This window comes from Vibrio sp. TRT 17S01, from assembly GCF_050113695.1.
Taxonomy (GTDB): Bacteria; Pseudomonadota; Gammaproteobacteria; order Enterobacterales; family Vibrionaceae; genus Vibrio.
In genome coordinates, this window is sequence record NZ_JBNJOG010000012.1 from 57,672 (window position 1) to 115,342 (window position 57,671).

49 protein-coding genes (2 of these 49 cut by a window edge) are annotated in these 57,671 nt (G+C 43.9%); 25 read left to right on the plus strand and 24 right to left on the minus strand.

All coding sequences use genetic code 11. The features are described from left to right. Together ACQEXS_RS17020 and ACQEXS_RS17025 are read left to right on the plus strand one after the other, a co-directional pair. A protein-coding gene (locus ACQEXS_RS17020) for an ABC transporter permease (RefSeq protein ID WP_427014627.1) crosses the window boundary here: on the plus strand, nucleotides 1-976 show its 3' portion. It extends 188 nt beyond the left edge of the window; only the last 976 of its 1,164 coding nucleotides appear in the window; the start codon falls outside the window, past its left edge; the stop codon is at nucleotides 974-976. Beyond that, on the plus strand, nucleotides 963-2,099 hold the full coding sequence (locus ACQEXS_RS17025; RefSeq protein WP_427014628.1) for an ABC transporter permease: 1,137 nt from the start codon (nucleotides 963-965) through the stop codon (nucleotides 2,097-2,099). Before ACQEXS_RS17020 ends, ACQEXS_RS17025 begins: the two co-directional genes overlap by 14 nt. A gap of 54 nt (nucleotides 2,100-2,153) precedes the next feature. On the opposite strand, the gene ACQEXS_RS17030 is transcribed toward ACQEXS_RS17025, so the two are convergent. The 3 genes from ACQEXS_RS17030 to ACQEXS_RS17040 form a co-directional block, all read right to left on the minus strand. Next, complete coding sequence (locus ACQEXS_RS17030; protein WP_427014629.1) at nucleotides 2,154-3,377, minus strand: hypothetical protein; 1,224 nt, start codon at nucleotides 3,375-3,377, stop codon at nucleotides 2,154-2,156. A gap of 105 nt (nucleotides 3,378-3,482) precedes the next feature. Further along, nucleotides 3,483-3,926 carry a MarR family winged helix-turn-helix transcriptional regulator gene (locus ACQEXS_RS17035; protein ID WP_427014630.1) on the minus strand — a complete coding sequence of 148 codons (444 nt, stop codon included), beginning with the start codon at nucleotides 3,924-3,926 and terminating at the stop codon, nucleotides 3,483-3,485. Between the two features lies 1 nt (nucleotide 3,927). Next, nucleotides 3,928-4,410, minus strand: coding sequence for a glutathione peroxidase (locus ACQEXS_RS17040; RefSeq protein WP_427014631.1), 483 nt, complete (start codon nucleotides 4,408-4,410; stop codon nucleotides 3,928-3,930). A 262-nt stretch (nucleotides 4,411-4,672) separates the two neighbouring features. On the opposite strand from ACQEXS_RS17040, the gene ACQEXS_RS17045 reads away from it, so the two are divergent. Further along, nucleotides 4,673-6,073, plus strand: coding sequence for an alpha-amylase family protein (locus ACQEXS_RS17045; protein WP_427014670.1), 1,401 nt, complete (start codon nucleotides 4,673-4,675; stop codon nucleotides 6,071-6,073). A gap of 49 nt (nucleotides 6,074-6,122) precedes the next feature. On the opposite strand, the gene ACQEXS_RS17050 is transcribed toward ACQEXS_RS17045, so the two are convergent. The 5 genes from ACQEXS_RS17050 to ACQEXS_RS17070 all read right to left on the minus strand — a co-directional run bounded on the left by ACQEXS_RS17050 (nucleotide 6,123) and on the right by ACQEXS_RS17070 (nucleotide 10,728). After that, nucleotides 6,123-7,577 (minus strand): DEAD/DEAH box helicase, encoded by a 1,455-nt coding sequence (locus tag ACQEXS_RS17050; RefSeq protein WP_427014632.1) that lies wholly within the window; start codon nucleotides 7,575-7,577, stop codon nucleotides 6,123-6,125. Between the two features lie 373 nt (nucleotides 7,578-7,950). Continuing rightward, nucleotides 7,951-8,328, minus strand: a complete 378-nt coding sequence (locus ACQEXS_RS17055; protein WP_427014633.1) for a hypothetical protein — start codon at nucleotides 8,326-8,328, stop codon at nucleotides 7,951-7,953. A 43-nt stretch (nucleotides 8,329-8,371) separates the two neighbouring features. Further along, nucleotides 8,372-8,647, minus strand: coding sequence for a hypothetical protein (locus ACQEXS_RS17060; RefSeq protein WP_427014634.1), 276 nt, complete (start codon nucleotides 8,645-8,647; stop codon nucleotides 8,372-8,374). Nucleotides 8,648-8,680: 33 nt separating this feature from the next. Then, complete coding sequence (locus ACQEXS_RS17065) at nucleotides 8,681-9,634, minus strand: lactate/malate family dehydrogenase (protein WP_427014635.1); 954 nt, start codon at nucleotides 9,632-9,634, stop codon at nucleotides 8,681-8,683. A 224-nt stretch (nucleotides 9,635-9,858) separates the two neighbouring features. Further along, nucleotides 9,859-10,728, minus strand: coding sequence for a DMT family transporter (locus tag ACQEXS_RS17070; protein ID WP_427014636.1), 870 nt, complete (start codon nucleotides 10,726-10,728; stop codon nucleotides 9,859-9,861). 241 nt (nucleotides 10,729-10,969) lie between these two features. On the opposite strand from ACQEXS_RS17070, the gene ACQEXS_RS17075 reads away from it, so the two are divergent. Beyond that, on the plus strand, nucleotides 10,970-11,686 hold the full coding sequence (locus ACQEXS_RS17075) for a glycerophosphodiester phosphodiesterase family protein (RefSeq protein ID WP_427014637.1): 717 nt from the start codon (nucleotides 10,970-10,972) through the stop codon (nucleotides 11,684-11,686). 24 nt (nucleotides 11,687-11,710) lie between these two features. Here the strand turns inward: ACQEXS_RS17075 and maiA are convergent, their stop codons facing one another. The 4 genes from maiA to hppD are packed head-to-tail and all read right to left on the minus strand — an operon-like array spanning nucleotide 11,711 to nucleotide 15,580. Then, complete coding sequence (gene maiA / locus ACQEXS_RS17080) at nucleotides 11,711-12,355, minus strand: maleylacetoacetate isomerase (protein ID WP_427014638.1); 645 nt, start codon at nucleotides 12,353-12,355, stop codon at nucleotides 11,711-11,713. Further along, entirely contained in the window at nucleotides 12,355-13,365 is a 1,011-nt protein-coding gene (locus tag ACQEXS_RS17085) for a fumarylacetoacetate hydrolase family protein (protein ID WP_427014639.1), read from the minus strand. The genes maiA and ACQEXS_RS17085 overlap by 1 nt, the downstream gene beginning before the upstream one ends. Before the next feature lie 9 nt (nucleotides 13,366-13,374). Then, complete coding sequence (locus ACQEXS_RS17090) at nucleotides 13,375-14,514, minus strand: homogentisate 1,2-dioxygenase (protein ID WP_427014640.1); 1,140 nt, start codon at nucleotides 14,512-14,514, stop codon at nucleotides 13,375-13,377. Next, nucleotides 14,507-15,580 carry a 4-hydroxyphenylpyruvate dioxygenase gene (hppD, locus tag ACQEXS_RS17095; protein WP_427014641.1) on the minus strand — a complete coding sequence of 358 codons (1,074 nt, stop codon included), beginning with the start codon at nucleotides 15,578-15,580 and terminating at the stop codon, nucleotides 14,507-14,509. The genes ACQEXS_RS17090 and hppD overlap by 8 nt, the downstream gene beginning before the upstream one ends. 478 nt (nucleotides 15,581-16,058) lie before the next feature. Here hppD and ACQEXS_RS17100 point away from each other — a divergent pair, with 478 nt between their 5' ends. The 9 genes from ACQEXS_RS17100 to ACQEXS_RS17140 all read left to right on the plus strand — a co-directional run bounded on the left by ACQEXS_RS17100 (nucleotide 16,059) and on the right by ACQEXS_RS17140 (nucleotide 27,220). After that, nucleotides 16,059-17,165 carry a M20/M25/M40 family metallo-hydrolase gene (locus ACQEXS_RS17100; protein WP_427014642.1) on the plus strand — a complete coding sequence of 369 codons (1,107 nt, stop codon included), beginning with the start codon at nucleotides 16,059-16,061 and terminating at the stop codon, nucleotides 17,163-17,165. 446 nt (nucleotides 17,166-17,611) lie between these two features. Next, nucleotides 17,612-18,013 carry a hypothetical protein gene (locus ACQEXS_RS17105; protein WP_427014643.1) on the plus strand — a complete coding sequence of 134 codons (402 nt, stop codon included), beginning with the start codon at nucleotides 17,612-17,614 and terminating at the stop codon, nucleotides 18,011-18,013. A gap of 95 nt (nucleotides 18,014-18,108) precedes the next feature. After that, nucleotides 18,109-19,476, plus strand: coding sequence for a TolC family protein (locus tag ACQEXS_RS17110; protein WP_427014671.1), 1,368 nt, complete (start codon nucleotides 18,109-18,111; stop codon nucleotides 19,474-19,476). Nucleotides 19,477-19,494: 18 nt separating this feature from the next. After that, nucleotides 19,495-21,204 carry an efflux RND transporter periplasmic adaptor subunit gene (locus ACQEXS_RS17115; RefSeq protein WP_427014644.1) on the plus strand — a complete coding sequence of 570 codons (1,710 nt, stop codon included), beginning with the start codon at nucleotides 19,495-19,497 and terminating at the stop codon, nucleotides 21,202-21,204. After that, on the plus strand, nucleotides 21,201-24,338 hold the full coding sequence (locus ACQEXS_RS17120; RefSeq protein WP_427014645.1) for an efflux RND transporter permease subunit: 3,138 nt from the start codon (nucleotides 21,201-21,203) through the stop codon (nucleotides 24,336-24,338). Before ACQEXS_RS17115 ends, ACQEXS_RS17120 begins: the two co-directional genes overlap by 4 nt. A gap of 77 nt (nucleotides 24,339-24,415) precedes the next feature. Continuing rightward, nucleotides 24,416-24,952 (plus strand): copper-resistant cuproprotein CopI, encoded by a 537-nt coding sequence (copI, locus tag ACQEXS_RS17125; RefSeq protein ID WP_427014646.1) that lies wholly within the window; start codon nucleotides 24,416-24,418, stop codon nucleotides 24,950-24,952. 143 nt (nucleotides 24,953-25,095) lie between these two features. Continuing rightward, a complete protein-coding gene (locus tag ACQEXS_RS17130; protein ID WP_427014647.1) occupies nucleotides 25,096-26,139 on the plus strand; it encodes an ethylbenzene dehydrogenase-related protein in 1,044 nt (347 codons plus the stop codon). A gap of 57 nt (nucleotides 26,140-26,196) precedes the next feature. Continuing rightward, the gene (locus ACQEXS_RS17135; RefSeq protein WP_427014648.1) at nucleotides 26,197-26,757 is read left to right on the plus strand and encodes a cytochrome C; all 561 of its coding nucleotides are present in this window, start codon (nucleotides 26,197-26,199) and stop codon (nucleotides 26,755-26,757) included. A gap of 4 nt (nucleotides 26,758-26,761) precedes the next feature. After that, complete coding sequence (locus ACQEXS_RS17140) at nucleotides 26,762-27,220, plus strand: cytochrome c3 family protein (protein WP_427014649.1); 459 nt, start codon at nucleotides 26,762-26,764, stop codon at nucleotides 27,218-27,220. 35 nt (nucleotides 27,221-27,255) lie between these two features. Here the strand turns inward: ACQEXS_RS17140 and ACQEXS_RS17145 are convergent, their stop codons facing one another. The 3 genes from ACQEXS_RS17145 to ACQEXS_RS17155 all read right to left on the minus strand — a co-directional run bounded on the left by ACQEXS_RS17145 (nucleotide 27,256) and on the right by ACQEXS_RS17155 (nucleotide 34,337). Further along, nucleotides 27,256-27,960, minus strand: coding sequence for an HAD family hydrolase (locus tag ACQEXS_RS17145; protein WP_427014650.1), 705 nt, complete (start codon nucleotides 27,958-27,960; stop codon nucleotides 27,256-27,258). Between the two features lie 86 nt (nucleotides 27,961-28,046). After that, nucleotides 28,047-30,608: a polysaccharide lyase family 8 super-sandwich domain-containing protein gene (locus ACQEXS_RS17150; protein ID WP_427014651.1), complete on the minus strand. Its 2,562-nt coding sequence runs from the start codon at nucleotides 30,606-30,608 to the stop codon at nucleotides 28,047-28,049. A gap of 543 nt (nucleotides 30,609-31,151) precedes the next feature. Next, a complete protein-coding gene (locus ACQEXS_RS17155; protein ID WP_427014652.1) occupies nucleotides 31,152-34,337 on the minus strand; it encodes a DUF7594 domain-containing protein in 3,186 nt (1,061 codons plus the stop codon). A 303-nt stretch (nucleotides 34,338-34,640) separates the two neighbouring features. Here ACQEXS_RS17155 and murQ point away from each other — a divergent pair, with 303 nt between their 5' ends. The 7 genes from murQ (at nucleotide 34,641) to ACQEXS_RS17190 (ending at nucleotide 39,923) form a co-directional block, all read left to right on the plus strand. Further along, the gene (murQ, locus tag ACQEXS_RS17160) at nucleotides 34,641-35,567 is read left to right on the plus strand and encodes an N-acetylmuramic acid 6-phosphate etherase (protein ID WP_427014653.1); all 927 of its coding nucleotides are present in this window, start codon (nucleotides 34,641-34,643) and stop codon (nucleotides 35,565-35,567) included. A 24-nt stretch (nucleotides 35,568-35,591) separates the two neighbouring features. Beyond that, nucleotides 35,592-36,074 carry a PTS N-acetylgalactosamine transporter subunit IIB gene (agaV, locus tag ACQEXS_RS17165; protein ID WP_427009424.1) on the plus strand — a complete coding sequence of 161 codons (483 nt, stop codon included), beginning with the start codon at nucleotides 35,592-35,594 and terminating at the stop codon, nucleotides 36,072-36,074. A 2-nt stretch (nucleotides 36,075-36,076) separates the two neighbouring features. Next, a complete protein-coding gene (gene agaW, locus ACQEXS_RS17170; RefSeq protein WP_426953077.1) occupies nucleotides 36,077-36,850 on the plus strand; it encodes a PTS N-acetylgalactosamine transporter subunit IIC in 774 nt (257 codons plus the stop codon). Between the two features lies 1 nt (nucleotide 36,851). Further along, the gene (locus tag ACQEXS_RS17175; RefSeq protein ID WP_427009423.1) at nucleotides 36,852-37,688 is read left to right on the plus strand and encodes a PTS system mannose/fructose/sorbose family transporter subunit IID; all 837 of its coding nucleotides are present in this window, start codon (nucleotides 36,852-36,854) and stop codon (nucleotides 37,686-37,688) included. Nucleotides 37,689-37,755: 67 nt separating this feature from the next. Next, nucleotides 37,756-38,190, plus strand: coding sequence for a PTS galactosamine/N-acetylgalactosamine transporter subunit IIA (gene agaF / locus ACQEXS_RS17180; protein ID WP_427009422.1), 435 nt, complete (start codon nucleotides 37,756-37,758; stop codon nucleotides 38,188-38,190). A gap of 17 nt (nucleotides 38,191-38,207) precedes the next feature. Continuing rightward, a complete protein-coding gene (locus ACQEXS_RS17185; protein WP_427009421.1) occupies nucleotides 38,208-39,044 on the plus strand; it encodes a sulfite exporter TauE/SafE family protein in 837 nt (278 codons plus the stop codon). A gap of 27 nt (nucleotides 39,045-39,071) precedes the next feature. After that, nucleotides 39,072-39,923: a MurR/RpiR family transcriptional regulator gene (locus ACQEXS_RS17190; protein ID WP_427009420.1), complete on the plus strand. Its 852-nt coding sequence runs from the start codon at nucleotides 39,072-39,074 to the stop codon at nucleotides 39,921-39,923. Between the two features lie 56 nt (nucleotides 39,924-39,979). Here ACQEXS_RS17190 and ACQEXS_RS17195 read toward each other — a convergent pair whose 3' ends face one another. The 3 genes from ACQEXS_RS17195 to ACQEXS_RS17205 all read right to left on the minus strand — a co-directional run bounded on the left by ACQEXS_RS17195 (nucleotide 39,980) and on the right by ACQEXS_RS17205 (nucleotide 42,823). Then, nucleotides 39,980-40,468 carry a hypothetical protein gene (locus tag ACQEXS_RS17195; protein WP_427014654.1) on the minus strand — a complete coding sequence of 163 codons (489 nt, stop codon included), beginning with the start codon at nucleotides 40,466-40,468 and terminating at the stop codon, nucleotides 39,980-39,982. Nucleotides 40,469-40,525: 57 nt separating this feature from the next. Next, nucleotides 40,526-40,897, minus strand: a complete 372-nt coding sequence (locus ACQEXS_RS17200) for a VOC family protein (RefSeq protein WP_367986575.1) — start codon at nucleotides 40,895-40,897, stop codon at nucleotides 40,526-40,528. A gap of 741 nt (nucleotides 40,898-41,638) precedes the next feature. Further along, nucleotides 41,639-42,823, minus strand: a complete 1,185-nt coding sequence (locus tag ACQEXS_RS17205; RefSeq protein ID WP_427014655.1) for a hypothetical protein — start codon at nucleotides 42,821-42,823, stop codon at nucleotides 41,639-41,641. A gap of 581 nt (nucleotides 42,824-43,404) precedes the next feature. Between ACQEXS_RS17205 and ACQEXS_RS17210 the strand changes: the two genes are divergently transcribed. The 3 genes from ACQEXS_RS17210 (at nucleotide 43,405) to ACQEXS_RS17220 (ending at nucleotide 46,248) form a co-directional block, all read left to right on the plus strand. Further along, nucleotides 43,405-43,794 carry a hypothetical protein gene (locus tag ACQEXS_RS17210; RefSeq protein WP_367986577.1) on the plus strand — a complete coding sequence of 130 codons (390 nt, stop codon included), beginning with the start codon at nucleotides 43,405-43,407 and terminating at the stop codon, nucleotides 43,792-43,794. Nucleotides 43,795-44,073: 279 nt separating this feature from the next. Then, nucleotides 44,074-45,177: a phosphoribosylaminoimidazolesuccinocarboxamide synthase gene (locus ACQEXS_RS17215; protein WP_427014656.1), complete on the plus strand. Its 1,104-nt coding sequence runs from the start codon at nucleotides 44,074-44,076 to the stop codon at nucleotides 45,175-45,177. Between the two features lie 153 nt (nucleotides 45,178-45,330). Next, entirely contained in the window at nucleotides 45,331-46,248 is a 918-nt protein-coding gene (locus ACQEXS_RS17220; RefSeq protein ID WP_427014657.1) for a LysR substrate-binding domain-containing protein, read from the plus strand. Here the strand turns inward: ACQEXS_RS17220 and ACQEXS_RS17225 are convergent. The 6 genes from ACQEXS_RS17225 to gyrA form a co-directional block, all read right to left on the minus strand. Further along, nucleotides 46,245-47,159: a YjjW family glycine radical enzyme activase gene (locus ACQEXS_RS17225; RefSeq protein WP_427014658.1), complete on the minus strand. Its 915-nt coding sequence runs from the start codon at nucleotides 47,157-47,159 to the stop codon at nucleotides 46,245-46,247. The two genes, ACQEXS_RS17220 and ACQEXS_RS17225, sit on opposite strands and share 4 nt — an antisense overlap. Then, nucleotides 47,125-48,666 (minus strand): YjjI family glycine radical enzyme, encoded by a 1,542-nt coding sequence (locus ACQEXS_RS17230; RefSeq protein ID WP_427014659.1) that lies wholly within the window; start codon nucleotides 48,664-48,666, stop codon nucleotides 47,125-47,127. The genes ACQEXS_RS17225 and ACQEXS_RS17230 overlap by 35 nt, the downstream gene beginning before the upstream one ends. Before the next feature lie 160 nt (nucleotides 48,667-48,826). Next, nucleotides 48,827-50,710, minus strand: coding sequence for a methyl-accepting chemotaxis protein (locus ACQEXS_RS17235; protein WP_427014660.1), 1,884 nt, complete (start codon nucleotides 50,708-50,710; stop codon nucleotides 48,827-48,829). Nucleotides 50,711-50,917: 207 nt separating this feature from the next. Beyond that, nucleotides 50,918-51,178 (minus strand): hypothetical protein, encoded by a 261-nt coding sequence (locus ACQEXS_RS17240; RefSeq protein WP_367986583.1) that lies wholly within the window; start codon nucleotides 51,176-51,178, stop codon nucleotides 50,918-50,920. 68 nt (nucleotides 51,179-51,246) lie between these two features. Next, entirely contained in the window at nucleotides 51,247-51,876 is a 630-nt protein-coding gene (locus ACQEXS_RS17245) for a LysE family translocator (protein ID WP_367986584.1), read from the minus strand. Between the two features lie 134 nt (nucleotides 51,877-52,010). Further along, entirely contained in the window at nucleotides 52,011-54,641 is a 2,631-nt protein-coding gene (gyrA, locus tag ACQEXS_RS17250) for a DNA topoisomerase (ATP-hydrolyzing) subunit A (RefSeq protein ID WP_427014661.1), read from the minus strand. Nucleotides 54,642-54,928: 287 nt separating this feature from the next. Between gyrA and ubiG the strand changes: the two genes are divergently transcribed. Together ubiG and nrdA are read left to right on the plus strand one after the other, a co-directional pair. After that, nucleotides 54,929-55,636 (plus strand): bifunctional 2-polyprenyl-6-hydroxyphenol methylase/3-demethylubiquinol 3-O-methyltransferase UbiG, encoded by a 708-nt coding sequence (gene ubiG, locus ACQEXS_RS17255; RefSeq protein ID WP_367986586.1) that lies wholly within the window; start codon nucleotides 54,929-54,931, stop codon nucleotides 55,634-55,636. A gap of 456 nt (nucleotides 55,637-56,092) precedes the next feature. Next, on the plus strand, nucleotides 56,093-57,671 hold the 5' portion of the coding sequence (nrdA, locus tag ACQEXS_RS17260; RefSeq protein WP_427014662.1) for a class 1a ribonucleoside-diphosphate reductase subunit alpha. It continues 704 nt past the right edge of the window; 1,579 of the gene's 2,283 nt are visible here — the first part of the coding sequence; its start codon is at nucleotides 56,093-56,095; its stop codon lies beyond the right edge, outside the window.

Genomic DNA, 57,671 nt, shown 5'->3' on the forward strand with positions numbered 1-57,671 from the left:
ACATTTCGACGCAAGCCCCACGATTGCAGTAACCCATCAATATCAAAGTGCTTATGAAGCGAAACAAGCTTTAGTGAAAGGCGACATTTATGCTTATGCCGTCATTCCGACAGATTTTGATAAAACCGTGATCAAAGGGCTTTCTCCGCAGATCTCTGTTTTCTATAACAGCCAGATGATCTTAGTCGGTAAGCTGATCAACTCTGCATTTGTTGGTGCACAAACGACTTTTAATGCCAAACTGTCCACCATTCATCATTTAGCAAAAGGAAGTGGTACCATTCAATCGGCGATGGGCCAAGCACTTCCCATTCGTAGTCAAATCACGCCTCTTTTCAACAAAAACTCAAACTATGCACAGTTTTTGGTTTCTGCCATCGTGCCTGCGTTATGGCAAATCGTGATAGTCGTGAGCACTATTCTTATTCTCGCAGCTAATCAAAGAGTTAAAGGGTTGTTACCTTGGCTTTCTGAACAACCTATCAGAACACTACTCAACACCTTGTTGCCTTACATGCCCGTGTTTATGTTGCAAGGGTTTGGCTTTCTCTGTTGGTTTTATATTGGTTTTGAATGGCCATGGCACGGGAACATGTTGATGCTTGTGTTTGCACAATTCATCACCATGCTCGCGTGTATCGTAATGGGAAGTTTCTTCTTCTTTTTAACACTTGATCCTGCTCGCGCGATGAGCTTTGCAGGTGCATTCACCGCGCCAAGCTTTGCCTTTATGGGCATCACCTTCCCTGTCGGCGATATGAATGCGTTAGCGCAGTTTTGGCGCAGCCTACTGCCTATTAGTCATTATATTGAAGTACAAGTGAGCCAAGTAAGCTATGGTGCGACTACGTTCAACGCTTTCACACACCTACTTCCCATGGTTGGTTACCTTATCCCAGCATGTTTGGTTGTTTTATTGATGAAAAAACACCTCACGGTAGCATCGCAATCGGAGAGTTCTCATGTCTCTGTTTGAACTGCTTAAAGCAGAACTAAAAACCCTACTCACTAACCCAGTTGTGGTACTCACCGTATTCGGTGGTGTGGTCTTTTATTCCTTTCTCTACCCGCTGCCATACAGCCAGCAAACACCGACAGAGCAACGCGTTAGCGTGGTCAACCTCGATAATAGCCAACAAAGCTACCAACTTGAGCGCATGGTCGATGCAACCCAACAAGTGAAAGTGGTTCGTCGCGATCATTCCCTCGCACAAGCGAAAGCGGCATTTTTAAACGGTGAAATCAGTGGGGTTTTGGTGATTCCGGAACACTTTTACAAAGATTTGCTGCTAGGAAAAAGTCCGACACTTTCTTACGCCGGTGATGCTTCTTATTTTTTAGTGTACGGGACAATTGTTGAAGGACTTGCGCACGCAGGTGGCACTCTGGCGGCAAAAGCGACTGTTTCTCGTTTGATGATCAATGGCGAGCCGTTATCTTTGGCATCAGAACAATACACACCAGTGAAACTCAATATGAAGCCAACCTTTAACCCAGAAATGGGGTATGTCGATTACGTTGTACCCGCGGTCTTTGTATTAATTTTGCAGCAAACATTAGCCATGGCGGCTGGCCTTATCGTAGGGACTCAAAAGCACGGCAACGGGTATTGGAATCGAGTTTCTCCCACCGCACTTTTTGGCGTACGTGTTTTCGTCTTGGTGGGTATTTATTATCTATTGAGTATGTATTATTTCGGCTCAAGCTTTTCATTTCATGGCATTCGCACTCTAGGTAAACCCAGCGAGTTACTAACACTCCTTCTGCCATTCTTACTAACATCTAGCTTTATTGGTATCTGGCTCGGCGCCATCACACCAAGAAGAGAGCTTGTCACGTTAGTTGTGCTGATCAGCTCAATGCCTTTGGTCTTCAGTGCCGGCTTTATCTGGCCAGTAGAAGCTATCCCGACAGCTATCGTGTTTTTGTCTAAACTGTTTCCAAGTACACCAGCAATCCAAAGTTTTTTAGGATTAAACCAAATGGGTGCAAGTTGGCAGCAAATCGCCGAAAACTGGTACTTGCTATGGGTTCAAGTCTTGTTTTGGGGTGTGCTTGCCTATCTAGGCTTAAAAAAACAGCTCGTCCATCATCACTAACTTATGAAAAAGGTTAAGCAAAATACTTAACCTTTTTTCGTTTAAACACAGTTGTTAAAGATAATACCGCAGATATCGCCCTTCGATATCACTCCATGTTTTGGTGCCTATTTGTTGCTCAATTAGGCTGATTGTCGCTTTATCAAATCCCCCATCGGCATCAAACCTCATTGATGCTAACAAGGTGTCGAGGCTTTTACCTGATTGATGTAATGCCGTGTCGAGCTCAAACCAAAATGCGGCGCCTTTGCGATAAAACAATGGGTAATACTGATATTGCTTGTTTTCCGTCACTTTGTGGTGAGCCGCTAATAGGCCTGTTTTTACAAATGGGTATTTGGTTGCAAAATCATGCCATTGACCAAGCGGGCTTTTCATCTCAAACGGCGAGCCATTCAGAGACTTAATCGCGTAATACTCCGCTAGGCTTTCATTGGCCCAAAGTGGCGTCTTCTGAGTTTGCAGCATATGGACAGATTCATGGGCTGCAATTTTCAACATCATCTGCAATGAATCATTCGTGACTTTTCCATCGTCGATCATCGCATTAACCAAGATCAGCGTATTCCCTGTCGCGCCACCGATACTTCCAGCATATCGCTCACGCTTTAAAAACCCCATTCTCCATTGCTTCTGCTCCCGATTAGGGAACACTTGGTTAATATAGCGAAGCTGGCGCTCAAGCGTCGGCTTCCATCGTTTCATGTTCTCCGTGACTAATGGCGTATCACTGTAAATATCAACCTGCTTATCGCCCAGCTTGATTTGTGTTTTATCAAGCCCCCATAACATGAATAATGGTGGTTGTTCCGCGCTAGGCAAGGATTCACACTGCCCTCCCGGTACACAAACCTGACTATCTACTTCAGTATCCTCACCGCGTTTAAATCTTGGTAAGCTATTCCATTCGCTGAGAAAGTACCAACCTTGCTTTTCATCGAATGCGGAGCGATTTTTAGATGCATCAAAACCTGCATCGGTAACCGCAAAAAGATAGCTTTTCCACTCGACTCGTTGGCACGTCACTGGTTTTTCATACGGCAAAGCGCCACGTCCATGTTCACCACTCACACATACAAGCTGTGGTTGAATATGGCTTTTTAATGTGCGAGATGGCGTAACAGAAAACTCACCCAACGAGCTTGTATCAACAGACATAATCAGTTGTTGTGGGTCACTTTCATCGACCTTGACTTGGTAGCTCAATGTGGGTGAGCCTACCGCCAATGTTGGAAGTAAAGAAAGCAGAGGCGGTAAGGTTTTTAGCAGAAGCTTCATGAACAAAACGGTTAGTGGATGTCAGAAGTTCTGACTCATGAAGTGAAGAAAAGTTCGCTTAGACTGATGCGTTCAGATAATTCTTACATTAAGTTATGCTTAAGTTTACTCAGCCAAGTGTTGAATGAGCTCGTGCAGCAACCGTTTAAGCTGACGAGCCTTTTCGGCATCGTAGTCCACCTGAGCGATTAATTGAGTGGGCAAACACGACAATGTCTTTTGTAACGCACGCCCAGAGTCTGTAAGAAAAATGAGCATTTTACGTTCGTCATCCTCATCTCGCTGGCGCATCACGAGCTCGGCTTGCTCCATACGTTTTAAAATCGGTGTAAGCGTGTTGCTATTGAGCAGCGCTTGTTTACCAATCTCCCCCACAGTGATCCCATCTTGCTGCCAGAGAATGAGCAAAATAATGTATTGAGGATAAGTCAGCCGATGTTGTTCAAGCAGTGGTTGGTACAGCCGTGTAACCAAGCGCGACGCGGCATACAACGGAAAACACAATTGGTTTTCCAGCTTCTGATGCTCCTCAGGAACGTGCTTTTTCATATCACACTGCCAATGCTTGCTGAATGTGTTTTTCCAACGCTTCAGGCTTCGTGGTTGGTGCAAATCGCTTAATCGGTAACCCATCTTTGCCGATTAAGAATTTAGTAAAGTTCCACTTTATCCGACTTCCTAAAACTCCCGGTAATTGCTGCTTCAAATAGACAAAAACCGGATGGCTATCTTCACCATTGACCTCCAATTTTTCACTCATGGTGAAATCAACGCCATAGTTAATCAGGCAGCCGCCTTGGATCTCACTGGCGTCACCCGGCTCTTGCTGGCCAAACTGGTTGCAAGGGCAACCGATAATAACCAGCCCTTGATTAGCATACCGCTCATGTAGCGTTTGCAACCCTTCATATTGAGGAGTTAACCCGCATTGACTAGCCGTGTTAACAATAAGCACCACCTTGCCTTCTAAATCTTCAAAGTTCAGCGACTTACCTTGTAGCATGTTAATTGATAGCTGATGAAACTGACCCATTATCTGACTCCTTATTCTGTACGCACAAAATATATCGCGCACGATATAACTCCACAATGATAGTTCAATTTTTGAAATAAATTCAGTGTATAGAAAACAACCTTTAACACGCTCAGCATGTGCACAAAACGCTCAAGATCGACAAATTTATAAAATTCACCCCTACAAATCGTGATGATTATTCAGGTGAAAACAAAAGCCAGTTTGCGCCGATGATTGGTTAATTATTATGCAAACAAATTAATAACAAGAGACGTGTATGATGAAACGACTAAATAAACTGTTAATTGCAACTGCTGTCACCTGTGCATTTTCGGCAACCGCAAATGCGGATGCTATCCTGCATGCATTTAATTGGAAGTACTCCGACGTTACCTCTAATGCCAGCGCCATCGCTCAAGCTGGCTACAAGAAAGTGCTTATCTCTCCGGCAATGAAGTCGAGTGGCAATGAGTGGTGGGCACGTTATCAGCCTCAGGATTTACGTGTGATCGACTCACCGCTGGGCAACAAACAAGATTTGCAAGCCATGATCGCTGCACTGCAAAACGTTGGCGTCGATGTTTATGCTGACGTAGTACTAAACCACATGGCAAATGAGAGCTGGAAGCGCAGCGATCTCAACTACCCCGGCACTGAAGTCCTAAACGACTATAGCAGCCGCGCAAGCTACTATCAGAACCAGACATTATTTGGTGATCTCAACAATAATTTGTTCTCAGCGAACGATTTTCATCCTGCTGGATGCATTACTAATTGGAGCGATCCAGGCAACGTACAGTACTGGCGTTTATGCGGTGGAAGTGGTGACGCTGGCCTCCCTGATCTCGATCCAAACCAATGGGTTGTTTCTCAGCAACGCTTGTATCTCAATGCGTTGAAAAATATGGGCATCAAAGGCTTTAGAATTGATGCGGTAAAACACATGAGCCAATACCAGATAGACCAGATTTTCACATCGGACATCACCTCAGGAATGCATGTGTTTGGAGAAGTGATCACCAGTGGTGGTAAAGGTGACAGTGGCTACGAAGCGTTTCTTGCGCCTTACCTGAATGCAACCAATCATGCTGCCTATGACTTCCCACTTTTTGCGGCGATTCGTTCTGCTTTCTCACTCAACGGCGGCTTAAACCAACTGCATGATCCACAGGCTTATGGTCAAGCATTGCCAGATGCTCGCGCCATCACCTTTACCATTACTCATGACATCCCAACCAATGACGGATTCCGTTACCAAATTATGGACCCTCAGGATGAGCAACTGGCGTACGCCTTCGTTCTGGGTAAAGACGGTGGCACACCACTTGTCTACAGTGATGAGCTGTCAGATGCGGAAGACCGAGACAATGGCCGCTGGGCGAATGTGTGGAATGACAGCAAGATGAAAGGCATGCTCAGCTTCCACAATGCAATGCAAGGTAAAACCATGACCATGTTGCACAGCGATAAATGCACCCTATTGTTTAAGCGAGGAAAAGAAGGCGTTGTTGGTATCAACAAATGTGGCGAGTCACGTAGCATCACGGTTGATACATACCAGCACGAGTTTAACTGGTATGTTGAATACAAAGACGTACTCAGCAACGCAACTGAAACAGTAAACTCACGCTACCACGTTTTCACCCTACCCGCTCGCACTGCAAGGATGTATAAACTGTAACGGCTTTAACAACGAAAAAGGCGCGAAATTCGCGCCTTTTGTTTTTCACTTAAGCCGTTTGAGGTTGCGGCTTACGTTTATTCTGCTGTGGCTTTGCGCCAGTTCTTTTTGCTTTATGAGGTTTTGAGCCTGCTTTATTTTCGTTGGAACCACGTTGTTGGCCAGTAGAAGTCGGCTTTCTGCGTTTCTTACTCTTGTCCGCATCTTTTAATGCTTCATCACTAAACTGGAAACGACGCTTAGGTTTTCGCGTAGGCTGCTTTGGCTCTTGTTTGGCTTGGCTACCATCCGCTGCCGTCTTCGGTTTCTTTGGTTTTTTCGGCTTCTTAGGTTTAATCGGACGTGTATCCAGTTTCGATTCTGGCACTGGATTGGTTGGCACAAAACCATCCAACTCATTGCGTGGCAATACTTGCTTGATCAAACGCTCAATTGAGAATAGCTCTGGTGCTTCCAGTGCGCAGACAAGTGAAATCGCTTTACCTACTTCACCAGCACGACCAGTACGGCCGATACGGTGAACGTAATCTTCAGCGACTTTCGGTAACTCAAAGTTCACCACTTGCGGCAATTGCGGGATATCGATACCACGCGCAGCAATATCCGTCGCAACCAAAACACGAATATCACCAGATTTAAATTCTGCCAATGCACGAGTTCGTGCACCTTGGCTTTTGTTTCCATGAATAGCCGCCGCCGCAAGCCCTTTTTCATTCAAGAATGAAGCTAAGCGGTTTGCACCGTGCTTAGTCTTGGTAAACACCAACACTTGCTGCCAGTTGCCATCTTTAATCAACTTCACCAGCATTGGCGCTTTTTTCTTCACATCAGCAGGGTAGATAAACTGTTCTACCGTGCGGGCAGTTGAGTTTGCTGGGTTAACTGAGATTTCAACTGGATCATTGACCAACCCTTTGGCTAGCTCGCGAATTTCTGGCGAAAAAGTTGCGGAGAACAATAGGTTCTGACGTTTTTCAGGCAGCAATGCTAAGATCTTACGGATATCACGGATGAATCCCATATCCAACATTCGGTCTGCTTCATCAAGCACCAACACTTCCAGTTGATCAAACTTAACCGCATTTTGATTGTATAAATCCAGCAATCGCCCCGGCGTGGCAACCAACACATCCACCCCTGCACGCAAGCGTTGCATTTGAGGGTTAATCTTTACACCACCAAATACTACGGCGCTCTTTAGAGACAAATGACGGCTATAAATAAAGACGTTTTCTTGAACTTGAGCAGCCAATTCGCGTGTTGGCGTTAAGATCAGCGCTCGAACCTGATTACTACGAACACGAGGACCATTCGCCAGCCGTTCCAAAATTGGTAGTGTGAATCCTGCTGTTTTACCGGTTCCGGTCTGCGCGGCCGCCATTGCATCTTTACCTTCCAGTATCACCGGAATAGCTTGCTGCTGGATGGGAGAAGGCGTGTCGTATCCTTTTTCCTGAATAGCTTTAAGGATTGGCGCCGAAAGACCTAACGAGGTAAAACCCATATATGATTCTCAATTGTTGATGAAGTAATGTATTCGCCTAAATGCAGAGACGAGAAAAGTGCGACATTCTGAGTGTTTCGCCGCCTTTTAGCAACTTACTTTTTAAAAGATGACTGAGAACACAACCGTTTGTTCGGAAATACAGTTTTTAGAGTGCGATTTTTAGCAATGTGGGGCGACAGGTAAACAGCTTTGAGACATAAATCCTCTAAAAAACCTGCCGCAATAATCACGAGATTGACTTGCTCAATATGGGGAAGATTCGATAAGCAAACGGCAGACCTGACCCTGCTACTTTGCTCATCTTTACCTTAGTAGGTGCCGATGAGGCGAACCATTTCATTAGACTTGACCCTATTTACTTCTTTCTATTTTAATTTTTCTTTTTAACCCAAGAGAAAAGTAAGCTTAAAAGTATTCCAAAAACAAACAAATAACCTACCCAGTTAATTCCTTCAGCATCCGAAGAATAAATTACATTTCCTTCAAAAAACATTTCAACAATATAGTACGGACCATTAGGACTAGTTTCAGACACAGAATATATAATTAATATCTTTTGATTATAGTATTCACCTCCGTACTTAAATTGATTATATCCATCTAAATAATCATTTACTATCAGATGAACTGGGCGTTCTCCTTTAATAATAAATCTAGATTCCACCCCTGAATTACCTCTAGAGTAACCAAATTTCAATTCAACGGGGACAAGTATACCTTCCTTCTTAACAATTTTTGACTCAGGCACACAGCCTAAAACTAAAAAGACCGATAGAAATAGAAAAAATATTTTAATCAGAATATATTACCTCTTGCGCAGTAATGCCCAGCCCTAAGGTATCAACTAGGTCTGACCAAGTACCTTCTTGTTTCATAACATTAGCTGTTTTAGGAGCAGAAAGTGAAAAACCAACGGCTGTATTAACAGCAGCACCGATATCAGCACTTGCTTCTGGATCAAATAACGGGGTCAGGTCTTGCCTTTTGATAATCATTGCTTTTTGTATGTCAAAATTAACTGAAAATCTATATTCGTACTTTGGCTCACAACACGTTTCGTGGCACAAATGAGCAGGCTTCCCTGCTCATTTTGTTAAGTATTAAGCGCTTAAACCGGTGGATTGGGATACCTGACCGACGAGCTCTTTTAAGTTCGCTGCTACTTCGTTGAGTGTGGCTAATTCTTCTTCTGTGAATGGGTGTTTAAGTAGCTCTTGCGCGCCATTTTTACCAACAACTGTTGGTAAACTTAATACAACATCATGCAAGTCATATGCGCCTTCCATCATGGTTGCAACGGGAAGGACAGAACGTTCATCAATGGCTATCGCCTGAATAATACGGAACACACTCGCAGCAATGCCATGGGTTGTATTGAGCTTACGTTTAAAAATCTCGTAGCCTGCCTGTTTCACCGACTCAAGTAACTCATCGGCACAGATCCGCTCGATATGGTGGGTATCGCAATAATAGTCGGCTGGTTGCCCTGCGATAGAAATAAGACTTTTCGGCGTAAAGCAGTTACTGCCGTGCTCACCTAATACGTAGCCAAAGATATTTTTAGGGTCGAGGTTAACGCGGTTCGCCACAATGGTCATCAGGCGCGCCGTATCAATCACACAGCCGCTGCTGATTACATGAGAAGGCTTAAAGTTGGTATTTTTAACGATAAAGTGCGTCACAATATCACATGGATTCGTTACGACGATGAGAGTGGCATTGGGCGCAACACGCTCGACTTTTCTCGCAATTTCGACACCAATTTTGCTGTTGATTTCTGCAAGATCGACACGAGTTTGACCTTGCTTGATCTGCGCGCCAGCGGTGATCACAACGATATCTGCCCCGATCAGCGATAAGTAGTCATCGGTTGGAACCAAGTGTGTATTTTTAGAGAAGGTTAACGCCGCCGTATGGCGAAAATCAAACACCTCCCCTTCTGCTCGTTCTAAATTCTGGTCGAGGAGAACCAATTCACTTACACTGCCCATGGTTAGGAGGTAGTTACAGATCCCCACACCCACGGAACCAGCGCCAATTACGCCAATCTTCATATTTCAATCCCTGATAATTTAATCAACTAAATTCAATTTTACTTATAAAAGGCTAACTTTCGTTAGTTTTTATTGCTATAAATTTAAATAACTAACCTTTTACCTTATATATATCTAGTTATTAACACTTTTGCATCATAAAAATGCTATTAAGAAATCTAAATGCTTAGATAACAAACAAAGCCCACTAAAAAGTGGGCTTTGTTATTTGGGTCTGTCACTATTTATCGCCGTTTGAAGAAACGTCCATCCGTTCGATACAGCAACAATGCAAACAGGATCAATCCACAGCCAATCAGTTTATTGCCTGACAATGTTTCGTTGTACCACGTTACACTCAGTACCACGGTCCAAATCGGTTCAAGGATCATGATTAAAGCGGCATTCGCCGGATTGGTATGTTTTTGTCCAAGGGTTTGCATTACGTACCTCAACGCGGTAGCTAGTAAAGCACTGGCTGCAAACCAGCCCCAAATCGATGGTTCAACGGCTTCGGGAAACTCTTCAAATAACAGTGAAGTAATCAGTGAAAAGCAGCCGGTGACAAAAAGTTGGATGCAAGTGAGCAAGAGTACCGGTAACTTTTGCGAGTATTTGCTGTTCACATTAAAGTGCAGCGCAAGCATGGTGGCGTTGACTAAAAACCAGATGTGACTCGCTGATTGTTGCCACCCTCCCGCAAGCGATAAAAATGCCAAACCCGATATCGCGACAGGCATAGAAAACCAGAAAATCCGTTTTGGCTTTTGCCCGAACAACATCCATGCGATCAACGGTACCATTAGCATGGAGAGACTCACTATGAACGCCCCTTCCCCCAGCGTATCGCTGATTGAAATCGCGTATATCCAACTCATTAACGCCATGGTGAGTAAGCATCCAACTAAGGCAGCTGAGCGGATGTCTTGCCAACGGGTTTTAAACAATGCTTTGTAGCATAGAGGCAGTATACAAAGGGATGCGATCAAAAATCGCAGACCAATAAAACCAAACGGCGGTAACCCTTGAATGGCTTCTTTGGAAAATACCCAGCCAAACGCTGCAAACAGCGTAGTGACGACTAAAATAGAGGCAGCTTTACGTTCAGCGTTCAATATCAATTACTCTTAGTATTTATTGTGTTTTACAACGCATTTTTTGTTGTGTGTGTTTGACTATGACAAATTCATTCAGAGAGTTCGACCGCAGTAATGGTGATTTTCTCATTGTCCGAGAAAACACAGTGATTAATTTTTAACCAATCATACTGTAACAAGCATTTCATCAATTGGATGACGACAAAACTCAATCTTGGCGTTATTCTGCGCTTGTTCACGGTATAGAAAGAAGAGAATTATGTCGCCAATCATTGTCGGCCATCGAGGTGTCTCTGGCCGCTTTCCAGAAAATACACGAGTGAGTATTGAGGCCGCGATTCAGCTTGGCCTGAAATGGATTGAAGTGGATGTTCAACCTACAAAGGACAATGTGTTAGTGGTTTGCCATGATCACACGGTAAATCGTTGCAGCAACGGCCATGGCCGGGTGGATGCTCATACGTTGGCTGAGTTGCAAACGCTAGACTTTGGGGCTTGGTTTTCATCGGAGTTTCAAGGTGAACCAGTCATGACCTTAGAAACCCTCCTCCATTTGGCCTCTGTTCACGGCGTAAACCTTAATATCGAAGTGAAGATTGATCAGCAAGACACTGTGGCTGTCACACAACAGTTAAAAACCATGTTAGACAAAGGCCCATTGGAACCTGATGCCATTGTATTGTCGAGTTTTAACCACAATATTATTCGCCAACTCCATCAACATTGTCCGGGGTATCGATTAGCGGTGCTCAGTGACAGGCTGCGAAAGAAAGACTGGCAACTGTTAGAAGAAGTAAACGCATTTGGCTGTAACTTAAAGTTCCGCTGGGTTACTCAAAAGCAAGTCCGCATGCTGCAAAACCATGGGTATCAAGTATGGTGCTTTACGGTAAACAACCCACGTAAGTTGAAGCATTTCTCAATGTTAGATGGCATTTTTTCTGACTATCCCGAACGTTTTCTTAAGGAACAATAGTTCGCTTTATTGCCCTTAAGTGCCTCAGTTGGCATCGGGCTGGTTCTCCGGCGCAGCTTTGATAAACGCAGGATGGCTGCTCAGTGCTTCGTAGATGCGTGAGATAATCGGAAATGACGACATATCCACGTTAAATCGAAGCGCGTTATACACTTGAGGTACAAGGCAAACATCCACCAATGTGATTTGGTTTCCGACGCTGTACATTCCATTGGTTGAAGCTAATTTCTTTTCGAGGGCGTGAAAGCCCAGTGCGATCCAGTGGTGATACCAAACCATCTTCTGCGCTTCCGTTATCTCAAAATCATCAGTTAAGAATTGCAATACACGTAAATTGTTGAGGGGATGGATGTCGACAGCAATGTCTTGCGCCAAGGCTTTTACAAGATATCGGCCTTCTTTATGTGACGGCGTCACTAAATATTGAGGATAAACGTCATCGAGATAATCGATAATGGCAAGCGATTGATTTAAAACCACGTCACCATCCACAAGTACGGGCACCAGTTCACTTGGATTAAGCGCTTGGTAGCGAGCAGTGTGTTGCTCGCCTCCCTCTTTGATCAAGTGAACCGAATGATGTTCATAGTCGAGCTGCTTAAGGTTCAGCGCAATCCGCACCCGATAGGCTGCGGATGAACGCCAATAACCATAGAGTTGAATCGCCATTAATACTTCACCACGCGTTGGTCGATGCTACCGAAGATGCTATTGCCATCTGCATCGCGCATTTCCATTCTGATGCGGTCGCCAAATTTCATAAATGACGTCGACGGTTTACCATCGCGTATGGTTTCGATCATCCGCACTTCCGCAATGCACGAATACCCAACACCACCTTCTTTAATTGCGGTGCCATATTCTGTGCCTTGTTTGTTGGATACGGTGCCAGAGCCAATGATCGCCCCTGCCGACAATGGGCGCGTTTTCGCAGCATGAGCGACCAGTTGAGGGAATTCAAACGTCATGTCTACCCCCGCATTTGGGCAGCCAAACGGTTCGTCATTGTAGTAAGACAGCAAAGGTAGATTCACTTTGCCACCATCCCATGCCTCTCCCAATTCATCCGGCGTAACAGCCACTGGTGAAAAAACCGATGATGGCTTTGATTGGAAGAAGCCAAATCCTTTGGATAACTCTCCCGGGATCAAACCACGCAGTGACACATCATTCACCAGCATCAGCAGACGAATGCATTCTGCCGCTTGTTGATTCGATGCGCCCATGGGAACATCGTCAGTGATCACGGCCACTTCTCCCTCGAAATCGATTCCCCATTCTTCGCTGCCAAGTGGAATGTCATCTCTCGGGCCAATAAACGCATCAGAGCCACCTTGGTACATCAGCGGGTCGGTCCAGAAGCTGGTGGGCATTTCGGCATTTCTTGCTTTGCGTACCAATTCAACATGGTTTACGTAGGCAGAACCATCTGCCCACTGAAAGGCACGTGGCAGAGGCGATTCACATAAGGTTTCATCAAAGGTGATTTCATTCACCAATTCACCATTGTTCAGCGCAGTAGAGACTTCATTGAGCTGAGGAACAACATTTTCCCAATTATCCAAAGCTTGCTGCATGGTCTCGGCGATCTCCGGTACGGCAACACACTTGCTTAGACCTTTATTGACGACAACAAGCAAACCATCACGGTTTTCATTCTTCAGGGTCGCTAATTTCATATTCTTTCCCTATTTAGCAGCGCTCTCTTTCCAACTGTAGACATACGCTTTGTTTTCCACTTTTTGTGCTTCTTCACCAAAGTTAAGTGCATGACGCGTATCAATCATCACAGCGACTTCATCGGTGAATTTTTTCTCATGCGCTTGCCCTGCTTTGAAAGCCTTTGGATGCGGGCCATGGGCAAATCCAGCAGGATGAAAAGTCACCATACCCGCTTCAATATTGTCGCGGCTAAAAAAGTCACCAGCGTGGTAAAACAGCACTTCATCATAGTCATCATTGTTGTGGTAGAACGGCACTTTCAACGCACCGGGATCGCTCTCGATTGGGCGCGGTACAAACGTACAAATTACAAACCCATTCCCGACAAAGGTAGTGTGCGCAGATGGGGGTAAATGATAGCGATGAGACATGAGCGGACGTATGTCTCGCCAGTTCAATTTGACCACGGAAAGATCGCCATGCCATCCGATGGCATCAAGCGGGTTAAATGGGTATGTGATCACGCTGACTTGGTCATGGCGCTTAACCTGAACTTGGGTTTGTTGTTCTGAATATTGAGCGCGAAATGAATCGTTGATTGAAGGAACTTCAAGCACTGCTGGGTCAAATACCGCATGATTTCCCACCAAGCCTTTTTCCGGCAGGGAATACGTCGCGTCAGTATTTTCAATCATCAAGATAAACATGGGAGCACTTGGCTCAAGTCGCCAGTTGGTTGAACGTGGGATCATCACATAATCCCCTTCACTCACTTCAAGGTGCCCATAGTCAGAATACAGGTCGGCGCTCCCTTGATGAATGAATAGCAAATCATCACCATCGGCATTGCGGACCAAAAATTCCATCTTCTCATCTAACCGCCAGATGCGAATTTTACAGTCATTGTTGTGCAATAAATGCGGAACGGTCCAAGGAGAGTATTTCGCTGCACTTTCCACCAAATTGAAGTTAAATGCACGTGGTCTAAGCTCGCCTTCCCACTCACTCCAACCTGTTGGGGCATGTTGATGATGAAAGTGCGCTGCCGGGCCGAAAAAACCACTTCTTCCCGCTTCTCGCTCATAAATTGCTTCATCAGGAAAATCGGCATGGGCTTGCTTGGAGCACACCCCCTCCCGATGTGGAAAAGAAATCCATTTATGCATCGTTGAGTACTCCTCGGCGAATTTGATCTTCTTCTATCGATTCAAACAGCGCTTTAAAGTTACCTTCACCAAATCCTTCATTGCCCTTGCGCTGAATGATTTCAAAGAACACCGGACCAATTACGGTCTGGGTGAATATTTGCAGCAAAATGCCATCTTTCATTGGTGCACCATCGATTAAGATACGCAAATCACGCAGCGCTTCGATGTCTTCACTGTGCCCTTCAACACGCTCATTAACCTTTTCATAGTAGGTATCTGGCGTTGGCATAAAGTCCATTCCACGGTCACGAAGGGTGCGCACTGTGGTGTAGATGTCATCGGTGGTTAGCGCGATATGCTGGATGCCTTCGCCGTTGTACTCTCGAATAAACTCTTCAATTTGCGATTTGTCATCTGACGACTCATTGATAGGGATCCGGATCTTTCCACATGGTGCGGTCATCGCTTTACTCACCAGTCCCGTCAATTTACCTTCGATATCGAAGTAGCGGATCTCACGGAAATTACCAATGCGTTCATAGAAGTTCGCCCATACTTCCATGTTGCCTTGCTTGACGTTGTGCGTTAGGTGGTCAATCTCATACAAACCGACGTCCATTTTGCGAAGGCGGGAATCCACATCGTCGTAAAAAACGAAATCCACATCGTAAATGCTTTGTTTTCCGTAACGATCGACGAAATACAGTAAGCTGCCACCAATGCCGTAGATTGCCGGAATACTGAGCTCCATAGGGCCAATTTCCGTTACATATGCTTTGCCACCGTTGTTCAGTGCCTGCTCCAACGCAGTTGTCGAATTCTGCACCCGAAAAGCCATACCACACACAGATGGCCCATGCTCTTTCGCAAATTCTTCAGCCTGACTATGGGGTTGTGCATTGACGATGAAATTAATGTCACCTTGGCGATACAGCCATGCTTCTTTTGATCGGTGCTTTGCCACTTCAGCAAACCCCAGTGAATTAAAGAGCGTTTTTAATGCCTCAATTCCTTTTGTATCCGCCGCGGTGTATTCAACAAACTCAAACCCGTCGGTACCAAGGGGGTTATACAGTTCAGACATTGGCAACTCCTTCCGTTTCTTTGCTTTTAGTCATCTTTTAAAACTGAATGACCCACTTAAAAAAAGAAACCTTCGGCCCTCAATTCGCTAAACTAAAGAAAGCAGAATTAAGTGTAATATTTACATTACATTAACATTCTTGCTTTTAGCCAAAGTCAAGATAAGTCATTTAAATACAAAAGATTAGATTCAATGACATCGATAATACCAATAAGAAAAAAGTGTATTTTAGAGTATTCCTACGCTTACAATGTACATTTCATTAATATCTCATCTATTCAATGCATCTCTAACCAATTCATAAACAAATGAACAGCTCACATCAGAAGCAGTGATTAATTCCAAACAAAACATCAAATCCAATAATTATCACCAACAATCAAACACAAATAGAGACATATTTATTGATTTAACTCAGTGTTAAAGCGCATCAAACGGCGGTATGGTATCGGCCTCTGTTCCCTCATGAGGTATAACCATGACTCAAGTGAATCAAGAACGCTTAGTTGAACACTTTATCCAGCTAGTAAAAATCGACAGCGAATCACGCAACGAAAAACAAATCGCCGAGACACTGGCTGAACAGCTAGGTGAAATGGGCTTTACTGTACACAAACTTCCAGTACCTGAAGACGTTTCTAACGGCTTTAACGTCTATGCTCGCCTTGAAGGTAAGCTTGATGACAGCATCGTATTTAGCTGCCATATGGATACAGTAACTCCGGGAATCGGCATCGAACCTGTTATTGAAGATGGCATCATTCGCTCAAAAGGCGACACTATCTTAGGTGGTGATGATAAATCAGGTATTGCAGCTGTAATGGAAGCTGTTCGTTGTATCCAAGCGGAAAACAAAGAACACAAAACCATCGAGATTGCATTTACGGTTCACGAAGAAGGCGGTTTATTTGGCTCGCTTCACTTCGATATGGATTACATTCAATCGGATAAAGCGATCGTTCTTGATACAGGCGGTCCAATCGGTACCATTGTGAACTCAGCACCAGGCCAACAAAAAATTGTTGCTCACATTAAAGGCCGCCCTGCTCACGCAGGCCTAGCGCCAGAAGAAGGGATCAGTGCAATCCAAGTGGCGGCTGATGCCATCACGCAAATGAAGCTACTTCGCATTGATGAAGAAACCACAGCAAACATTGGTGTTGTACGCGGTGGTCAGGCAACGAATATTGTCATGCCAGCACTTGAAATTGTGGCTGAAGCACGCTCACTGAATGCTGATAAACTTGATCAGCAAGTCGCTCATATGATTGAAACTTTCCAAGCAACTGCAGAAAAACACGGTGCAGAAGTCGAGATTGAATCAAGCCGAGCATACAATGCGTTCGTTATCGCAGATGATCACCCTCACATTCTAGCCATCAAATCGTCTTTTGAAGCGGTTGGCCTAGAACCATTCACTAAACGTACGGGTGGTGGTAGTGACGCGAATAACTTCAACGAAAAAGGGTTAACCACAGTAAACCTTTCTACGGGAATGGCAAAAGTTCATACTACGGAAGAGCATATTGCTGTCTCAGATATGGTAAAAATCACTGAATTTGTTAAGCATTACTTAACTAACTAATTAGTTGTGATTAAATCTGTTGATTGCGTGAGGCTGCTCTCAGGAGCGGCCTTTTTATTAGTAATTTATTTATTTTCATACATTTACGCTATTGACCTTCCCCTAGGGGAACCCTTTATAGTATTTAACGTTTATCATTAAAGATACGTTATACGTCCCTTCTCTACGTATATGCCGGATAACCATTTTTATATCGCTTCTGCGGTGTTATTTTCACTTCCGACGTATCTTTAATGATTTTTTCTTTCGACTTCTCCTACTCCAACATTAATTCCCTTAGTTCTGCTTCAACCTCATCACAATCAGGCTGATATTTCCCTGTTAAATTTATGTGTACTGTTGATGTTGAGCTGCTAAATTTGCCGCTTACAATACAATTTACCCTCTTGACCTTACCCCTAGGGCAAACTTTATTATGTCGAAACTTCATTTAGTTAGGGCTTGCAATGCGTTACTCACGACTTCGCATTTTTTGGATTACAGCACTCAGCATTATGACAATGCTGGTGTCGTCTGTTGTATCCAGCGCCCCACTAATGACCTTTCATATGCTCAGCAATAACCAGACTCAAATGATGTCTAGTCATTGCGGCGAGCCAAGCTCAGACACAATGCAACATCACGACACAAGCCACACGATGAAACACCCAAGCAGTTTTATGGCGTGTGCTGGTGATGTAGACATGCAACACAATTGCTGCGGTGCAACCTGTGTCAGCGTTCTCGGTTTTGTTCCTGTTACCGCGAATTCAGCCTTACTCCCTGCCCGATTGGCACTCATCCCCCATGAGCCTTTGCTGGTTGCAGTGAGTCGCGGCCGATCTCTTTACCGTCCTCCTATACTATAAATTCCTTACTTTATTCATCATTTCGCCCTGATTAGGTTGCGAAGAGTTTTAGCACGCTGTTTTTCAGCGCATATAAAGTGGATTTATTTGTGAAAATGACCCCAAGCTTACTGGCACTTTCTATAAGTGCTATGGCATTGGTCAGCTCACCCGTATTTTCTGCGGTACAAGCGGCCCAGACTACGCAGTCAGCAACTAATGTCGATTCTTTAACGCTTCTCATCGAGCAAGCACTGGCTCACGATGCAAGTAGAAAGCAGTTTTACGCACAATCTCAGGCAATGAGGGAAACGGGTGTTGCGAGTTCAACACTCATGGATCCAAAGCTAAAAGTCGGTTTTGGTGGCTTACCCGTTGATAGTTTCAAATTTGATGACGATCCGATGACCAATATTTCAGTTGGATTGATGCAGCAATTTGAAAGAGGCAACACTCTCGATTTACAAGCGAAAAAAACCAATCAACAAGCTGATGGTATTGCGCTGAAGGTCTCTGCAAGAGAGCTTGATGTAGCTAATAACATGACCAAGCTATGGCTTGAACTTGGCTATCAACAACAAGCAAGAAAAATCCTGACTCAGAATAAACAGCTGATGTCGGAGCTTGCACGCTACATTCAAACTAACTATTCAATTGGTAAGAGTGAAGCTCAAGATCTGCTTAACGCTCAACTTCAAGTCAGCAAGCTTGATGAGAAGTTACAAGCCAACTTACAAGTACAAAACCGCATCATCTCTCAGCTCTCTGAGTGGCTTGGCTCTGACTGGCTTGCAACCAACCAACACATTCAAGCTTCTAACCAACTCAACTGGGCGTTGCTTAATCAACGATTAAGTGAAGGCAATCAAACCAAGCATTACGCACAGCTTAGCCAACATCCGCTGATCAAAATGGCCGATGTGACAATAAAAACCAATCAAACTCAGGTTGAAATCGCCGAACAGGCTTACAACCCGCAATTCGGTGTTGAAGTCATGTACGCCTATCGCCAAGCCAATAACATGCGTGGAGAACCCGCATCTGACTTGGTCAGTGCCTACCTCACCATGGATATTCCCCTTTTCACTGGGAATCGTCAGGATAAAAATCATGCGGCTGCGCAATATCAAGTCGGAGCAGCAAAATCTCAAAAAGATCAGCTACTAGCGCAGATGAATGCTCAGGTGAACGCTTTACTCGTTGACAAACACAATCTTGAACAGCGATTAGCTCGTTATCAAGGAACCTTGCTCACACAAGCAAAAGCACGAACCAAGGCTGTTGAACGAGGGTATCAAAACAATACCTCTCAATTTAACGATGTGATTTTGGCAGCACGTGATGAGCTCAGCCTCCAACTTGAAGAGCTACGTCTCGTGACGGACCTCAATATTGTTCAGAGTAATTTAGCTTCACTACTGAACGGTTTTGAGTTTTCAGCTCAAACGCCTGTTATCACGCAAACATCATCAGCAAACGACTAATCTCTGCGAGGAAAAATTATGAAAACAATGCAAGTCGCCACCATCGCTTTGCTGATTGGTGGAGCCATTGGCTTCGGTGCAAACACATTTATCAACGGCCACGACATGACCACAATGGCCAATGCGGATAGCAGCTGCGCATCGAACGAGCCACTTTATTGGGTTGCCCCAATGGACCCGAACTACAAACGTGACAAGCCCGGCAAATCACCAATGGGCATGGATCTTATCCCTGTTTATGCAGAAGATTTGGCTGGCGAAAATGATAAGCCGGGCACGGTTAAAATTGACCCAGCGGTGGAAAACAATCTCGGTGTAAAAACCGCGTCAGTGACGTCAGCACAGCTTTCTCCTCGCATTGAAACCGTTGGCTATATTGCCTTTGATGAAAGTCTACTTTGGCAAACCAACGTTCGTGTTGCGGGTTGGGTAGAAAAACTCTACATCAATGCAGTTGGGGAACAGGTGCGACGTGGTGATGTGCTTTTCACACTCTACTCACCTGAGCTTGTGAAAGCACAAGAAGAGTTACTCAATGCTTACCGAACGGGTCGCAGTGGCTTAGTGAAAGGCGCAACAGAGCGCTTGGTTTCACTCGGTGTAGACCGCGCCCAGATCAAACAAATTGTTAAGCGTGGAAAGGCCTCACAAACCATTGAAGTAAAAGCGTTGGCTGATGGTGTTATTGCTAGCCTTAACATTCGCGAAGGGGGTTACTTGTCACCTGCGCAAGCGGTGATCAGTGCCGGGCCTTTGGAAGAAGTTTGGGTCGATGCAGAAGTATTTGAACGCCAAGCGCATTGGATTAACGCCGGTAGCAAAGCCACTATGACATTAGACGCCCTACCCGGTAAGCAATGGGTTGGCGCGGTAGATTATGTTTACCCCATTCTAGACCCGAGTACTCGAACCCTGCGTGTAAGGCTTAAATTTACCAATCCAGATGGTGCCTTGAAGCCAAACATGTTTGCTAACATTGCGCTGCAGCCTGTCAGTGAGCAATCCGTTTTGACCATTCCAAAAGCGTCGGTCATTCGATCCGGTGGTATGACACGTGTTGTTTTAGCTGAAGGTAACGGTAAGTATCGCTCAGCCCGCATTGAAGTTGGACGTGAAGCGGGTGACAAAATCGAAGTGCTGCAAGGCCTAACTGAACAAGACCGCGTTGTGACTTCCGCCCACTTCATGCTGGATTCTGAATCGAGCCAGTCTGCAGATTTATCAAGAATCAACGGCATTGAGCCACCAGCAGAAACTGTTTGGGCAAAAGGCGAAATCACCGACATCATGGCCGACCACGGCATGCTGACCATCAATCACCAACCCGTACCGGAATGGGATTGGCCCGGTATGACGATGAACTTCAATACCTCAAAAGCACTGGATATTTCATCGTTGACCAAAGGCCAAGCGATTGAATTTGAGATGCAAAAAACACCAGATGGTCAGTATGAAGTTGTCGACTTCAAAGCCGATGACAGCATCATCACACCAGAGATTTGGGTGACAGGAGATATCTCCATGCTAATGGCTGATTTTGGCATGATCACCCTTTCACACTTGCCTGTTGCCGAGTGGAACTGGGACGCTGGAGAAATGAATTTCTCTGTTGGTGAGGAGGTCGACCTAAGCGGCTTTCAAGAAGGCCAAAAAGTTCGGTTTCTGATCAGCAAAAATGGTTCGGAGTATGCCCTAAAGGCTTTGAAAGCATTGGAGGGTGAACAATGATTGGCGCAATTATCCGTTGGTCAATCAACAACCGATTCATGGTATTGATTGCCACGTTATTTCTCACCTTAGCGGGGTTGTACAGCGTAAAAAATACGCCAGTTGATGCCCTTCCCGACTTGTCAGATGTTCAGGTGATCATCAAGACAAGCTACCCGGGTCAAGCTCCTCAAGTGGTTGAAGACCAAGTGACTTATCCGCTCACAACCGCCATGTTGGCGGTACCGGGTGCGGAAACAGTTCGAGGTTATTCCTTCTTTGGTGACTCTTACGTTTACATCATCTTTAACGATGATACCGACATGTACTGGGCACGTTCTCGTGTGCTTGAATACTTAAGCCAAGTTGCCCCTAAGCTGCCACCAAGCGCAAAACCAACCTTGGGACCGGATGCAACCGGTGTGGGCTGGATTTACAGTTATGTACTGCAAGATAAAACGGGCAAACATGACTTAGCGCAGCTGCGCACGCTGCAAGATTGGTTCTTAAAATACGAGTTGCAAACCGTTGAAGGGGTTTCTGAAGTCGCTACCGTTGGTGGTATGGTGAAACAGTATCAAGTCCAGATCGATCCAGCGAAGCTACGTGCTTACGATTTGACACTGCAACAAGTCAATATGGCGATTCAAAACGGTAACCAAGAAACGGGAGCCTCGGTTATCGAAGTGGCCGAAGCGGAACACATGGTCCGTACAACGGGTTATTTAACCGATATTGAAGACATCAAGTCCCTACCGTTAAAAGTCACCAAGAAAGGAACACCGTTATTACTCGGCGACATTGCTGACATTAACATCGGCCCACAAATGCGCCGTGGTATTTCTGAGTTTAACGGTGAAGGTGAAGCCGTCGGTGGTGTCATCGTGATGCGCTTTGGTGAAAACGCCAGTGAAGTCATCGATAACGTGAAAGCAAAGCTCAATGAACTTCAACGCGGCCTACCGGAAGGCGTTGAGATTGTTGCGACCTACGATCGCTCAACGTTGATCAATGCTGCCGTCGAAAACTTATGGAAAAAGCTCGCTGAAGAATTCATCGTGGTCGCAATAGTGTGTGCGCTGTTCTTGTTCCATATTCGTTCTTCGCTTGTTATCGCCTTGAGCTTGCCTGTTGGGATCTTATCTGCCTTTATCGTCATGCACTGGCAAGGGATCAACGCCAACATCATGTCTCTTGGTGGTATTGCGATAGCCATTGGCGCTATGGTGGACGGCGCAATCGTGATGATTGAAAACGTTCACAAGCATATTGAACGAACGCCACTGACCGATAAAAATCGTTGGCAAGTGATAGGCGAAGCCGCGGAAGAAGTGGGCGCGCCACTGTTCTTCTCGCTCCTTATCATTACGTTAAGTTTTGTTCCTGTGTTCGCATTGGAAGGACAAGAAGGCAAAATGTTCTCTCCTCTTGCCTTCACAAAAACCTATGCGATGGCGGCCGCGGCTGGTTTAGCCATCACCTTAGTCCCTGTGCTGATGGGCTACTTTATTCGCGGTAACGTGCTACCTGAGCATAAAAACCCGGTGAATAAAGGCTTGGTTGCACTTTATCGTCCGCTGCTCAATCTTAGCCTCAACTACCCAAAAACGATGATCGTAATCGCTCTAGGTTTAATGGCATCAGCTTACTACCCGACAACAAAACTGGGCAGTGAGTTCATCCCACCATTGGATGAAGGCGATTTAATGTACATGCCAACGACCTATCCGGGGATCTCAATTGGTAAAGCACGCGAATTGCTGCAACAGACCAACAAGCTGATCAAAACCGTACCGGAAATACAAACTGTATGGGGCAAAATTGGCCGTGCTGAAACCGCAACCGATCCAGCGCCGCTGACTATGATTGAAACTGTCATCCAACTTAAACCGCGCGACCAATGGCGTGACGGCGTCACCACCGAATCATTACGTAAGGAGTTCGACGACTTAGTACAGTTCCCCGGATTAACCAATGCTTGGGTGATGCCAATTAAAACGCGTATCGACATGCTAGCGACCGGGATCAAGACACCGATTGGTATCAAAATCGCAGGCCCAGACTTAAAAGTCATTGAGAAAATCGGGGCAGATTTAGAGCCGATTCTAAATGGTATCAACGGCACAGCGTCTGTTTATGCAGAACGTGTCGCAGGTGGTCGCTATGTAACAATAGACATCAAGCGCCGCGCGGCTGCTCGTTATGGGTTGAGCATCAAAGATGTTCAGCAAGTGATTTCAACGGCCGTTGGCGGTATGAACGTCGGAGAAACCATTGAAGGGCTTGAGCGTTACCCAATTAACGTTCGTTACCCACAAGACTACCGTGATTCGGTTGTGAAGTTGCAGAACTTGCCACTTGTCACACCAAACGGGGCTCGTATAGCACTCGCTGACGTTGCCGATATCCGTTATGAAGATGGCCCACCAATGATCAAGACCGAAAACGCACGTCCTAACGGCTGGGTGTTTGTCGACATCGATGGCAGAGACCTTGGCTCCTACGTCGTTGAAGCGCAGCAGGTCGTCGCTGACCAACTTGTGTTGCCAGCGGGATATTCGCTTGCTTGGTCTGGGCAATATGAATACATGGAACGTGCGAAAGAGCGCTTAAGTGTTGTGGTCCCTATCACGCTGGCCATCATCATGTTACTGCTCTACTTCAGCTTCCGCCGCATTGGTGAAGTGCTGATCATCATGGCGACGTTACCGCTGGCAATGGTTGGCGGCCTGTGGCTAATGCATTACCTCGGTTACAACTTCTCCATTGCCGTTGGCGTGGGCTTCATCGCCCTTGCGGGGGTTGCCGTAGAAATCGGCGTGATCATGCTGGTGTACCTAAACCAAGCTTGGCATTACCGAAAACTGCATGCGAGCGAAAACCAGCAATTACTCAATCATGAGGATCTCACCGATGCCATTCGTGAAGGTGCCGGCTTACGTGTCCGTCCCGTAATGATGACCGTACTGACCGTCATTATCGGCTTGATCCCAATTATGTACGGTGAAGGAACGGGTTCTGAAGTGATGCAACGTATCGCAGCACCCATGATCGGCGGTATGGCTTCTGCCCTACTTCTTACCTTGTTAGTACTTCCTGCCATTTTCAAATTATGGAAATCCAGAGAAGTGAAAAAAAGCTTAAACAAACACTAATTCAACTCTCCCTAGGGCTGTCCCAACAAAAGAAACATTTTGTTGCCCTAGGGAACCTTATTAAAAAGGAACAAACCATGAAAAAAACACTGATTACTCTGACACTAGCGCTTACTACAACCACTGCATTTGCTGACAAAATGGACCATTCAAATATGGATCATGGCAATATGGACCACGGTTCAATGAAAATGGACCACAGTAAGATGGACCACTCAGGCATGATGAATATGGAAGGCATGTCTGATGTCGGAATGCCGGCAAAAGGAGCTAAGCCAGATAAAGTTGTACATGTTCTTCTTAGCGATGACATGAAGATCACTTTCAAAAAAGAAGTAAAGATCGAGCCAAATGACGTCGTTCAATTTGTGGTGATGAACACTGGCAAAATTGACCATGAATTTTCCATCGGTTCTACAGCTGAACAGTTAAAGCATCGCGAGATGATGAAAACCATGAGTGCACATGCACACGATAGTGGCAGCACGGTTACGGTAAAACCGGGTAAAGCTAAGCAACTACTTTGGCATTTCCACGGCGACAATAACGTCGAGTTTGCGTGCAATATTCCTGGCCACGCTGAGGCCGGTATGGTGAAGTCTATTCGCCTATAATTACGCTTCTCTGAGCTAAGTTTGGCTTAGCTCAGAGATTTCGAACACAATGCGATTAAATTTGATTTTGATCAATTGAACAACACCACTCTGCTTCCTACGCTTACTGATAATAAGGACTAAACGAAAGCTGGAGGCTCCCCATGAAAACCACAACCATAGCATTAGGGATTGCGGCTATTTTCGTCTGCACAACCGCTCTTGCTGCAAAAACCATGACATTAGAAACAACCAAACTTAACACCAACCTTAATTTGGATGGGCAAGTTGATGAGGTATGGAACAAGGCTAAATCCCTGAAAGTTAAAGTAAACAAACTCCCTTACAAACCCAACAATGGTTATGAAGGGATCAAGAAAACCAATGTCGTGATGCGTTCATTTTATGATGACACATATATCTACTTTCTGGTTCAGTACGCAGACCCAACCCTTAGCATTGAACGTTTTCCTTGGATGAAACAAGCCGATGGCAGTTGGAAACAATTGATCAATAAAGACAGCACAGGCCATGAAAATACCTATTACGAAGACAAATTTGCCCTGTACTGGAACATCAATGCCGACGGCTTTGACCAAAAAGGCTGTAACGCAGCTTGCCACCGAGCCAAAGATGGCATGATCGAAGGCCGTAAAGATAAAAACCCAGCGCGAAAATTTACCAAGGTAGACGGTCAATATATCGATATGTGGCATTGGAAAGGCGTACGAACTGCCCCTCACAATCAACTTGATGACCAATATGTCGATAGCAATACCGATCCTAAGCAAAACAAAGGTTGGGGTCGAAAAGGCGACAGTAAAACTGGTGGCGGCTATGTCAATAACATCAAAGATGGTCAACCTGCTTTTGTGGCAGACAACCTAACTGACACCACCCTACTGATCCTTGAATCTGAGAAAAAACCTTTCACTCAAGAGTACAACCAATCCAATCGTATTCCGGGATTAACAGGTGCACCATTTACGGGTTCACGCGGTGATATTGATGTTTATGCACAGTGGAACAATGGGATCTGGACACTAGAAATGAGACGAAAACTGGTGACCACGGGTGAAAACGCAGAAACACAAGATGTTCAGTTTAATGACCTCACCAAGCCATATCCATTTGGCGTGGCTGTGTTTGACAACACCCAGATAAATCACATCTATCACCTTGGTGTGATTAACCTTCACTTCAAATGATGCTTGGGCTGAGGTGGGCCAATGTCGGCCTACCTCTTCGAACGTTTGGGAGGCGATATGCACACATGGTCTGTTCGTGCCGTTTGTATTGTCCTATTTACAACTTTCAGTGGCTGCATGTTCTATGCTCATGCCGAAGAGACGTTTAGCGCTCAATTGTCCCCCAGCAACACTCTTGAGCATATTCAAAAAGAGAACAAACGCTGTATTCGATGCCATCATAAAGAACGTTTATTGAAGCAAATTAATGCGATTCATTCCGTAGGGAAACACGCAAGTAGTGAATACGAGAACAACTGTACGGCCTGCCATGGCGATAAAGAAAAACACCCAAAAGATGACCACACCATCATTCCCCAACGAGACAACCTACTCTTTAGTGCTTGGGAGCAAAACCAGCGTTGTATCTCATGTCACTCACCTCTTCTGCTACGACAGTCAGACTGGACCCATGATGTACACGCCGCCAAGTTAACCTGCTCTAATTGTCATCAACTTCATCGCTCCCGCGACCCGATTATTGGCATACAACCCCGTTTTAGAATTGGGTTATGCGCGATCTGTCATGAAGGCATGAAACAGATAAAGCATTACAAACGATTGAAAAGCGAGGAATAAGATCATGATGAAAACGTTGATATTAATGGTATTCCTGCTTACCAGCGCTGTTTATTCAGCGGCTGACGAATTACCAAATCCAGAGCAAGACAACCTTGCCAACCGGCATTTGCAAGATGAGACTTGTGCTGGGCAGTGCCATGAAGGGGAGGAAGTCTCTGATGATTTGGAATTTGAGTATCAAAGCTGCATTGAATGCCATGATTTGATGGTGAACCTTGACGGTAAAGCACACAACATAAAACACCAAGATGACGAACAGATGGTCTGTGTGGACTGCCACGTACCACATGAAGCCTATGCCCCAAAAGAAGGTTGCATTGATTGCCACGATGAAGAGGACGAAGCGATATCAAGTGAGTTATCCCACGTTCATATCAAAGCTCAGCCATCCTATTTTCAGTTTATTTTTAAACGATTTAACAACCAAACTTTATCCCAAAGCGAAAGAGCTTTATTCTAAATAATTAATTATAAAACAACAAGTTAATAATATTATTATTGGAAAGACATGGCGTAAGAACTCATTTTCAAACTATCACGCAAACCTTGCAGGTTTACCTCTGCCAATGAGAGAAAAATACGATGTGCATATTTTTTCGAGTAGTGACAAGGGGCTTCGAGATCTGGAATCATTATCGTTGTACACCCAGCCATTCTGCTTGCTTTGATCCGATAATTGCTTCGCTCAAAAACAATGCACTTTCTTGTCGGGAGCTTCAGTTTGGTACTAATAAAGTGATACGTCTCTGAAGTGACTTTCTGAAACCTTAAATCCTCCCCACTAATAATCAATTCGAACTTCTCCAATAAATCCGTTTTTGAGAAGTTAAATTCTATACATTGATAAGGTGAAGACGTCACAAGAACACATGGAATACCATTTTCAATAGCCTGATCAAATAAATCTCTAAATCCTCGTTTAAAAACAGGAACAGTGCTAGTTAAGTTTAAATAATACGCTTCACGAACCGCTTTAAATCGGACCATGTCTATTTTACTTCTATATAAGTTCTCTATAATTTTGTAGCTTTCTTCCTCACTAATGCCGATAAGTTCAGTATATTGATATTCGTTGATAAAAATACCCTGCTCAAATGCAGCATAATACCAACTCCGTTGATAGGCTAACTCGGTTTCAAATATTAACCCATTCATATCAAATAATAATGCACAATCCTTTTCATACGGCATAAAAAACATTAGCTAATCCTTATTAAATACATTACGGAAACAACGCGCATTTAAAACCTGCTATCATCAGATAGCAGGTTTCCATTCGATCAAATTTAGTGATTTAAAATTAATGTTGGTTTGGCGTCAGATTCGGTGCTAAAGAAACTCACGTCTGACCGACCCGATTGCTCACCTCTGTTTTCAAGCAGTAAGCTCACAACTCCATGACTGGTGTCGGTTAATAGAGAAGAAACATCAAATTCGACCCATTCACCAACATGCGCTGATGACACATTCACTGTTGGGCCGACGAGCTCTGGAGTCGGCAATGAGTTCCATGTAATAGACTCTTGCGTCCAATCATTATGACTTAATCGAGATACGGTAATTTGACGACTCGAGTCTGTATTCGATGCCCGGACTTTCATTTTCAGAATAGAGGATGATAAATCCGTTGTATCCACATCGCTTAGGTCAAACTTAAGCACCGCTTTTCTGTCATAGCTATCATTGTCATTTTTGACCACAAGGTAATTCATATCGCTGTAGTTCGTATTGGCGTATCTTCCACCACGAACAAATGCATCTTCTTGCGCGTAGACTTCCGCTACATTGAGACTCACAACAACACTCTTGCCTAAATCTTCCACCAAACTCGGGGTAATAACAGCGATATTACGATGACCCAACTTAGGAGAAGACAACGAAATATTCACTTCAGCACCCGCCACTCCAGGGGTAGAAACCGACAACGTTCCATTGGTTTCATCAAACATAACCACACTCTGATGATCGACAGACAGACTTGTACCATCAGCCAACTGAACTAAACCAGGCTGATAGAAGACTGCGCCAGTGACACCAAGACTTGAATGCGTAACTGACTGAAGCTCTGACGTATTTGAAACCACCTGTACTGGTGAATTTTGTGCATATTGCGCAGTTCGATCGACATCTGAATTCGGCAGTATGATGTATTGATATTGTCCATCGGTAGGTTTAATCCCGTGCCCGATTCGCAAAGTAAATACCTCTTTTTGCACAAGCTCATTTGAATACTTGCTGTTGATGCGGTTCCAGTTGCCAGAATGGGTATTGTTGCTCATTTGACCATACCAGTTCTCTGGAAAAACGTATCCGACATTATCGTGATGTACCCACTTGGCATTCACTAGCTGGCGCGCACCATTTTGATAAACACGGCCATCTACCGTAACCGGCCCATCCAATGAGGTTTGGTTTACCGTTGTGTTAATGTGCTCACCACGTTGAGAAGTGATTCCAGCCCCTAACGCCACTACCTCATCATTAAAGCTAAACCACGCTTTTTTGGCTTGCGTGCTGTAGTAGTTCATATCAAAAACGCCAACACCAACGTTGCCATCCGTCACCCCGCCAGTGAACGTGGTACTTTGAACCACCTTGCCCCAAAGTGCCGGACGTTTAACCAACACCGGAGCAGTTACGCCGGGAACAAATTTCCAATCCCAAACTGGAAAGATTTCATGATATTCATCACCATCTTGCATCAAAAACATGCTGCCAAAACCGAGCCAAAAACCTAACTTGTTTTCACCATTTCCATATTCATTCGGTTCTGTTCGGTTTGAATTCATTTTAATGCCAATAAAATGATCGTCCGCGAGTTTAGTGACATAGTCTGAGCGCCAAAATGATTTAAAACCATTCAGTCCGGACACACCGCCATTGACATGTTGTTGGAACGCTTCCGCTTCTGCTTTTCTTTGCTCCGTCAACCCTTGTACATATTGCGTTTGCGCTCTTAGTATCGGGTTATCTAGCGGGACTTTTCGGCTAATTCCTCGACCTTCGACGTTATAATCTAAGACACCATTCCAATTTAGCCAACGCACGCCATCAAGGAAGTAATTGACCACAATCTCTCGTTTCTCTGCCGGGAAAGCCCATTGCAAATCTCGAACATGATAAGCCCAAAACGTTAGGGATTTAATAAATGTTTCACCATATCCACCGCTATATAGCTGCTTGCCATGTTGATGAAAAGAATAGTCTTTTTGGATACCTTCACCGTTTGTGATCTCAATAACATCGAGCAATCCATTGATGCCTCGGTCAACTAATTGTTCGTTGTCATTTAGCAAACCTTTGTAAATCACACTGGTTGAAATATCAGATTTGTTCGCACCCGTTTTACTCGGAAAATCAGGCATATAACGAACAATATTACTCTTAACTTGTTCTGGGACCTTATCACCCAAAATGAGCAAAATTGGACCTAATAGTCGTGGAATCCCAATATCATTCCACCACCAACTGCTATTTTCGCGGTTCTCATGTGCCCAAAATTGCAAGCTGATCAAAAGGGCATTCTGTGCTTCAGGGTGTACGTCATAATGCGCACCGGCAGCAAGCGTTAACATTCGCTCACCATGTTTCATCAACTCATCAGCATTTATTTGATACTCATAATCGATGTCACTCCAAGTACCGTCTGGATTCATGCTTGAAATAAGTTGAGACACAGTATCTTGAAAGCTAGTGCCTGACTGCGGAAATCTATCGGCTTCTTGCTGTGCTAAATCGGGGACTATACGGCTTTTTAATAACTCTATTTGTTCACTAGCATAAGATGTGAAACTCATAGAAACCATTGCTGCTAATATTGTACTTTTGATAAAGGTGTATTTCTTCATAACCTTACCTTTTTATTATCTTTCGAAAACAGGCCTTTCCCCTACCAACAAGACCAAACAAATTAGATTTGACTACATGTAATATTAACTAAGAAACTGAACAGACTTAGTTAAAGATATATTTATTAAAACCTCATCATAAACTCCTTATTCACATAAACAGAAACTATCTTAAAATTAAATGTAACAAGTCAATAATTAACAGAATTATGACTAAAGTAATAAGCATTATTTATATAGAGATAATATTTAATTATTAACATTGAAATTATTAAATTAAAAAACAAACATTAGGAATACCATACATTACAATGGTAGCAATAATACATTTTTAATATAATTAATGTAATAACATGACAATAATCACGTTCAGTGCATAAATATGAATAGGAAATAATAAATAAAGCCGCGATTAATCACGTTAAGCTACTTTTATATTGGAGTGCTATAAAAAGAGGAGATAAAAAGTCTCTACCTAAGTAGAGACTTTATTAGCAGATGACACTTTTTACTACGAAAGAGCAAAAGTGGCAGATAAGTGTATTAATAACTTGAGGTGCTTAACGAAGGCGCCGTAAAGTCACTGTCTTTACTATAAAAAGTGGCGTATTTTTGCCCTCCAGAATCACCACTGTACAATCGCAATGAGATCTGTTGTTTACCCTGCTCTAATGCTGATTTCACTAATCCAGTCACGTCAATCGCTACCGTCTGATCCGTAGTATTGACTGCAACCGTAATCGGCGTGCTATTTCCTCTCGAGAGTGAATTAAAGGTCACATTACTTTCACTCCAATTGGAGTCAATTTCTGCAATATTGAACGTCATGGCTTGGCCAATTGATTTCACCTCAAGTACGACTTCAGCACGATTTAACGCATCGGCTCTTAAATGCCCAATAGGGAACTTAAGCACACTTTCACGTGTATAGTTTGGCGAGTTTGGGTCCAGTTTTACGATCAGGCGTGAATCCTGACCAAAATTCCCATCAGCAGAAGTGCCACCTTGAACAAATGCATCTTCAACGGCATTAGCCTGCTCTTCTATCGGATTATAATCGATGTTAATCACAGGGCCCGCAGCTGCACTTTCTTTACTGTTAAACGTCACCCAGTTATTTGCACCATTATTGGCGATTTCAAGTTTCAGGCTAATCGCGTTTAAGCCCTGTTGGGCAGCGGTACGTACAGCATCCGTGATATCCCATTGGAATACACCATTGTTGTTCGTTGCCGTTGCCACTTGCACGCCGGTTGCAGGTGCAGTATTCGCAGTTATTGCAGACTCATCCCACGAGTTATCATTCACCAAATAAGCAACAACGGGCTGAGCTGCGCCGACATTGAAAACAGATAACTCAAGCTTAGCGGTATTTAATGCAGAGGTACTTACCTGATCGATTGGAAATTGAAGGTAAGCATGACGTCGATATGCGGAATTAGAATCTGCTTTAACCGCGATTTTTTCAGAGGTACCGTAGTTGTCATCAGAGTAGCCTCCGTAACGGACAAAGGTATCTGATGCGGCTTGCAACACGAGATCGGGAGTGAGTTGAATGTCACCCATAGCCAAGGAGTCCGATGAAACATTGGTTTGCTGGTAATTCGGCGCACTCAATTGGGATGATGCCCCACCGTGCGAATTGTATAAGCTTACCGTTGCAGCGGTATACGCCTGATCCGGATCAGCAAAATACAGTGTTGGTTGCTGCGAACTGACACCCGTGACCACAAACATGCCAGCTTGATCAGACACCAACGTCAGCTCCGTATTACTCCATTGACCCGCTTCTCGCAGTACAAGTTGCAAAACGTCATCACGCTTATCATATACCGCCAATGTGTTCCCTTCTTGATAGGTCACAAACCGGTCACGAGGGTTTAAGTTTGATACTGAATTAGAAGTGACTCCCGGATAGATAGCGTAACTAAAGGTTGCGTTTGCAGGATAAGCACCATGATCAATCCAGCTAGTAAACACTGTGCCCGTAATGTCACGGTCACTTTCTGAGTTGTTTACTCGCGTCCACTTGCCAGTGCGCTCTTCAACACTGACCTTATAGGTATTGTTGTCCAACGGCATATAAGCCGTGCCATTATGCAGCAGGTAGGCCAGCTCTTCGCCGCTATAGCTATTTTCACCCAAAGTTAAAGAGTCTGTACTCCCATTACTAAGCCCAATGGTCACATTATCGCGAAACCAATTTTGCTCAAGGGATGTGGTAACCAAACCTGCTTTACTGGAAGTGACCTCTGAGGCCATCGCAACAATAGCGTCGGAGAAAACGAAGTTCGCCTTCTTAACTGTGACCCCAAATTTATTTTGGCTATGTACCATGATGGCGTTGTTTGCAGCTGACATAACACCAGAAAATGCAATACCTTTGCTGTTCCAACCTACGTTCATCGACTGGCCTTCTCTTCCAGTCACGCCGGGGATTTTCAACCAGTCCCACAAAGGAAAGATGTTGTAGTACTCATCTCCTGACAAACGGATGGAGTGCGATCCCATAGACATCAAAGCGCCTAGCAAGTTTTCACCATTGCCCTGCTCAATCGCCATGGTCCGATCAGAATGTGTGAGTGCAGAATATTGATAAGCCTGTTCATTTTTAAGCAAATAGTCGCCATTCCAATACCCTTTCACACCCCGGTACGGCATTTGATCTGCAGATACCTGCCCACTGGTCACTTTATTAACCAGTTCAAAATGTTCAGCTCTATCAGGATTGAGTCGTTGTAATGCGTCCGTAGAGAACCCGCGACCAAGGTTGTTTTCTCTTGAAACACCACCTCGTCCACCCGTTAGATAGTCATGATAACGACCACGGAATGTGAGATACATGCCTTGATCCATAAAACCTTCTAACGAGTTTTGGCTATTGGTATTCATCGAATAATAACCGCGTGTAAACGCTTCAACCTGCAGTGTACGCATGACCAAAACCCACCCATAAGAGTTGGTATTAAGCATCGGACCGTGAGCAAAGAAACTCTGATCTGCATTAATCCCAATATCATTACGACCAATTTCATTCAGCGCTTCATTACTGTAATAACTCAACCTTTCTGAATTATCTCTTACCACGCCGCTATACATGTTCGCTATTGCAATATCAATCGCATTGGCTCCTCGACCATAGCTCCAGTGACTTCGGGCATTCAGGTATTTCGCGTCAACTAAGGCTTGGTAATCTGCCGCATTGACCGGAATTTGATTCGCTCTGACATACACCACCAATTCACCTACCTTGTGGGGAATGCCAATGTAATTAAACCACCAGTTGCTATGGCTATATTGAGCCTCTGCAAAGTGTTTCATTCCTGCTGAAATGGTTGTAAGCAGTGCCGGAGATGTACTTTCGTTACATTGAGTATTGGTGTAACAACGCGCTAAAGCCAGCAAACGATCTAGATGTTCGGTCACAGGAAAAGCCGCTGCGGTTGAGGATACATAGTCAATATCCGACCATTGACCAGCCTCCGGATTAAACTCTCCGCCTTCCGATATCGGAACAATCCAATTGCCTACGTCAGTCACACTAGGCTTTGTGGCATCGATATACGCTGCCATTTGCTGCGCTACACCATCGCGAATATCTGCGTCACTCTGAACCGAGGCAGTAACGGCAGACGTTGTATTTAAAGGCGTCGCGCTTGCTATCGGCGTCGCTAAAAGCCCCATACTCATCGTAAGAGCGCTTAACTTAAGTACTGTCATTTTTTTCATGTTTGTCACCAATTCCTTCTATCAAGTAAGGATTAAATGGTTGAACACTATTCTCGAACACGAACCCTAAATAGCCCCCTACCTGTTACCTGCGAGAATCTAAATGCTGACTACAAAAACCCCCTTTCCCATAATCAACAGCATCAGTATGTAACATTAATACATAAATGCATTTAATAATTGTACTCTTATGACACAACTCACACTTCTATTTATAAAATCACAAATGTACTTTCATTACACACCAAAAAGAAGCTACGGTAATGAAACTACAGATAAGTTTATAAATAAGGATTTGAATTTATGCGAGACACCAAGATTGATGCATTGATTGAAAATGAAATGAATTCAAAAACATTAGGGCTTTCAAAAATGAGTACGTTTGAAATCCTACAAACCATCAATACACACGATAAAACGGTCGCTAGAGCCATTGAAAAACAACTTCCTGCTGTAGAAAAAGCCGTGGATGCGATTTGCATGCAACTACTCAACGGTGGTCGGATATTTTATGTCGGCGCCGGAACGAGTGGTCGTCTGGCCGTTCTGGATAGTGCTGAATGTCCCCCTACCTTCGGTACCGATCCAGAACTGGTTCAGTCGATCATCGCTGGCGGGTTAGATGCCATGCTAGCCGCTGTCGAAGATGTGGAAGACAGCGATACCTTATCGATCAGCGCATTAGAATACCGAAACCTCAAGCCTGTCGATGTAGTCATCGGTATTTCTGCCAGTGGACGAACCCCGTTTGCACTTTCAGCGCTGAAATACGCCAATGAAATGGGTTGCTTAACCATTGCCATTTGTACACGTGGCACATCCCCAATGGAACAAGAAGCCAACATTGCAATTGCACCTGACGTTGGCCCTGAAGTGTTAAGCGGCTCTTCGAGAATGAAAAGTGGTACTGCACAAAAAATGCTGCTGGGCATGATCAGTACCACCGTTATGACCCGTTTAGGCAAAGTCTATAACAACCAGATGATCGATCTTGTTGCTAACAACGAAAAGCTGATTTATCGCGCAGAGAATATGGTCGCCTCCATCTGCCAAATCCCAGTGGAGAAAGCCAAAGAATTTCTCGAAAAAGCTCAATACAGCCCACGAGTTGCAGCACTTATGTGCCTAGGAAAAGTCTCCTATGAGCAAGCACTTAAGTGCATTGAGAACGAATTCCAAACACTAGAAGAACAACTTATTACCGCTAAACAGCGCTACACCAGTAACTAAAAAACATTAGAAAGAGAGAACACTATGGGTATCAATCTAACTCGAGTCGACAATCGTTTGCTCCATGGTCAAGTTGCGGTGGCATGGAGCCATCACTCCGGTGCCAATTTGATCGTCATCGCCAATGATGATGTTGCACAAGACTCAGTACAACAAAACCTGATGACTATGTCAGCAGGAAACATGGGCGTACGATTTTTCTCCATTCAAAAAACCATCGATGTCATCCACAACGCCTCGCCAGAGCAGCACATCATTCTTGTCGTAAGAACACCTCAAGACGTGGTTCGCTTGGTTGAAGGTGGTGTGCCACTCAATGACATCAACATTGGCAACATGCACTTCTCCGAAGGCAAAAAACAAATTCATGTCACCGTATCGGTTGATGACAACGACATGCAAGCGTTCAAGCGCCTTAAAGAACTCGGAGTACGTTTTGCCATCCAGCGTATGCCTGATGAAGACAAGCTGGATATCTTTGAACTCTACGACGCATATAAGGGATAGATATGTTTGAAATACTATTAATCGGATTGTGGGCGGCCTTTGCAGGCGTCGACTTTTATAGCGGGCAGTTTTATTTTGGACGCCCTATCGTAACCGGCCCTGTTGTTGGTTTGATCTTAGGTGATTACCAAACGGGCCTAGCAGTAGGTGCTGCACTTGAGCTTGCATGGCTTGGCTTAGTGCCGATTGCTGGCGCGCAGCCACCGAATGTCACCATCGGTGCTGTGGTAGGTACAGCATTCGCAATCCAAGGCGGTTTTGCACCAGAAGTCGTAGTGGGTATTGCACTGCCGTTCGCTATCTTGATGCAACAACTGATCGTACTTCAATTTACCGTGTTCTCTGGCTTAATGCACAAAGCTGACGACTTAGCACAACAAGGTGATGATAAAGGGATAGCCCGTATCAACCATTTAGGCATGCTCTCTTTAGGGTGTCTCTATTTTATCACCGCGGTACTGCCTGTTTACTTTGGTGAAGAAGTTGCTAACACCATTATTACCTACGTTCCTGAAGGCATCATCACTGGCCTTAAAATAGCGGGTGGTTTAATGCCTGCACTTGGCTTCGCGATGCTACTTAAGATCATGTTTAAAAAGGCATTCATTCCCTACTTTGTTGCCGGGTTTGCAGCCATGACATATTTGAATCTTCCAGTACTTGCTATCGCTATTTTCGCTACATGTATCGCTGTTATTGACTACATGACGCGCCAACGAATCGAAGAAAACAAGCCAGCTGTTACGTCAAACCAAAACCAAGGCGGAGGTATTTAAGATGTCAGAACAACTAACTCAACAAGCATCTGTTGCCGAACAAAATGAGACAAGCTCAAATGCACTGCCAAAGAGTGTGGTTAGAAAAATATTGTGGCGACAGCTCTTTATTCAGGCTTCTTTTAACTACGAGCGGATGCAAGCGTGTGGTTTTCTCTGGGCAATTTCGCCGGGTTTAAAGCATATCCACAAGCAAAAAGAACGTTTGGGTGAGTCAATGCGGGCTCACATGGACTTCTTTAACTCACACACTTATTTGGTGACGTTTATTCTGGGCCTTGTCCTTGCAATGGAGCAGAGCAAACAAAAGGTAGAAACCATTCGTGCATTTAAAGTAGCCGCAATGGGACCCATTGCAGGTATTGGCGATGCGATGTTTAACCTTACGTTAAAACCAATTAGTGCAGCAATTGCGGCCTCTTTAGCACTGGATAATGTGGCATTAGCGCCCATTTTCTATCTGTTGCTACTGAACGTCACCCGACTAAGCATACAGATTCCGTTATTCAAGTATGGATACGAGTCTGGCTTGAAAGCACTGGACAAGCTGAAAGACCACACCGTTGCGATGGCTCGCTCTGCAACCATCGTCGGTATTATGGTAATTGGTGCCATGTCTGCCCAGTTTGTAAAACTGAAGACAACAGCCACCATTGGTTATGCGGATACAACCTTTAATATCCAAACCGATTTACTGGATAAAATTGTCCCTAACATTCTACCAGTGCTATTCGTACTCCTGACTTACCGCCTACTTATGAAAGGCCTCTCTCCAACGAAGATCATATTCCTGATGATTTTGTTCGGTATCGGTGGTCATTACATCGGCATTTTATAACGGCTCTTGTGGCCTCTAATGCGGGCTTTGCCCGCATTCTTAACCAAATTCATTCATAGGACGAAATATGATAGCTGTAATTCTCGTTGGTCACGGTCATTTTGGCTCAGGTTTAGGCCAAGCAATTCACCAAATTATTGGTGCCCAACCTAATTTCTCAACCATTGATTTTGTTGAAGGCATTTCTGTTCCGGAACTCGAAACCCTGATGCTGAAAGAAGTCGACAAACTAGACACCACAGACGGCGTGGTTTTCTTCACCGATTTATTAGGTGGTAGCCCATTCCGAGTGGCCTCACAAATCGCCCTGCAACGGGATGATGTCGAAGTGATTTCAGGTACGAACTTACAACTGTGTGTCGAGATGTTGTTAGAGCGAGAAGATTTAGATCTAGTTGAATTTGCCAAAACAGCAGTAGTCAGTGGACATAACGGACTGACACGATTAGCCGACGCACTAGAAGCCTCACGCCAAGATAATTCATCAGAAGATGGTATCTAACGACTGAGGTTGGACGCATGGAATTCATTTCACTCTTACTCAACAACGCTACCTTCTATAGCATATTACTTCAGCTTGCGATGGGATTAGTGCTTGGGCTAGCAATGGGGTTAACCGGTGTGGGCGGTGGAATTCTTATCATCCCACTTCTTCAGTTCGTATTTAATATGGAACCAGTGCTTGCGGTCGGAACCGCAAGCCTGATTGCATCATTAGTAAAAGTGAATGCGAGCTTTTGCCATATCAAAGCCGCCAATGTCGACTGGCGCAGTGTTAAAGGCATTCTGTTGGGGGCGATTCCTATTGGAATGTTAAGTGCTTCAACGGTCGTGTATTTGCATCAACATGAAGACTATAACCGACTGATTTCCACCACCACACAGGCTCTCATTGTGTTGATGATGTTTTATGCCCTTTTTTCACTCATGCGCAAATATATGAAAAGCCAACACCCTCAGCAGCAAACAATGCCGTTATCTGCTACATCAAGTTGGTCTTATCGTCGCGCTTCCAGTTCGGGAGCTTTTTGTGGGCTTATCATAGGAACGACTGGCATTGGTGGCGGCGTGTTACTTCTTCCGGTACTCAATTCTTATCTAGGTATCGGGATAAAAAAAGCCGTTGGCTCGTCTATTGTTATTGCATTGGCTTTATCGGCCAGTACTTCTTTCATTTATGCGAAAGGAGGCCAAAGTGATATCCCTACTGCGTTTACCTTGGTTGTTGGGTCTTTGCTTGGTGTTCCTCTTTCAACGGTGTTGCTTAAACAACTCTCTGAAGCCAAGTTGTATTTAACGACGTTAAGCGTGATATGTGTAAGCATATTGATTATGATGTTAAGCAACATTCTTTAAACTTCAACATATATTTCAGGCGTCTATATGTCAGATCTTATTCCTAGGTTGGAAACACTATCGGTACATGGTAGTGAAGCAGAAAAGAAAATTTCTGGATTTCTTCTGAACGATAAAAAAAACAACATCTCTACACTTAGCGCCATCGCTCTAGGGAAACAGTGTGGTGTGAGTAATGCGTCTGTCATCCGCTTCGCACAACATCTTGGATACAAAGGATACTCCGAATTCAAGCTGGAATATTTAGCGATTCAAAAACACGATGTAGGAGAAATTCTATACAGCGACGTCCGCTTAGATGACTCCCCTTCTGAGGTGATCCAAAAAGCAGGATATCTATTTAGCAAGAATGTTGAAAATTCCATTAAAGTTGTTGAACCTGAAGTGTTAGACCAGCTTGCAAATGCTATCGTCAACGCTGAAAAAATTGCGTTATTTGGCGTAGGCTCATCCGGTGTCGTAGCATCTGATGCTTGCCAAAAGCTCATTCGAATTAATAAAAACGTACTCTTTAATTCAGACACGCATGTTCAACGTGCCTACGCGAGTATGTTGACGGAAAACGATCTTGCTCTGGCTTTTACTACCCGAGGGCAAACTAAAGAAGTCCTTCAGTCACTCGAAATTGCTCAACAATCAGGTTGCACGGTGTCTGCGATCACTCGTTATGGCAAAACACCAACAACCAAAATGGCGGATCTGGTGTTGCCATTTGCTTACCGAGAGCGTCACCACGAATTAGGCATGATCACTCCTCAATTATCTCAAATGATGCTGTTTGATATTTTGTTCTTTAGAGTCACCGCCTTGATGGGTGACAGTGCAACCTCTTCCTTAAAACGAATCCGTAACACCTTTTCAAATCTCACATCAAAATAATAAAAAAGCCGAACACTGGGTTCGGCTTTTTTATTACTGAAATCTTGTTAGCTACATCATTTCGTACACGTCTGCTGCTCTTGATTTGGTTGTTTTTTTAATAACAAAGAATCGGTTAACTCAGCGATAGTGTACTCAGTCCAGCTACCAGTTCTTATGTCTTTACGTAAGTTGTAGGCAAAGAACTTTGAGTCGTTATTTAATGGTGTGGCCTCAAATTTATCAATGACTTGCTTTAACTTATTCTTTTCTAACTCCCAACGTCCTGCGATATCAATTTCAATATTTATATCACCATCAAAGTCAGGTATTCGACCAGACATTAAAGCGTGACCCGATAATTTTCCATTGGCTAAGAAGGTCGTCGTCGCATCAAGTTGAAACATTTTATCGAACTGCTCATCAGGCGACTGGCAATTCCATGTACCAAGTAGTGTGTCTTTGTCGTAACTAACGACGACTTTTTCAACCACAGATTCACTTTGTGTCGAGGCACACCCAAAAATCAGAGTCGAGAAGATAAAGACTAAACAATATCGTATCATCACATCTCCCAAAATATCTTTAAAACAATGGCTACAAGGCTGCTTGAATGCCAAGCATTACAGCTGAGTCACCGCTTCTAATTTGTTCCCATCTAAATCAATGATATAAGCGGCGTAATAACCTTCAGCATATTCCGCTCTTAAACCTGGTTTACCATTACACGTCGCTCCATGCTGCATAGCGATACGATAGAATTCGTCAACTGAAGCCTTACTTGGTGCGTTGAAAGCAATATGAGAACCGTTCCCTGACGTTGCTTTATCGCTACACGGACAACCGATCCAAAATTCAAATTGCTCGCCATAACATGCTGCAACATTGTCTATGGTGTGAGAGCGCTTTATGTTTAACGACGCGAATAATGCATCATAAAAAGACATTGCCGTATTTAAGTCTCTTACGCCAACAGAGACATGATTAATGATCATATTGCCTTTTACCTTTCTTGCGGAACAAATATAGCAAGCAACATATTACTTAATCAGCAACCATCATTTCGAAGCTATTGATTTATCTGTGATATTAACCTTGATAAAACACCTATTTTTCGGTTTGGGACTCGTTTTAAAACCAAAATAATCTGAAAATAAAAAGTGTCGTAACGTTCAGCCACCATTATTCAAGTATTTGTTGTTGTGAACTAACCTACTCAACTTTTTACTTACATTTTTATTATCAAAAAACAAGTTATTCAAGAGACCTGTCACAAACCATAAAACCTATGTCTCGATCACAAAAATGCCATCTAGACTGTAAGTAAACAAAAAATACGAATGGAAATCCCCTTGCTGAACTGGATGTTTTATTATGCTAAAAAATAACCACACCTTTCTTGAAGAATCAAAAATTGTCGTCGTATTAAGAAGTCAATTTTTATGTTTTTGTAACCAGAATATCAACTGCCGAGCACCGTTATGTCACGTCAAATGTGACGATAAACAGCGTTCTATTCAACTCAGTCACACTGAGAGCATTAAGCTGCAAAAACATGATTACGACGTATTAAGGCATTTCATCAAGGACTGTCAGGGTGAGGAGTACCTAACGCATTAAATAGATGCTGCCCCTAAACACATAAGGCAATACCAATGCATTGCCTTTTTTAGTGGGTAAGAAAATGGTTGGTAACCTAAGCAGAGAGTAAAAAGGAGCTCAATGAGCTCCTTTTATTATGGGTATAGCGATACAGGCCCTCGGAACATTGATTGATCAGTAGGTACTAAGCCCTGAGGTGTCCCACTTTCTCTAACTTGACTATCAACATACGTCGCATGTACTTCTAATACCGGAACATTGGCCGCTCCGGGGTATGATGGTTTCTTAATTATTCTGTTAACTAGCAACTGCGCACTAGGCGGCAATAAGAACTCAGCTTGAACAGCAACAACACTCTCATGTCCCCGCAACGCCATCAGCTTGGCAAGGTTCTCATAACCTGCTTTCATTTTTTTAATACGTCGTTTCTCAAGCCATAAATCCTTACTTTTTACGATCACGTCAGTGACGTATTTCTTTTCGTAATCCACAACACCATTTACGGTTTGATCTTCCAACACACCCAAAGAAATCTTCGCGTAAGTATCTAGTTGTTTGGCTTGGTTGGTACTGTTGTATCCACTAAAAGCACTGATATTAATTCCTCTTGCTTTACGGATAACAAAATTCAAAATGCCTTCGGTATTTTTGTATTCAGGGAAGCACGCCCCTTCGATAAAACCTTTATGAAAACTGCATGAGATGTAGCGGCTGCTCTTAATGACACCGACTGGGCCTCGGGGATTTGCACCATTCACCATATCGTTTGCGTATCTCCACCACGCTGAGTTTTGTGGGCTTGGTATCGTCATTTGGCGATAAACAGGAGCATCTGCGATTGTTGTGGAGTTTTGGCTCCACTTTTTATATGCATTCCAGACATTCACATCGTTAGTTGAAAGCGCCGTGCCTGATGTTGTGTATGCTGTCATGGCATTATTGATCCGGCTGGAGTTATAAGTATAAAACGCTAGTGCCGTAACCATTTCAATTTGTTCTAATAACCGTTGTTCTTCTTGAGAAGACACTAAACGACGTACCTTTTCAGGTACTCCCCACATCTTCCGTGGTTCTTGTCTGTGTTTATATTGGCTAACGAATTCGCGGAGCATATCAAGCCATATCGTTGGGTTATTGGTTTGCCGAAAGCGACTGTATGAAGCTTGTGTTAGTTTCAAGGCCATTTGATGAAGCGAATCCATACACTCTTTTTCAGCTGCTTCATTGATTTTCAAGTACTTAAGGCGTTTATCGAGGTTTTGCACCCCTAACGCTTTAAGCTGCTCGTAGCGATACTCATCGTAACCACCAATTTCCATCCTCACATCCTTATTCAAATGAAGTTGCTAACTTTACTTTTGTGTTAACTCTTTGTTGTAACTGTAAACTTAGAATGTAGTTAGTGCACGCTCAACGGTAAGCATGAGAAAATAATGATCGGATCAGAATTACTAGATGCATGTCGAATTGTTTTGAAACATTGTTAGTAACATTATCATTAAATACAAAAAGATATTACGCTCCAATTCTGACGAGGAAAGCTGTCACTCGCCACCCTCTTGCCAAAACAGTTCGACCAAAATTCAACCGTGCACCCCCACTAGACCAGCACTTTAAACCAGCCTAACTTGAATTCAGCCCTGAGCTCTTGCAAACAAACATGACTAAAAAGCCATCTATCAATCAAAATAACAAATGGATCAAGTTCACAATCATGACGTTTAGTACAATTATTGTCATTTGCCCCAACGTTATTCATTTTCTTAATTTTCAACTAGTTAAATATTTTTAGCTGTAAACACCGAACAATATCGTCCAAAAAAACATCAAAAAAAAGCTTGATCAATTACCAATTAAAAACTACTGTATAAGCATACAGCATGTATAGAGAGACAGTAAAATGACGCAAGCACGTACTCAAACATTTTCTAAACACAATATTCTGGCTCAGCCGACTCAACCAATGAATGTCGCTGATACTACGTTGTCTCGTTGGGCTCACCTATCGATGCAACATCAATGGATTTTGTTTACCTCAGAGTGTTTACGCCCTGACTACGCGCAGCTTTCTGCCTCAAACGTTCGCTGTCAAAACATCATTCAGATGAAACCATCCCTCTCGCATAGCGAAATGGAAATTGCCATTAAAGCCATTAAGTCAGGAAATGCGAGTGCAGTGGTTGCCTCTAATAATATCGATTATGTCAATCAGGAGTTACTTCGCCAGTTAGGTGAGCAGTACGAGTGTGAAGTCTTTTTCGTTGAGGGCAGAGAAACCCAGTACCATTAATTAAGCTCAACAAAAAACTACTGTCTTATGCCTCCCAAATGGGAGGTTTTTTTTGCTTGTCATTCCCTTCTCGCTCTCTATGTTGTTACCTATAGCTCATAAAGTTACGACACGTTTAGATCAACCAAATGTACAACATAGGAAACATCATCAATCAATTTAAGCAATCGTTTGCTTTTTATCTGGAAGCTAAGATTAGATCTGGTATGATGCCTGTCAAATCCGTGCTTCTGAGAGAAGAAACACGTTTATTTGCCGTTTGACTGATAGGATTGCCTCATGAGCCTCTCGAATCAAGTTCTCGCCGTTAACGACGATCTACCCATTCGCACTCACAAACCTGTACATAGTGGAAAAGTACGCTCTGTTTATTGGCTAACTGAAGAAGATAGCCGTCGCCTTATTGAAGAAAAGGGTTACGACGTTTCACCAGATGCACCACTCGCAATTATGGTGATCAGCGATCGCATTTCTGCATTTGACTGTATTTGGCATGCTGAAGGTGAGTTAAAAGGCGTACCTGGTAAAGGTGCTGCGCTTAATGCGATCTCTAATCACTGGTTTAAACTGTTTAAAGAAAATGGCCTAGCGGACAGCCATATTCTCGACATCCCTCACCCACTGGTTTGGATTGTTCAAAAAGCAAAACCAATCATGATCGAAGCTATTTGTCGTAAGTACATTACTGGCTCTATGTGGCGCGCTTATGAAAAAGGCGAACGTGAGTTTTGTGGCATTCAATTGCCTGAAGGTTTGGAAAGAGATAAAGCCTTACCCAACCTATTGATGACACCATCTACCAAAGGCATTCTAAAAGGTATTCCTGGCGTACCAGAAGCGGACGACGTCAACATCACTCGTAAAAATATTGAAGATAACTACGCGGCGTTTAATTTCTCTAAACAAGAAGATATCGCACTGTACGAGAAGCTACTGAGCGATGGCTTTGGTGTCATTAGCGAAGCACTTGAGAAAGTCGATCAAATCTTTGTCGATACCAAGTTTGAATTTGGCTATGTTCATGATGCAGCGGGTAACGAAAAATTGATTTATATGGATGAAGTCGGCACACCAGACTCCTCTCGTATTTGGGATAACGAAGAATACCAAGCAGGTAAGATCGTGGAAAATTCCAAGGAAGGCTTCCGCCAGTTTCTCCTTAACCACTTCCCTGACCCAGATATTCTGTTAAATAAAGAACGAATGCCTGAGCGCGAAGCACTTGCTCGTGACAATGAGTTACCGCTTCAAGCTCTAATGGATATCTCGACAACCTATACAGGTATCGCAGAAAAAATTACCGGACAACCGATTCAACTTAGCGATAATCCAAAACAAGAAATTATCGACATTCTTGGCTCACAATACGGTTTAATTGACTAATTCATATATTTAAAACGCCCTAACTTAGGGCGTTTTTTGTTGAAGACGGCAGCAACTATCTAGTTTTATCTCACGCTATTGTTTCTTTGGCTATCACTCTTGTGAGCAAACAAAGATATAATAAGCGCACTTATTCGCAGACTGTAGCCAACCATGGATTTTGTCGCCCTATCGCGTATTAGCTTAAAACACCTAACGGTGCTTCACGTTATGCTCTCTACAAACAGTGTTACCCGTACTGCGGCTAGGCTATGTGTGACGCCATCAAGTGTCAGTAAAACCTTGTCTCAGTTGAGAGTTCAGCTCGATGATGAGCTTTTTTACCGCGAAGGTGCCCTACTGTTACCCACCTCTTTTGCTCTAAACATTGCACCTCAAATTCACGGTATTCTATCGAGCATGAACGGGATCCTTCATCAAGGTGAGTTCGATCCACACACCTACACTGGCACTATCTCACTATCGATGCGAGAAAGTACCTTTGAGTTATTTGCGAATAAAATTGACCACATATGCCAGCAATTAAGTACAGCAAAACAGATTCAGCTTTATGCCAAAGAACAGATGAACTTTGATGCACTGAGCCGAGGGCAAGTTGATTTTATGCTACTACCGCATGATATTAGCCAGCCCCCAACACGTAGCCGAGAACTAATGTGGCAACAAATACTTACCGATAAAATGATCTGTTTGATGTCACCGAATCATCCGTTGGCCCAGAAAGAGGTCATTTCAATCGATGACTATCTGGCTTGCCAGCACATTGGCATTCAAGATAATGATCTCTATGAACCTTACTTCGAACAAAACCTGACCCAACAGTACCGCTCGCGCCATGTGACGATTTCAGTCTCAGACTTTGGCTCTGGTGCTGTGTTATGCCATCAGTCCGATCGAATATTGACATGTTCAAAAGCTTGGGCAGACAAAGCATTTCAAGCACAAGGGCTGGTACAAAAAACACTACCCTTTGACTATGGACAAGTGGGATACAGCTTAGTCTGGAATGAAGCCAGTTTAAATCATCCTGCACTGCGTTGGCTTCATCAACAATTATTGGTTGTTAGTTAAATATATACGCTGGGTAAGAGAATCGGGTGTGAAATCAACTCACGTAGTGATTGGTAAAACGTATCCATTTGCAATTCACTGCACTTGGGCCAATTTAATGCTTCCCCCACCACTCCATGATGCTGAAATGCATTCAATCTCACGTTTATATTTTGAGGCAATTGGTTAATAAGGCGGGCCACTTGCACTACCTCCATATCCAAATCACTTTTGCTTGGAATATGCAGTAAACGCAGTTCATGTAACTTGCGATGATCTGCTAATAAACGAATGGAGTTGATGACTTTATGGTTGTCCCTCCCCACCAACCACTGATGTGTTTCGTTTTGCCACGATTTAAGGTCTATCATCGCGCCATCCAAGTAAGGCATCACTTTTTGCCAGCCTTGCTCCGAGAGATAGCCATTACTGTCAATAAAACAGGTAAGATGCTGAAGCTGTTCGTCCACTTTAATGGCTTGAAACAGTTGAATAATAAAAGGGAGCTGCATCGTTGCTTCTCCGCCAGAAACAGTAATGCCAGCGATGAAGTAATGCTGTTTCCTGATAACTTGCAGCATCTCTCCCACGGAATAAAGCTTAACCTTGGGGCTAGCATGATGAGCACAAACCACAATGCAGTGATCGCAATGAATGCATTTCGTTTCATCCCACATCACTTTTCCATCATTGCTGTTCACCGTTAACGCTTGGCTCGGGCATCCAGAGACGCAGTCACCACAATGATTACAATGGTTGATGGTATGTGGGTTATGGCAGTTTTTACAATTGAAATTGCACCCTTGAAGAAAGATGACCAGGCGATTGCCTGGCCCATCAACACATGAAAAATTGAGGATTCGACTCACGAATGCGCTTTTTTCCACGACTCTCGCCTTACTTATAGATTGGTTTCGATTCCATACTGACAACTCGTGGCATCCTGTCGAGTATGCCAGTGTTGTTTGCCGCTTCTGCCCCCAAGAAGGTAGTATTGTTTCGCGACCCTTCTTCAGCAAACTTTTCAATATCTGATAGCTTAACCATATAGCCCGTTACACGAACTAAATCATTCGAAGCCACATTCGCAGTGAATTCTCGATACCCAAATGTGAGCGCGCCTTTGCATAAGTTGAACATCGCTTCAGGGTTGGATTTTACCGTTTCATCAATGGTCAAAATATCACTGATACCTGAGGTGTAATATTGGTGATGTTGCGCCGTTGCCTGAATATAAGTTACAGGGTCAGGTTCTGTTCCATAAGGAATACGAACACCCGGTGTAACATCTTTATCTAGACTAATTCCACCTTGAGCATGCAACAATGCTTTGCCTTCAAGGCCATATTTAACGGGTGTGCTTTCAACAATCTGATGCAAAGTTTGAGAGATCCTGTGACCCAGCTGATTCGCTTTTTCATCAAGACCATACTTTGCTAAGTCACCCTGTTTATGCATCAGAATATTCACCGCTTCTGCCATGCCATAAATACCAAACATGGGTGCAAAGCGCTGCTCTTCAATCAATCCTTCTTGAGTCAAAAAACCTTTAAAGAAGTTTGATTCTTCATGCAAATGGCAACTACGCACATCAATTAACTCGGCCATCAAAGCACTGTATTTCGGAAGAAGATGGGTTAAGAAATCTTCTACGCCAGTCGCTAGCTTGGCAACTTCTTTCAGGTTCATTCGCACTAGCGTATTGGCTCCGCCAGCTAAAGGAAGCGAATTGTAGCAACTTACAATACCAAAGCGTTTATCGCCGTAACTTGCCGCATGAACTGGGTAATTCGCAATATGTGGTTTGCTGCATTCACAGATATTTGAACAAGCATGCCGCAGCAAATCATCTGGCGTGATCGCTGGGTCGTACATAAAAGTTAAATTTGGTGCAATTTGCTTCAGCTCAGCATCCACCTTTAGAATCGTACGACAGATAACATTGTCTGACGGACCGATGTTTACGTGCATAAAGGCATCGGGCAAGGTTCGATCCAGCATGATCCAGAAACGCTTGAGCTTCACGTAAACTTGCTGTTCGGTTAGCTCTCCTACGTATGGAAGGAGCACATCATCAAGTTGACCAAGGTAGACCGGAATATTGGTGACTGAAGGCACGTGATGGTAAAGAATCGTCAATAAATTCAGCGCATCATCAAAATCTTCCGCCGGGCCAACTTCAAGGTATGTGGAACCTTGCTTAAGGTACTTGGCATAGTCAGGTAATACGTAGCGCGGCTTAAATGGTGCGTGGCCTTCGAACATGTCACACAAGATTCCCTGTGCCATCGCGGTGGTTGTAGGCTCGGAAAGCTCCAAATATGGTAAGTTTGCCTCCGCTTCTAATGCCAGAAATTGATTTTTCTGTTTAGGATTGAGATGGGAATCGGTAACGATCTCTTGGATACGTTGTTGGAAACTATTAAGTAGAGTTGGCATAACGCATATTCCTTATTATTTGTAAGGATTTTAAGTACTGACCAAAGGTTTCTACAAATGAAATATAGACAAGAACATTTTTCCAAATTGGAAATTTATAGTTAAAAGAAAGCCCAGTACAATAACTGGGCTTGAACAAAGCATCGTCGGATAGCTTTGATTAAAGTTTAAAGCGATTAATTTCTTGCTCTAATTCATGTGACAATTCAGAAAGCTGTGCAGCTTGTGATGCTGCGTCATGCGCTTCATCAGCAAGATCGTTAGATACATCGCGGATACCAACCGTATTACGCGTGATCTCCGAAGTAACAGAAGCTTGCTCTTCTGCCGCAGAGGCAATTTGAGTCGCCATATCACTGATGCGCTCGACTGCTGTCTGAATTTGAGTCAGGCTAACAGCTGCTGAGTCAGCATCATTGACACTGGTACCTGCCAACTGGCGACTATCGCCCATAATACCGACAGCTTTCCCTGTTGTACCTTGCAATGTTTCGATCATTTGCTGAATTTCTTTTGTCGAAGCATGGGTACGTTGGCTCAAAACACGAACTTCATCAGCAACAACCGCAAAGCCGCGCCCTTGCTCTCCTGCACGTGCCGCTTCGATCGCAGCGTTCAACGCCAGAAGATTGGTTTGCTCTGCAATATCTTGAATGGTCGACAAAATAGTACTAATGCTGTTTCCATGAGCTTCCAATTCTTGGATCACTTCAGTCGCGACCTGCACCTCTTGAGCAAGGTTTTGGATCGAGCTTTGTGTTTGTACTACTTGTTCACCACCGTGGACACATGCCGATACCGCTTCAGATGAGCTCTGAGCTGTGTGGTCGGCATTGCCCGCTATCTCTTGAGTCGCGGCCGCCATTTCGTTGATCGCCGTAGCAACCATATTGATTTCATCTTGCTGATGACGGATTCGTGCGCTGCGCTCTTCTGCATGTTGCGCCGTTTGCTGCGCTTGTTCAGATAGTGATGCCGACACCAAACTTAGTTTGGATACCATGGTGTGCATGTTGCCGACAAAAGTGTTGAAATTCGTCGCCAGTTGGCCGACTTCATCGTTACTGCGTGGCTCTAAACGTTGAGTTAGATCTCCTTCTCCAGAAGCAATTTCTTCCAAAGCTTTTGACACATGGCCAAGATCACGGAATAGGAAGCTCACTAACCACGACACAACGGCAATCACTAGAAGAGTGATCACAACTGCAGCAATAAACAGGCCTTGTAATAGTTCTGTATGCGCAGCCTCTTCAGTTGCGCGATCCATCTCAATAGCGAATATCCACTCCGTTCCAGGCACTTCTTTGAAGAAGTAGAGTTTTTCTTTCCCGCTACGTTCCGTAGTTTCAATTCGACCTGATTTCGCTGATTTACTGATCAAACTTAGTGTCAATCGGTTATCCAGATCTGTTACAGGCTTTAATAGTAGATCTTTACTAGGGTGGGCTAAAAACGTGCCGTCTTGGGCATCAATCAACATTGCATAAGCATTTGCACCAGCATCTAAGTTGATAACGTCGTTGATCAGCTGATCGATAAGAACATCGGCACCAACAACCCCAACAAACTGACCGTTCTTCCTTACAGGCTCTGCAATTGTCACTAAAAGAGCATTGGTAATAGCATCTTGGTATGCAGTCGTAATGATTTGCTTTCCTGCGCTGTCAGCATCTTTGTACCACGGACGAGTACGAGGATCATAACCAGCACGATTACGCTCTGGGTGAGAGCGATGCATTTCTCCAGCGGGTGTCCCTAGAAAAATATCATCGAAGCCACCAGCCTTGCGTGCTTGCTGCAGGTATGGCACGACATCACTTTCTAAACTGTAATCATTAAAGGCTCGAGCGATGTCTTTTCTGATCGAAATCCAATCCGAGATCCCTTCAGAAGCTGCCGTAGATAAGCTTTCTGCGCGAGAATACACCCCATTTCGAGTTTGTTTGAACAACTGATCAGCAGACAACCATGTAAGAGCACCAGCCATTAGCACAACGGCTAATAGGCTCGCACCGATTAATTTCTGTTTAAGCGTTAGTTTCATGTTGCGATAGATACAATATTTATATGAAAGCGCGCATATTATAGACAACAAACAAATGTTGCACGCATTTTTTATAAAATCACTTGAAAAGTAAGCTATTGTATTATAGGCAAAATATTGACGTCAGACGTTTGTCGGATATAAACAATCTACGCAACTGTTCTAACTTGAGAAATAGAAAAAGCCCGGTAATGACCGAGCTTTGAATCAGGAATTTTTGTCAGAATTATTAAGATAATAAGCATCAAGCAGTTCTTTGCCATAATAGACTTCTGTTTGCATGTGGAAAACAAACAATAACAGCGTGAGTATTCCACAGATCAGATTCACTCGACTTATTACAACCTTACGTCGCTGCTCAGAATAAATGGCGATAGAAATACCAACAAGAACAAATGGATAAATAAAAAGCATTGCTAGCAAACCTGCAAGATAATTGGATATTGCCATAGGTGTGTCCATACCCATAACGCCCTCCTTAAATCCACTTAATCAATTAGCAAAAACGATAACCTCAATTTATATAAGTTTTCATCTTAAGTCCGAGACGTCGTCGACAGTAAAGCGCCCGCACTCACAAAAACACTACCAGATAAGCGATTAAATAACTTAGCTCTGCCTTTTGCTAGGATCCAGCTCGATGACTTCGCACCAAGAGAAGCATAGAGTAGCAACCAACTTAACTCCATCACCATGAAGGTACTAGCAAAAATCAGATACTGTTGGAACATAGGTTCCGTCGGTGAAATGAACTGAGGGAAAAGTGCTGTAAAAAACAAGATGGCTTTGGGGTTACTCGCACCAACAATAAAGCCGCTGACATAGTGCTCTAAAGCGTTTTTCTCTTGAACTTCTCCTTGCTTTGACAGTTCATATTGCTCCTCTTTAGAGAAAATCGCTTTTGCCCCCAAATAAATTAGGTATGCAGCTCCCGTATATTTGATGATATTGAAGACCAATTCAGAAGAAGCAATCACGACCCCTAAGCCAGTAAATGAAAGGCTAAGAATGATGGTAATTGCCGTTAAGCTCCCTAACGCCGTATAGGTACCACTGCGCATCCCCTGCGTCACCCCTTTTGTCATACACAATAAGGAGCTAGGGCCTGGTGACGCTGTTAAGATTAAGACAGCTAAAAAATAAAGAATCCAAGTATCTACACTCATTAGTGTTCCTCCATTAACACTATGATTTTATGAATCTTTAATTGAACAAATTTCCAACATTATGTAAACATTTTTTTTCTTAAGGTATAAAAAAACCGAGCATTTCGCTCGGTTTTTATGACTAGCGAAGAAGATTATTCTTCAGATGTCACATCATCTGAACCTTCAGAGGAAGCTTCAGCATCAGTTGTTGCTGCTGCAACTTCTTCGCCTTCTTCACCCTCTGGTAATTCTACTTCTTCAACTTCATCGATACGCTGCAGACCAACAACGTTTTCGTCATCAGCAGTACGGATCAGAGTTACACCCTGAGTGTTACGTCCGACTTGGCTAACTTCTGCAACACGTGTACGAACCAAGGTACCAGCGTCGGTGATCATCATCATCTCGTCGCCTTCTTCAACCTGAACCGCACCAACCACAGGGCCGTTACGCTCAGAAACCTTGATCGAAACTACACCTTGTGTCGCTCGTCCTTTAGTCGGGTACTCTGCTAGTTCTGTACGCTTACCGTAACCGTTTTGAGTCACAGTCAGGATGTCGCCTTCGTTAGAAGGAACAATCAGCGATACAACCTGATCATCATCAGCCAGCTTCATACCACGAACACCTGCCGCTGTACGACCCATCGCACGAACTTTATCTTCACTAAAGCGAACCACTTTACCCGCTTTCGAGAACAGCATGATGTCGCTTTCGCCGTTAGTAATATCAACGCCGATGAGAGAATCATCATCACGTAGGTTAACTGCAATCAGACCGTTTGAACGAACATTCGCAAACTGGTTAAGTGGCGTTTTCTTAACCGTACCATCGCCCGTCGCCATAAAGATGAATTTATCTTCAGAGAATTCATCCACAGGTAGGATCGCAGTAATACGCTCACCTTCTTCAAGTGGAAGAATATTCACGATTGGCTTACCACGAGCAGTGCGGCTCGCTAATGGTAATTGATACACTTTCAGGCGGTAAGTCTTACCACGTGTAGAGAAACATAAGATGTTGTCGTGAGTATTCGCAACAAGCAAGCGCTCGATGTAATCCTCTTCTTTCATCTTAGTTGCACTCTTACCTTTACCACCACGACGCTGTGCTTCGTAATCGCTTAGGATTTGGTACTTAACGTAACCTTCGTGAGAAAGAGTCACAACTACGTCTTCACGTGCAATCAGCTCTTCCATGTCGATGTCATGGCTCGCTGCAGTGATTTCAGTGCGGCGAACGTCACCGAATCCATCACGAACAGATTCTAGCTCTTCACGGATCACTTCCATTAGACGCTCAGTGCTTGCAAGGATGTGCATTAGTTCAGCGATTTCATCCAGAAGTGCCTTGTATTCATCAAGGATCTTCTCGTGCTCAAGACCAGTAAGCTTATGTAGACGTAGATCTAGAATTGCTTGTGCTTGAGTTTCAGTCAGGAAGTACTGACCGTCACGGATACCGTATTGCTCTTCCAGCCAGTCTGGGCGAGCTGCGTCAGTACCTGCACGTTCTAGCATTGCTGCAACGTTACCCAGGTCCCAACCGCGAGCAACCAAGCCAGCTTTTGCTTCTGCTGGTGTCGGTGCGTTACGGATCAGTTCAATGATTTCATCGATGTTAGCGAGCGCTAGTGCCAGACCTTCAAGGATGTGTGCACGGTCACGTGCTTTACGCAGTTCGTAGATAGTACGACGTGTAACAACTTCACGGCGGTGATCAACGAAGCACTTCAACATATCTTTTAGGTTGAATAGCTGAGGCTGACCATTGTTCAGTGCAACCATGTTGATGCCGAAAGTCGTTTGCAGCTGAGTTTGTGCGTATAGGTTGTTTAGAACCACTTCGCCTACTGCATCACGCTTACATTCAATAACAATACGCATCCCGTCTTTATCAGACTCATCGCGTAGTGCACTGATGCCTTCTACTTTCTTATCTTTAACCAGTTCAGCAATCTTTTCGATCAGACGTGCTTTGTTAACTTGGTAAGGAATCTCAGTAACAATAATGGTTTCTTTACCATTCTTGTCTGCTTCTACTTCCGCTTTGGAGCGCATGTAGATTTTGCCGCGACCAGTTTTGTACGCGTCTACGATGCCTTTACGACCGCTGATTAGCGCTGCCGTTGGGAAGTCAGGACCAGGAATGTAGTCCATCAGTTCATCAATAGTGATCTCTTCATTATTGATGTATGCAAGACAACCATCAATCACCTCAGTTAGGTTATGAGGTGGAATGTTGGTTGCCATACCTACTGCGATACCAGAAGCACCGTTAACCAATAGGTTAGGAATTTTTGTAGGAAGAACTGCTGGGATTTGTTCCGTACCGTCATAGTTAGGTACGTAATCCACGGTTTCTTTATCTAGATCTGCCAAAAGTTCATGGGCAATTTTTGCCATGCGAACTTCGGTATAACGCATTGCCGCTGCGGAATCGCCATCGATCGAGCCAAAGTTACCTTGACCATCGACTAGCATGTAACGTAATGAGAACGGCTGAGCCATACGTACAATTGTGTCGTATACAGCACTATCACCATGTGGGTGATATTTACCGATTACGTCGCCGACAACACGAGCAGATTTTTTATATGGTTTGTTCCAATCGTTGCCTAGTACGTTCATCGCGAAAAGAACGCGTCGATGTACTGGTTTTAGGCCATCACGCACATCTGGAAGAGCACGACCAACGATGACGGACATCGCATAGTCTAGGTATGAACCTCGTAGCTCATCTTCAATGTTTACGGGCGTGATCTCTTTAGCTAGATCGCTCATAGAGCCATTATCCCTCTATTTGTAGATCGTATGTACAATACGTTTAAGGTGCAAAAATATAACACACAATTCGCCAGTTCGGCATTACTTTCCCTCTCCTTTTATCAGGTTGTGAGCTTGGTTGTGAATCAAATGACGAGAAAATGCACACTTTGATCTTATCTTGCTGATTATTGGTTATATTTGCACCAATGCATAATAAAAATCTAACAACCTATGGTATGAGCCAACCCAGACGCTATAATGCGATCTCCGATTCAGGGAAGCACTAACTATCAGAAGACGTTATGACAAATACACAAAACGTAGACCCAAACGAAATTAAAAAATTTGAAGATATGGCCTCACGTTGGTGGGATTTAGAAGGCGAGTTCAAGCCCCTTCACCAAATTAACCCATTGCGGCTGGGTTACGTTTTACAAAAAGCAGATGGCTTATTTGGTAAGACAGTACTAGACGTAGGTTGTGGTGGTGGCATCTTGGCAGAAAGCATGGCAAAGGAAGGCGCCACAGTAACCGGATTAGACATGGGTAAAGAGCCATTAGAAGTTGCTCGTCTCCATGCTTTAGAAACCGGCACTAAGCTCGAATACATACAAAGCACCATTGAAGAGCACGCTAAAGAAAACGCGGGTAAATACGATGTGGTTACCTGTATGGAAATGTTGGAGCATGTTCCTGACCCACTCTCTGTCATTCGTTCATGTGCTCAGCTAGTGAAACCTGAAGGCCATGTTTTCTTCTCTACGCTAAACCGAAATTTTAAATCATATCTGTTCGCAATTGTTGGCGCAGAAAAGCTATTGAAGATTGTTCCTGAAGGTACACATGACCATGAAAAATTTATTCGCCCTTCAGAATTGATCAAAATGATCGATCAAACTGATCTTATTGAGCAAGGTATCACAGGGTTGCACTACAACCCATTGAATGACACGTATAAACTTGGTCGGAATGTCGATGTAAATTACATTGTCCATACACAAAAATTCTGATCTCAATATATGCAATTCAATCGAAGGCGGTAGCACAAAGTGGCCGCCTTTTTTAGTTATTTGAATCACAATTTCGAGGCTTTGATTCCAAAATAATCAGCTCGATCATCACTACCAATTTTCCCTAAAGATCAAGAAATTTTTTTTTGTTTATGGTTAAGAAAAAACCGATCTAAAAGGGACGCTTTTCTGCTGCTAAATACCACCGTAGATCTTAAGTTAGTAGATACTTACTGTTTTTTTTAATTTTGTTAGTTATCCACAAGTCTTCCAAGATCTGTTCCTTGAAAATCTACTCTCATAGCACTATCTTGTAACCCGAAAACCAAATCACCCCTATATGTTGTGTTTGCACTACAATATAAAGATAGATTTTGATCACAAAGCCGCTATCTAATTTACAAGAATTACACAAAAACACGGCTTTCATCAGTTTTGTTAGGGAAATGAAGCAGAATGAACCAACAACTAACCGTCACTAAGCGTGATGGACGAAAAGAAAGTATTGATCTGGAGAAACTTCATCGCGTAATCACTTGGGCCGCAGAAGGCCTAGATAACGTGTCCGTTTCTCAAGTTGAACTACGTGCTCACATTCAGTTCTACGATGGCATCACCACAACAGATATTCATGAAACCATCATTAAATCTGCTGCGGATCTGATCTCAGAAGAGACGCCTGATTACCAATATCTTGCTGCTCGCCTTGCTGTCTTCCACCTACGTAAAAAAGCATACGGCCAATACGAGCCGCCAACGCTTTATGATCACGTAGCGCGTTTGGTAGACATGGGTAAATACGACAAGCATATTCTCGAAGATTATACAAAAGCAGAATTGGACGAGCTTGATGCGTACATCGACCACAAGCGCGACTTAGACTTCTCTTACGCGGCAGTAAAGCAGTTAGAAGGTAAGTACTTTGTTCAAAACCGCGTATCAGGTGAAATCTACGAAAGTGCTCAGTTCCTGTACATCCTCGTTTCAGCGTGCCTGTTTGCAAATTACCCGAAAGAAACGCGCCTTAGCTACATCAAGCGTTTCTATGATGCGACATCTACATTTAAGATTTCGCTACCAACACCAATCATGTCTGGTGTACGTACCCCTACTCGTCAATTCAGCTCATGTGTGCTGATCGAGTGTGGTGACAGCCTTGACTCTATTAATGCGACAGCAAGTTCCATCGTACGTTACGTTTCTCAACGTGCGGGTATTGGTATCAACGCGGGTCGTATTCGTGCACTAGGTTCTGAAATCCGTGGTGGTGAAGCATTCCACACTGGCTGTATTCCTTTCTACAAATACTTCCAAACAGCGGTTAAATGCTGTTCTCAAGGCGGTGTGCGTGGTGGTGCAGCTACTGTGTTCTACCCACTATGGCACGGTGAAGCTCGTTCACTCTTAGTTCTTAAGAACAACCGTGGTGTTGAAGAGAACCGTGTACGTCACATGGACTACGGTGTGCAGTTGAACAAACTGATGTACCAACGTTTAGTTGAAGGTGGCAACATCACACTATTCTCACCATCAGATGTTCCGGGTCTGTACGACGCATTCTTCGAAAACCAAGAAGAATTCGAACGTCTATATGTGAAATACGAAAACGATCCGTCAATTAAGAAAGAGACGGTTAAAGCTGTTGAAATGTTCACATTGTTGATGCAAGAACGTGCATCAACAGGTCGTATCTACATTCAGAACGTGGACCACTGTAACACGCACAGCCCATTCGACTCAGAAGTTGCACCAGTTCGTCAGTCAAACCTATGTTTGGAAATCGCATTGCCAACTAGGCCTCTAACGAACGTTGAAGACGATTCAGGCGAAATTGCATTGTGTACACTGTCTGCATTTAACTTGGGTGTCATTAAGTCTCTAGATGACTTTGAAGAACTTTCTGAGCTTGTGGTTCGCGCACTGGATGCACTGCTTGATTACCAAGACTACCCACTGCCAGCTGCATACAAATCGTCCATGAACCGTCGTACGCTTGGTGTTGGTGTGATTAACTTCGCTTACTACTTAGCGAAAA

Coding starts and splice junctions, on each gene's coding strand:
- ACQEXS_RS17155 (WP_427014652.1), bottom strand. CDS start 34,337: ATGAAAAAAATGACAGTACTTAAGTTAAGCGCTCTTACGATGAGTATG.
- ACQEXS_RS17120 (WP_427014645.1), top strand. CDS start 21,201: ATGATTGGCGCAATTATCCGTTGGTCAATCAACAACCGATTCATGGTA.
- ACQEXS_RS17090 (WP_427014640.1), bottom strand. CDS start 14,514: ATGCATAAATGGATTTCTTTTCCACATCGGGAGGGGGTGTGCTCCAAG.
- agaF (WP_427009422.1), top strand. CDS start 37,756: ATGATAGCTGTAATTCTCGTTGGTCACGGTCATTTTGGCTCAGGTTTA.
- ACQEXS_RS17105 (WP_427014643.1), top strand. CDS start 17,612: ATGCGTTACTCACGACTTCGCATTTTTTGGATTACAGCACTCAGCATT.
- ACQEXS_RS17190 (WP_427009420.1), top strand. CDS start 39,072: ATGTCAGATCTTATTCCTAGGTTGGAAACACTATCGGTACATGGTAGT.
- ACQEXS_RS17245 (WP_367986584.1), bottom strand. CDS start 51,876: ATGAGTGTAGATACTTGGATTCTTTATTTTTTAGCTGTCTTAATCTTA.
- ACQEXS_RS17140 (WP_427014649.1), top strand. CDS start 26,762: ATGATGAAAACGTTGATATTAATGGTATTCCTGCTTACCAGCGCTGTT.
- ACQEXS_RS17185 (WP_427009421.1), top strand. CDS start 38,208: ATGGAATTCATTTCACTCTTACTCAACAACGCTACCTTCTATAGCATA.
- ACQEXS_RS17220 (WP_427014657.1), top strand. CDS start 45,331: ATGGATTTTGTCGCCCTATCGCGTATTAGCTTAAAACACCTAACGGTG.
- ACQEXS_RS17235 (WP_427014660.1), bottom strand. CDS start 50,710: ATGAAACTAACGCTTAAACAGAAATTAATCGGTGCGAGCCTATTAGCC.
- ubiG (WP_367986586.1), top strand. CDS start 54,929: ATGACAAATACACAAAACGTAGACCCAAACGAAATTAAAAAATTTGAA.
- ACQEXS_RS17115 (WP_427014644.1), top strand. CDS start 19,495: ATGAAAACAATGCAAGTCGCCACCATCGCTTTGCTGATTGGTGGAGCC.
- copI (WP_427014646.1), top strand. CDS start 24,416: ATGAAAAAAACACTGATTACTCTGACACTAGCGCTTACTACAACCACT.
- ACQEXS_RS17145 (WP_427014650.1), bottom strand. CDS start 27,960: ATGTTTTTTATGCCGTATGAAAAGGATTGTGCATTATTATTTGATATG.
- ACQEXS_RS17035 (WP_427014630.1), bottom strand. CDS start 3,926: ATGAAAAAGCACGTTCCTGAGGAGCATCAGAAGCTGGAAAACCAATTG.
- ACQEXS_RS17150 (WP_427014651.1), bottom strand. CDS start 30,608: ATGAAGAAATACACCTTTATCAAAAGTACAATATTAGCAGCAATGGTT.
- ACQEXS_RS17085 (WP_427014639.1), bottom strand. CDS start 13,365: ATGAAATTAGCGACCCTGAAGAATGAAAACCGTGATGGTTTGCTTGTT.
- ACQEXS_RS17230 (WP_427014659.1), bottom strand. CDS start 48,666: ATGCCAACTCTACTTAATAGTTTCCAACAACGTATCCAAGAGATCGTT.
- ACQEXS_RS17210 (WP_367986577.1), top strand. CDS start 43,405: ATGACGCAAGCACGTACTCAAACATTTTCTAAACACAATATTCTGGCT.
- murQ (WP_427014653.1), top strand. CDS start 34,641: ATGCGAGACACCAAGATTGATGCATTGATTGAAAATGAAATGAATTCA.
- ACQEXS_RS17045 (WP_427014670.1), top strand. CDS start 4,673: ATGAAACGACTAAATAAACTGTTAATTGCAACTGCTGTCACCTGTGCA.
- ACQEXS_RS17025 (WP_427014628.1), top strand. CDS start 963: ATGTCTCTGTTTGAACTGCTTAAAGCAGAACTAAAAACCCTACTCACT.
- maiA (WP_427014638.1), bottom strand. CDS start 12,355: ATGGCGATTCAACTCTATGGTTATTGGCGTTCATCCGCAGCCTATCGG.
- ACQEXS_RS17195 (WP_427014654.1), bottom strand. CDS start 40,468: ATGATACGATATTGTTTAGTCTTTATCTTCTCGACTCTGATTTTTGGG.
- agaW (WP_426953077.1), top strand. CDS start 36,077: ATGTTTGAAATACTATTAATCGGATTGTGGGCGGCCTTTGCAGGCGTC.
- ACQEXS_RS17175 (WP_427009423.1), top strand. CDS start 36,852: ATGTCAGAACAACTAACTCAACAAGCATCTGTTGCCGAACAAAATGAG.
- ACQEXS_RS17200 (WP_367986575.1), bottom strand. CDS start 40,897: ATGATCATTAATCATGTCTCTGTTGGCGTAAGAGACTTAAATACGGCA.
- ACQEXS_RS17130 (WP_427014647.1), top strand. CDS start 25,096: ATGAAAACCACAACCATAGCATTAGGGATTGCGGCTATTTTCGTCTGC.
- ACQEXS_RS17065 (WP_427014635.1), bottom strand. CDS start 9,634: ATGAAGATTGGCGTAATTGGCGCTGGTTCCGTGGGTGTGGGGATCTGT.
- ACQEXS_RS17110 (WP_427014671.1), top strand. CDS start 18,109: ATGACCCCAAGCTTACTGGCACTTTCTATAAGTGCTATGGCATTGGTC.
- ACQEXS_RS17050 (WP_427014632.1), bottom strand. CDS start 7,577: ATGGGTTTTACCTCGTTAGGTCTTTCGGCGCCAATCCTTAAAGCTATT.
- ACQEXS_RS17240 (WP_367986583.1), bottom strand. CDS start 51,178: ATGGGTATGGACACACCTATGGCAATATCCAATTATCTTGCAGGTTTG.
- ACQEXS_RS17030 (WP_427014629.1), bottom strand. CDS start 3,377: ATGAAGCTTCTGCTAAAAACCTTACCGCCTCTGCTTTCTTTACTTCCA.
- ACQEXS_RS17075 (WP_427014637.1), top strand. CDS start 10,970: ATGTCGCCAATCATTGTCGGCCATCGAGGTGTCTCTGGCCGCTTTCCA.
- agaV (WP_427009424.1), top strand. CDS start 35,592: ATGGGTATCAATCTAACTCGAGTCGACAATCGTTTGCTCCATGGTCAA.
- hppD (WP_427014641.1), bottom strand. CDS start 15,580: ATGTCTGAACTGTATAACCCCCTTGGTACCGACGGGTTTGAGTTTGTT.
- ACQEXS_RS17040 (WP_427014631.1), bottom strand. CDS start 4,410: ATGGGTCAGTTTCATCAGCTATCAATTAACATGCTACAAGGTAAGTCG.
- ACQEXS_RS17205 (WP_427014655.1), bottom strand. CDS start 42,823: ATGGAAATTGGTGGTTACGATGAGTATCGCTACGAGCAGCTTAAAGCG.
- ACQEXS_RS17135 (WP_427014648.1), top strand. CDS start 26,197: ATGCACACATGGTCTGTTCGTGCCGTTTGTATTGTCCTATTTACAACT.
- ACQEXS_RS17215 (WP_427014656.1), top strand. CDS start 44,074: ATGAGCCTCTCGAATCAAGTTCTCGCCGTTAACGACGATCTACCCATT.
- gyrA (WP_427014661.1), bottom strand. CDS start 54,641: ATGAGCGATCTAGCTAAAGAGATCACGCCCGTAAACATTGAAGATGAG.
- ACQEXS_RS17100 (WP_427014642.1), top strand. CDS start 16,059: ATGACTCAAGTGAATCAAGAACGCTTAGTTGAACACTTTATCCAGCTA.